The 57,671-nt window shown below is 50.4% G+C and carries 47 protein-coding genes, 3 tRNA genes and 1 pseudogene (1 of these 51 running past the window's edge); 27 read left to right on the top strand and 24 right to left on the bottom strand.

The window, feature by feature from the left end; all coding sequences use genetic code 11:
- The first annotated feature begins 225 nt into the window (after positions 1 to 225).
- Positions 226 to 420 (top strand): DUF3185 family protein, encoded by a 195-nt coding sequence (locus AGRI_RS03895; RefSeq protein ID WP_008983704.1) that lies wholly within the window; start codon positions 226 to 228, stop codon positions 418 to 420.
- 72 nt (positions 421 to 492) lie between these two features.
- Here the strand turns inward: AGRI_RS03895 and glnS are convergent, their stop codons facing one another.
- From glnS to pnuC, 3 genes are all read right to left on the bottom strand, one after another.
- Positions 493 to 2,157 (bottom strand): glutamine--tRNA ligase, encoded by a 1,665-nt coding sequence (gene glnS, locus AGRI_RS03900; RefSeq protein WP_008983705.1) that lies wholly within the window; start codon positions 2,155 to 2,157, stop codon positions 493 to 495.
- Between the two features lie 109 nt (positions 2,158 to 2,266).
- On the bottom strand, positions 2,267 to 3,307 hold the full coding sequence (nadR, locus tag AGRI_RS03905) for a multifunctional transcriptional regulator/nicotinamide-nucleotide adenylyltransferase/ribosylnicotinamide kinase NadR (RefSeq protein ID WP_008983706.1): 1,041 nt from the start codon (positions 3,305 to 3,307) through the stop codon (positions 2,267 to 2,269).
- On the bottom strand, positions 3,304 to 4,104 hold the full coding sequence (gene pnuC, locus AGRI_RS03910) for a nicotinamide riboside transporter PnuC (RefSeq protein ID WP_008983707.1): 801 nt from the start codon (positions 4,102 to 4,104) through the stop codon (positions 3,304 to 3,306). The genes nadR and pnuC overlap by 4 nt, the downstream gene beginning before the upstream one ends.
- Positions 4,105 to 4,334: 230 nt before the next feature.
- On the opposite strand from pnuC, the gene AGRI_RS03915 reads away from it, so the two are divergent.
- Together AGRI_RS03915 and AGRI_RS03920 are read left to right on the top strand one after the other, a co-directional pair.
- A complete protein-coding gene (locus AGRI_RS03915; RefSeq protein WP_008983708.1) occupies positions 4,335 to 7,316 on the top strand; it encodes a TonB-dependent receptor domain-containing protein in 2,982 nt (993 codons plus the stop codon).
- Positions 7,317 to 7,428: 112 nt separating this feature from the next.
- The gene (locus AGRI_RS03920; RefSeq protein ID WP_008983709.1) at positions 7,429 to 8,217 is read left to right on the top strand and encodes a hypothetical protein; all 789 of its coding nucleotides are present in this window, start codon (positions 7,429 to 7,431) and stop codon (positions 8,215 to 8,217) included.
- A gap of 48 nt (positions 8,218 to 8,265) precedes the next feature.
- Here the strand turns inward: AGRI_RS03920 and sucD are convergent, their stop codons facing one another.
- From sucD to sdhC, 8 genes and pseudogenes are all read right to left on the bottom strand, one after another.
- The gene (gene sucD / locus AGRI_RS03925) at positions 8,266 to 9,138 is read right to left on the bottom strand and encodes a succinate--CoA ligase subunit alpha (protein WP_008951868.1); all 873 of its coding nucleotides are present in this window, start codon (positions 9,136 to 9,138) and stop codon (positions 8,266 to 8,268) included.
- A gap of 10 nt (positions 9,139 to 9,148) precedes the next feature.
- The gene (sucC, locus tag AGRI_RS03930) at positions 9,149 to 10,315 is read right to left on the bottom strand and encodes an ADP-forming succinate--CoA ligase subunit beta (RefSeq protein ID WP_008983710.1); all 1,167 of its coding nucleotides are present in this window, start codon (positions 10,313 to 10,315) and stop codon (positions 9,149 to 9,151) included.
- A gap of 138 nt (positions 10,316 to 10,453) precedes the next feature.
- A pseudogene (gene odhB / locus AGRI_RS03935) lies at positions 10,454 to 11,650 on the bottom strand (2-oxoglutarate dehydrogenase complex dihydrolipoyllysine-residue succinyltransferase); the annotation flags it as partial.
- Positions 11,651 to 11,712: 62 nt separating this feature from the next.
- Positions 11,713 to 14,523 (bottom strand): 2-oxoglutarate dehydrogenase E1 component, encoded by a 2,811-nt coding sequence (locus AGRI_RS03940; protein WP_008983712.1) that lies wholly within the window; start codon positions 14,521 to 14,523, stop codon positions 11,713 to 11,715.
- 100 nt (positions 14,524 to 14,623) lie between these two features.
- Positions 14,624 to 15,343, bottom strand: coding sequence for a succinate dehydrogenase iron-sulfur subunit (locus tag AGRI_RS03945; protein WP_008608256.1), 720 nt, complete (start codon positions 15,341 to 15,343; stop codon positions 14,624 to 14,626).
- A gap of 14 nt (positions 15,344 to 15,357) precedes the next feature.
- Positions 15,358 to 17,130 (bottom strand): succinate dehydrogenase flavoprotein subunit, encoded by a 1,773-nt coding sequence (sdhA, locus tag AGRI_RS03950; protein WP_008983713.1) that lies wholly within the window; start codon positions 17,128 to 17,130, stop codon positions 15,358 to 15,360.
- Complete coding sequence (sdhD, locus tag AGRI_RS03955; RefSeq protein WP_008983714.1) at positions 17,131 to 17,478, bottom strand: succinate dehydrogenase, hydrophobic membrane anchor protein; 348 nt, start codon at positions 17,476 to 17,478, stop codon at positions 17,131 to 17,133.
- Positions 17,469 to 17,846 carry a succinate dehydrogenase, cytochrome b556 subunit gene (gene sdhC, locus AGRI_RS03960; RefSeq protein ID WP_156411334.1) on the bottom strand — a complete coding sequence of 126 codons (378 nt, stop codon included), beginning with the start codon at positions 17,844 to 17,846 and terminating at the stop codon, positions 17,469 to 17,471. The genes sdhD and sdhC overlap by 10 nt, the downstream gene beginning before the upstream one ends.
- Before the next feature lie 364 nt (positions 17,847 to 18,210).
- On the opposite strand from sdhC, the gene gltA reads away from it, so the two are divergent.
- The 3 genes from gltA (at position 18,211) to AGRI_RS03975 (ending at position 21,291) form a co-directional block, all read left to right on the top strand.
- Positions 18,211 to 19,488 (top strand): citrate synthase, encoded by a 1,278-nt coding sequence (gene gltA, locus AGRI_RS03965; RefSeq protein ID WP_008983716.1) that lies wholly within the window; start codon positions 18,211 to 18,213, stop codon positions 19,486 to 19,488.
- Between the two features lie 142 nt (positions 19,489 to 19,630).
- Positions 19,631 to 20,845, top strand: a complete 1,215-nt coding sequence (locus AGRI_RS03970) for an aminotransferase class V-fold PLP-dependent enzyme (protein WP_008983717.1) — start codon at positions 19,631 to 19,633, stop codon at positions 20,843 to 20,845.
- Between the two features lie 2 nt (positions 20,846 to 20,847).
- A complete protein-coding gene (locus tag AGRI_RS03975; protein ID WP_008983718.1) occupies positions 20,848 to 21,291 on the top strand; it encodes a SufE family protein in 444 nt (147 codons plus the stop codon).
- Position 21,292: 1 nt separating this feature from the next.
- Here the strand turns inward: AGRI_RS03975 and tcdA are convergent, their stop codons facing one another.
- The 7 genes from tcdA to AGRI_RS04010 all read right to left on the bottom strand — a co-directional run bounded on the left by tcdA (position 21,293) and on the right by AGRI_RS04010 (position 28,606).
- Complete coding sequence (tcdA, locus tag AGRI_RS03980) at positions 21,293 to 22,087, bottom strand: tRNA cyclic N6-threonylcarbamoyladenosine(37) synthase TcdA (RefSeq protein ID WP_008983719.1); 795 nt, start codon at positions 22,085 to 22,087, stop codon at positions 21,293 to 21,295.
- The gene (locus tag AGRI_RS03985) at positions 22,087 to 22,803 is read right to left on the bottom strand and encodes a pseudouridine synthase (protein ID WP_008983720.1); all 717 of its coding nucleotides are present in this window, start codon (positions 22,801 to 22,803) and stop codon (positions 22,087 to 22,089) included. The genes tcdA and AGRI_RS03985 overlap by 1 nt, the downstream gene beginning before the upstream one ends.
- The gene (gene kdsB, locus AGRI_RS03990; protein WP_008983721.1) at positions 22,796 to 23,548 is read right to left on the bottom strand and encodes a 3-deoxy-manno-octulosonate cytidylyltransferase; all 753 of its coding nucleotides are present in this window, start codon (positions 23,546 to 23,548) and stop codon (positions 22,796 to 22,798) included. Before kdsB ends, AGRI_RS03985 begins: the two co-directional genes overlap by 8 nt.
- Positions 23,536 to 23,733, bottom strand: coding sequence for a Trm112 family protein (locus AGRI_RS03995; RefSeq protein ID WP_008983722.1), 198 nt, complete (start codon positions 23,731 to 23,733; stop codon positions 23,536 to 23,538). Before AGRI_RS03995 ends, kdsB begins: the two co-directional genes overlap by 13 nt.
- On the bottom strand, positions 23,708 to 24,706 hold the full coding sequence (gene lpxK / locus AGRI_RS04000; protein WP_008983723.1) for a tetraacyldisaccharide 4'-kinase: 999 nt from the start codon (positions 24,704 to 24,706) through the stop codon (positions 23,708 to 23,710). Before lpxK ends, AGRI_RS03995 begins: the two co-directional genes overlap by 26 nt.
- Positions 24,703 to 26,430, bottom strand: coding sequence for a lipid A export permease/ATP-binding protein MsbA (gene msbA, locus AGRI_RS04005; protein WP_193353425.1), 1,728 nt, complete (start codon positions 26,428 to 26,430; stop codon positions 24,703 to 24,705). The genes lpxK and msbA overlap by 4 nt, the downstream gene beginning before the upstream one ends.
- Before the next feature lie 82 nt (positions 26,431 to 26,512).
- Positions 26,513 to 28,606, bottom strand: a complete 2,094-nt coding sequence (locus AGRI_RS04010; protein WP_237713019.1) for a ComEC/Rec2 family competence protein — start codon at positions 28,604 to 28,606, stop codon at positions 26,513 to 26,515.
- Between the two features lie 121 nt (positions 28,607 to 28,727).
- Here AGRI_RS04010 and AGRI_RS04015 point away from each other — a divergent pair, with 121 nt between their 5' ends.
- Positions 28,728 to 29,258 carry a DUF2062 domain-containing protein gene (locus AGRI_RS04015; RefSeq protein ID WP_008983726.1) on the top strand — a complete coding sequence of 177 codons (531 nt, stop codon included), beginning with the start codon at positions 28,728 to 28,730 and terminating at the stop codon, positions 29,256 to 29,258.
- On the opposite strand, the gene AGRI_RS04020 is transcribed toward AGRI_RS04015, so the two are convergent.
- From AGRI_RS04020 to AGRI_RS04030, 3 genes are read right to left on the bottom strand one after another with little or no spacing between them, the layout of a single operon-like run.
- Complete coding sequence (locus tag AGRI_RS04020) at positions 29,255 to 30,493, bottom strand: lipoprotein-releasing ABC transporter permease subunit (protein ID WP_008983727.1); 1,239 nt, start codon at positions 30,491 to 30,493, stop codon at positions 29,255 to 29,257. The two genes, AGRI_RS04015 and AGRI_RS04020, sit on opposite strands and share 4 nt — an antisense overlap.
- Positions 30,493 to 31,170: a lipoprotein-releasing ABC transporter ATP-binding protein LolD gene (lolD, locus tag AGRI_RS04025; protein ID WP_008983728.1), complete on the bottom strand. Its 678-nt coding sequence runs from the start codon at positions 31,168 to 31,170 to the stop codon at positions 30,493 to 30,495. Before lolD ends, AGRI_RS04020 begins: the two co-directional genes overlap by 1 nt.
- Complete coding sequence (locus AGRI_RS04030) at positions 31,163 to 32,362, bottom strand: lipoprotein-releasing ABC transporter permease subunit (RefSeq protein ID WP_008983729.1); 1,200 nt, start codon at positions 32,360 to 32,362, stop codon at positions 31,163 to 31,165. The genes lolD and AGRI_RS04030 overlap by 8 nt, the downstream gene beginning before the upstream one ends.
- A gap of 109 nt (positions 32,363 to 32,471) precedes the next feature.
- On the opposite strand from AGRI_RS04030, the gene AGRI_RS04035 reads away from it, so the two are divergent.
- From AGRI_RS04035 to AGRI_RS04075, 9 genes are all read left to right on the top strand, one after another.
- Positions 32,472 to 33,050, top strand: a complete 579-nt coding sequence (locus tag AGRI_RS04035; protein ID WP_008983730.1) for a PilZ domain-containing protein — start codon at positions 32,472 to 32,474, stop codon at positions 33,048 to 33,050.
- A 64-nt stretch (positions 33,051 to 33,114) separates the two neighbouring features.
- Positions 33,115 to 36,591, top strand: a complete 3,477-nt coding sequence (gene mfd, locus AGRI_RS04040) for a transcription-repair coupling factor (protein ID WP_008983731.1) — start codon at positions 33,115 to 33,117, stop codon at positions 36,589 to 36,591.
- A complete protein-coding gene (locus tag AGRI_RS04045) occupies positions 36,591 to 37,631 on the top strand; it encodes a CsiV family protein (protein ID WP_008983732.1) in 1,041 nt (346 codons plus the stop codon). Before mfd ends, AGRI_RS04045 begins: the two co-directional genes overlap by 1 nt.
- Before the next feature lies 1 nt (position 37,632).
- The gene (locus AGRI_RS04050; protein WP_008983733.1) at positions 37,633 to 38,139 is read left to right on the top strand and encodes a DUF3087 family protein; all 507 of its coding nucleotides are present in this window, start codon (positions 37,633 to 37,635) and stop codon (positions 38,137 to 38,139) included.
- Between the two features lie 19 nt (positions 38,140 to 38,158).
- On the top strand, positions 38,159 to 39,094 hold the full coding sequence (ylqF, locus tag AGRI_RS04055; RefSeq protein WP_008983734.1) for a ribosome biogenesis GTPase YlqF: 936 nt from the start codon (positions 38,159 to 38,161) through the stop codon (positions 39,092 to 39,094).
- A 9-nt stretch (positions 39,095 to 39,103) separates the two neighbouring features.
- Positions 39,104 to 39,517 (top strand): BLUF domain-containing protein, encoded by a 414-nt coding sequence (locus tag AGRI_RS04060; protein WP_008983735.1) that lies wholly within the window; start codon positions 39,104 to 39,106, stop codon positions 39,515 to 39,517.
- 96 nt (positions 39,518 to 39,613) lie between these two features.
- Complete coding sequence (gene rimO / locus AGRI_RS04065; protein ID WP_008983736.1) at positions 39,614 to 41,011, top strand: 30S ribosomal protein S12 methylthiotransferase RimO; 1,398 nt, start codon at positions 39,614 to 39,616, stop codon at positions 41,009 to 41,011.
- Between the two features lie 130 nt (positions 41,012 to 41,141).
- Positions 41,142 to 43,229 (top strand): elongation factor G, encoded by a 2,088-nt coding sequence (fusA, locus tag AGRI_RS04070; protein ID WP_008983737.1) that lies wholly within the window; start codon positions 41,142 to 41,144, stop codon positions 43,227 to 43,229.
- Positions 43,230 to 43,352: 123 nt separating this feature from the next.
- On the top strand, positions 43,353 to 44,630 hold the full coding sequence (locus tag AGRI_RS04075) for an acetyl-CoA hydrolase/transferase family protein (RefSeq protein WP_008983738.1): 1,278 nt from the start codon (positions 43,353 to 43,355) through the stop codon (positions 44,628 to 44,630).
- Positions 44,631 to 44,692: 62 nt separating this feature from the next.
- Here the strand turns inward: AGRI_RS04075 and AGRI_RS04080 are convergent, their stop codons facing one another.
- From AGRI_RS04080 to AGRI_RS04090, 3 genes are all read right to left on the bottom strand, one after another.
- On the bottom strand, positions 44,693 to 45,481 hold the full coding sequence (locus tag AGRI_RS04080) for a putative porin (protein WP_008983739.1): 789 nt from the start codon (positions 45,479 to 45,481) through the stop codon (positions 44,693 to 44,695).
- 120 nt (positions 45,482 to 45,601) lie between these two features.
- Positions 45,602 to 47,617 carry an excinuclease ABC subunit UvrB gene (gene uvrB / locus AGRI_RS04085; protein ID WP_008983740.1) on the bottom strand — a complete coding sequence of 672 codons (2,016 nt, stop codon included), beginning with the start codon at positions 47,615 to 47,617 and terminating at the stop codon, positions 45,602 to 45,604.
- A gap of 8 nt (positions 47,618 to 47,625) precedes the next feature.
- A complete protein-coding gene (locus AGRI_RS04090) occupies positions 47,626 to 48,975 on the bottom strand; it encodes an MATE family efflux transporter (RefSeq protein ID WP_008983741.1) in 1,350 nt (449 codons plus the stop codon).
- A 488-nt stretch (positions 48,976 to 49,463) separates the two neighbouring features.
- Between AGRI_RS04090 and AGRI_RS04095 the strand changes: the two genes are divergently transcribed.
- The 11 genes from AGRI_RS04095 to nth form a co-directional block, all read left to right on the top strand.
- Positions 49,464 to 49,540 (top strand) — tRNA-Asn (locus tag AGRI_RS04095).
- Positions 49,541 to 49,563: 23 nt separating this feature from the next.
- Positions 49,564 to 49,640, top strand: a tRNA-Asn gene (locus tag AGRI_RS04100).
- Between the two features lie 20 nt (positions 49,641 to 49,660).
- Positions 49,661 to 49,737: transfer RNA gene (locus tag AGRI_RS04105), tRNA-Asn, on the top strand.
- Positions 49,738 to 49,912: 175 nt separating this feature from the next.
- The gene (locus AGRI_RS04110) at positions 49,913 to 51,838 is read left to right on the top strand and encodes an EAL domain-containing protein (RefSeq protein ID WP_008983742.1); all 1,926 of its coding nucleotides are present in this window, start codon (positions 49,913 to 49,915) and stop codon (positions 51,836 to 51,838) included.
- Positions 51,839 to 51,958: 120 nt separating this feature from the next.
- Positions 51,959 to 52,543: an electron transport complex subunit RsxA gene (rsxA, locus tag AGRI_RS04115; RefSeq protein ID WP_008983743.1), complete on the top strand. Its 585-nt coding sequence runs from the start codon at positions 51,959 to 51,961 to the stop codon at positions 52,541 to 52,543.
- Positions 52,540 to 53,091, top strand: coding sequence for an electron transport complex subunit RsxB (gene rsxB / locus AGRI_RS04120; protein WP_008983744.1), 552 nt, complete (start codon positions 52,540 to 52,542; stop codon positions 53,089 to 53,091). Before rsxA ends, rsxB begins: the two co-directional genes overlap by 4 nt.
- 6 nt (positions 53,092 to 53,097) lie before the next feature.
- On the top strand, positions 53,098 to 55,209 hold the full coding sequence (gene rsxC / locus AGRI_RS04125; protein WP_008983745.1) for an electron transport complex subunit RsxC: 2,112 nt from the start codon (positions 53,098 to 53,100) through the stop codon (positions 55,207 to 55,209).
- Positions 55,206 to 56,273, top strand: coding sequence for an electron transport complex subunit RsxD (gene rsxD, locus AGRI_RS04130; protein ID WP_008983746.1), 1,068 nt, complete (start codon positions 55,206 to 55,208; stop codon positions 56,271 to 56,273). Before rsxC ends, rsxD begins: the two co-directional genes overlap by 4 nt.
- Entirely contained in the window at positions 56,270 to 56,902 is a 633-nt protein-coding gene (gene rsxG, locus AGRI_RS04135; RefSeq protein WP_008983747.1) for an electron transport complex subunit RsxG, read from the top strand. Before rsxD ends, rsxG begins: the two co-directional genes overlap by 4 nt.
- Entirely contained in the window at positions 56,899 to 57,594 is a 696-nt protein-coding gene (locus AGRI_RS04140; RefSeq protein ID WP_008983748.1) for an electron transport complex subunit E, read from the top strand. Before rsxG ends, AGRI_RS04140 begins: the two co-directional genes overlap by 4 nt.
- A 7-nt stretch (positions 57,595 to 57,601) precedes the next feature.
- Positions 57,602 to 57,671 carry the start of an endonuclease III gene (gene nth, locus AGRI_RS04145; protein ID WP_008983749.1) on the top strand. 563 nt of this gene lie beyond the right edge of the window, so only the first 70 of its 633 coding nucleotides appear in the window; it begins with the start codon at positions 57,602 to 57,604; its stop codon lies beyond the right edge, outside the window.

Below are 57,671 nucleotides of genomic sequence, written 5' to 3' on the forward strand. Positions count from 1 at the left end.
AGCGATAACGCAGTAGAAACGCCAGCCAAACGCTGCCCGAAAGGGTTCGCGCTGGCGGCGCTTTGCTCTTTGGCACTCGTCACTTATTTAGAATAACTACACTGCGCTCCTCGTTTCGCGATCAGAACGCCGCCAGTGCGAACAAAATCTAAGCAGCAAACGTCAACACGCCCTAGCTGCCTAAAGTTAACTGCTTTTAATGCCACAACACAACAGGAGAATGTGATGAATAAGATAATCGGACTGGCTTTACTGGTGGCAGGTGCCATCCTATTGTACTTTGGCTATACCGAGTACAACTCCACAGCGTCACAGGTAACCGAAATGGTTACTGGCAACCCCACTGATAATGCCATTTGGTTTTTAGTAGGTGGTGCTATTGCCGCCATTATCGGGGTTGGCATGCTGTTAAAGAAATAACAGTTGCCAAAATAGCTATTGATAAAACAACAGAGGTAGCGGCAGGCCTGCGCCTGCCGCCTTTAACGCAGCTTACTCTTCGTCTTTACCCCAGCTATCACGCAAGCCGACGGTGCGGTTAAATACCAGCTTAGTTGGCTTTGAGTCCTTGTTATCAGCGCAGTAATAGCCCTCGCGCTCAAACTGATAAGCTTTTTCCGCTACGGCGGTTTGCAGCGAGGGTTCGGCAAAGCCGTGCTTCACAACCAGCGAGTTAGGATTTACCGTGCTGATAAAGTCTTCTTCCGCCGCCGGATTGGCCACGCTGAACAGACGGTCATACACCCGGAACTCGGCTGGCAGCGCCTGACTTTGTTCAACCCAATGAATCACGCCGCGAACTTTACGACCATCAGCCGGGTTTTCCCCCAGGGTTTCCGGCAGATAAGTACAGTTCAGCGCGACCACTTCGCCCTGCTCGTTTTTAATCACTTCATCGGCATGGATCACATAAGCATTGCGCAGCCGCACATCGCCACCTAACACCAGCCGCTTATACTTTTTGTTGGCTTCTTCCCGGAAGTCAGCACGGTCAATATAGAGCTCACGGCCAAATGGTAGTTTACGCTCACCCATATCTTCTTTTGGATGGTTCGGCGCAGTTAACCACTCCAGCTTGTCGGCCGGATAGTTGGTAATAGTCACTTTGATTGGATCCAGTACTGCCATGGCCCGCGGTGCTGTCGCATCCAGATCTTCCCGGATACAGGCTTCCAGCGCGCTCATCTCAATGACGTTATCTTGTTTGGTAATACCAATGCGCTTGGCAAATTCACGGATCGCCGATGGCGTGTAGCCGCGACGGCGCAAACCGGCAATGGTCGGCATCCGCGGATCATCCCAGCCACTGACCAGCTGTTGCTCAACCAGAGTTTGCAGCTTACGCTTACTCATCACCGCAAATTCCAGATTCAAGCGCGAAAATTCGATTTGCTGCGGGTGACAAGGAATGGTGATGTTATCCAGGATCCAGTCATAAAGACGGCGGTTATCCTGGAACTCCAGCGTACACAGCGAGTGCGTAATACCTTCCAGCGCGTCCGAAATACAATGCGTAAAATCGTACATCGGGTAAATGCACCAGTTATCACCGGTTTGATGGTGATGGGCAAATTTAATCCGGTAAATCACCGGGTCCCGCATACAGATAAAGCTGGAGGCCATATCAATTTTTGCGCGCAGGGAACATTCCCCCTCTTTAAAACCACCGGCACGCATTTTTTCAAACAGCGCCAGATTCTCTGCCGGGCTGGTGTCGCGGTATGGGCTGGGTTTGCCAGGCTGGGTCAGATTACCGCGATACTCACGCATTTGCTCCGCATTCAGGAAGCAAACATAGGCCAGGCCTTTGTTGATCAGCTCAACCGCATAACCATACAGCTGCTCAAAATAATCAGAAGAGTAACGTACGGCACCTGACCACTGAAAGCCCAGCCAGTTCACGTCGCGCTGAATCGATTCCACAAACTCAACGTTTTCTTTTTCCGGGTTGGTGTCGTCAAAGCGCAGATTACACTGGCCCTGATAGTCTTCGGCAATGCCAAAGTTTAAACAAATCGATTTCGCATGACCGATATGCAAATAACCGTTTGGCTCGGGCGGAAAACGGGTTTGCACACTGTGATGTTTGCCACTGGCCAGATCGGCATCAATAATTTGCCGGATAAAGTTAGTTGGGCGATTCGCGACGTCCGACATAAACTGCATAATCCTATAAAACGAAGACGTAAATGATGCGGCATTATAGCAGCGAAAAGCCCGCTGGCTATATCTGGCTGCAATGCCTACTGAGATTTTCGCCCCACGGCTACCTAGCGGCCAACAAAGCGTCAACGGCGCCGATACAAGCCTCAAGCCGTTCATAATAATTAGCTGAACTGACCCGCAGGATCCGCTCCGCCGGGAAACCATACTGCTGATAAAGCGCCAGCAAACGTTCAAAACTTTGTTGCCGCACACCGGGATCGCCCAGTTCTCGCATACCATCCGCCACCCAGGGCACCGTTGGCTCCAGTGCGATAATCAAGTCATACTTGTTGGGGTCGATAAAGCTTTCGATACGGCTGGCCAACTGGCCTAAAAACACCTGACTAAAAAAGGCCGTTACCACCGCATCGGTATCAAAAAAACAGACTTTGTTGGCACTGCGCAGCGCCTGATAATCCTGCTCATACTGCAGGTGGGTAATACGATTAAAATCTTCCAGGTTAAATAAATCGCCATTACCGCCGACCACTTCTTCCTGATAATCCCGCCCCAGCTCTTCTGACCAGGAGGTGCAATACACCTTTGCCAGCTTACGGGTTAAGGTGGTTTTACCACAGGACTCCGGACCGGTTATCAACACCTTGCGGGCAAAAAATGGCCGCGCGGCACCAGCAATATAATCCCAGTGTAAATAGGGGTGGTTGCGGATCTCAGTGCCACTAATCGGCCACTGGGTCCGCTGTGGATCCAACACCTGATACTGAATATCCGGAAAATGCTGCTGATGACCAGTGCGGTAGCTTTCTTCACCACCAAAGATCAGCTGAAACGGCACCGGTACACTTTGCCGTAATAAGGCCGCATACTCGCCCCACCCTTGTGGAAAAGGCGGAATCTGTCCTTCCTGTTGTAACAGCACCTTAATACCCAACCCCTGCAGCTCCTGCGATAACCAGCGTTGGCGCAGTACGCCATCGATATAAGGAATACCGGCCTGGGCGCAGAGCTCACCATCTTCCTGCGGCCGTTCACTGATCACCACATAAAGTTCATCACAAAGCGCATGGGCGCGTAAAATGGCGGTCAGATGACCACGGTGTGGCGGTAAAAATTTACCCGGGAAAACCCCTACTCTGTTCACGCTGCTTTCGCTCCGCGATGCCAGCTGACGGCACCATATACTGAATTAATTAAAAAGGCGATCCACATTAATAAGGTAGGAACCGCATAAGGCGCTGAGTCGGGTGTGGTCAGCAAGACCAAACTCCAGGCAAAGATGGTCAGCACATTGGTGGCTATCCAGAATGGCCACTGCGCCGCAAACATCCGGATCATTAATAATTGTGCGGTAATTTGCAGTACCACCGTGCTGGCATCCAGTAAGGGGCCGCTCAGGCCAAAACCCGTCAACGTCTGCAGGCTCTCATAGACCGCCGAGTTGCGCTTTAGCGCGTCGCTGATAAAGCCATCCAGGCCGTTGAGCATTTGCGCCAAAGCGGTAACACCAACCCCTACAACGACCAACACCCATAGCCAATGCCAACCGAGACGCCGCACCCGGACCTGCCGGGTTTCACTGTGTAACTGATGGCGCCAGCTATAATAAATAAAGAATTGTGCCGGTAAAAAATAAAACCAATTTAATAACCAGTCACCATAATAGCCGGAGGTCCAGGCAATCAGGCCGTAACTGCTGGCGCTGATTAGGCCCCAAATCCAGTTTGACAGTAAGCCTTTGGCCACCATCACGACGCAAAGCACACCACTGATTGCACTCAGCGGGCTGATCAGCCAGTTTAACGTGATTGACTGCCAACTCTGCCAGTCTGTTCCGCTGGCACTGAACCAGAAAGTACTGACAAGAATAATTAATAAGAAGACACTAAGCCATCGTCTCTCTAGACCACTGAGTTTTTTTAGATCACTTTTAATACTCATTCTTGTCCTATGATGTGCACAGTTAAATTGACTGCGTTAAAACACATTCAAAATAAAATAACACCCATTTACCCAAAATAGGAAAACGTGTAACATTGAGCAGTAACTATACTGAAAATCGCCAAATTAAACATTGTAATTTAGTTTCAATCACTGATATAAATAATCAATGTAATAACGTACTTGCGTCATTACTGACCAATAATAAAAGTAACCCAGGGAATCATTCGATGAATAAACTAAGTCTCACCCCCTTGGCTCTTGCGGTCAGTGGTCTGCTAGCCGGATCGTTGTTTTCCGTTTCAGCTCAAGAAACCGAACAAGAAGAACAAGCAAACACTCGCGGAACGGAGCGTATTTCAGTTCTCGGCTCGCGAATCCGTACCGATGGTTTAGACAGAGCGTCTCCGGTAGAAGTGCTCAATGCTGATGTTGCGGTTTCACAGGGTTTAAGCACCCTGGGCGATTTATTACGTAGCTCAACAGTCGCCGCTGGCGCTAATCAGATCACTTCTGCGACCTCTTCGGCAATTTCTGAGGGTGGTATCGGTGTTGAAACTGTCTCGTTACGTGGCCTGGGTGCAAATCGTACATTAGTACTGTTAAATGGTCGTCGGATCGGCCCTGCTGGTACCCGCGGCTCGGTTTCTGCTTTCGATCTGAATATTATGCCGCTTGCGGCAGTAGATCGTGTTGAAATACTGAAAGACGGTGCTTCTTCTTTATACGGCTCTGACGCTGTTGCTGGTGTAGTAAACATCATTACCAAAAAAGGTGACGAGAGCGTCCTGAACGTTAACGTTAGCCAGCCATTCGACAATGGTGGCGAAACACTGCGTATCAGCGGCAGCATTGGTCGTACATTTAGCAAGGGCTCAGTACGCCTGGTAGCTGACTATCGTAAAGACAGTGAATTAGAACGGGGGGACCGTAACTTCTTCGATTGTGCCGAAGGATATTATTTCGACACAAACACCCGTGAGCGGCGTGACGTAATTGATCCGCGCACCGGCTCATTCCATTGTAATGATTTACCTGCTGGTCATGTATGGGTATATGACTATGCGTACCTTGCAGAAGACGGCAGCACCAACGTGCCAAACGGTGGTGGTGCTTCGACATTGATGCAGTATGACTATGATGGCAGCTTGGCACAGTTTTTACCGCCGTTTACTGCCGATCCAAATAATCCGGCGCACCTACGGGTACCTGCTGGCTGGTATCCGGTCAGTTATGACCGGCTAAGTGCTGGTCTGACAAATTCAAGCCACCCATTCCAATCATTATCTACCCTAGTACCCGAGCGCGATACCAAAACCGTATTTGCACAGGGTGAGTTGTGGCTGACCGATCGCACAACCTTGTATGCAGAAGCGTTATTTAACCGACGTGAAACGATTAGCAAGGGTTATCGCCAGTTCTGGAACTTATTCCACTATACAAATGATGGTGCTGGCGTATTACCGGATAGCACCTTAAGTCCGGGCTGGACTGGAGCACAGGGTTTAAGCTCCACACCCATTACCGATCATGACCAAGATATCATTACCGTTGATTACCGCCGTTTTGTAGTAGGTGCCGAAGGCTATATCGGTGAGTGGAACTGGGACTTAAACTTCCAGAGCAGCCGCAGTGATGGTGATTATTTCAGTAAGGTCATTTTTAATGACTCCATCCGCTCTCAGGAATTTATTACTGAGTCTTGTGTTGGTTCGGTAACCTCAGTCCGTAAGGCTGCCTGTATCGATTTACCATGGTTAGATCCAAACTTCTTAAATGGTCAATTCACACCTGAACAACGCGCTTTTCTTTTTGGTGATGAAACCGGTAATACTATCTATAAGCAACAAACCATAGAAGCGCTTATCAGCGGTGAAGTGATGGAGTTGCCAGCTGGTATGATGGGTGCAGCATTTGGTGCTCAGCATCAGCGCGATGAAATTCTTGATACACCCGGCTCTGTCACACTGGCACGTAATGCCTGGGGTAGTTCATCTGCAGGTATCACTGCCGGTAAATCCACCACTAAGGCGATGTTTGCTGAACTGCAACTACCGGTATTAAAGGACTTAACCTTAGTCGAACGCTTAGATCTGGAGTTATCAGCCCGCTACACTGATGTCTCCACTTCGGGTAGTGATACAACATATAAAGTAGGTGTGAACTGGGATCTGGGACACGGTTTCCGGGTTCGAGCCTCTCAAGGCACTTCTTTCCGCTCCCCAGCGTTATATGAGTTATTCCTCAATGATCAGGAGTCGTTCCCACGTATTGCCGACCCTTGTGCTAACTGGGGTACAGCACTAGCGAATGGTCGTATTACACAATTGGTAGCTGACAACTGTGCAGCTGACGGTATCGCACCAGATTTCAGACCACCAGCAACCAGTAATAATGCTTTTGCGGGTGGAGGGCTCGGTGAGCTGGTAGCAGAGACGTCTACTGCACGCACTGTCGGTTTCGTTTATACACCTGAGTGGACACGATTTAGTGTGAGCGCTGACTACTTCGATATCGAAATCAAAGGAGAGGTGACACAATTAACAGCGGGTCAGGTTGTTTCTGGTTGCTATAACTCAACAGAGTTTGCAACAGAACCACTGTGCAACCTGTTTAACCGCGACAATTTAGGTCGGGTAGAAAATATTCGCCTTAATTATCTGAACATCGCTACCCAGTATAACCGTGGTATCGACTTAATCTTTAACTATGATGTCGATACAGATTTTGGTACGTTCTTTGCGAACTATAATCATACCATTCAAATAGAGGCTGCTCAGCAATTATTAGCAAGTAGCCCGCGTGAGAATCGCGCTGGTTGGCTAGGTAGACCACGTCATGTTGGTAACCTGAATCTGGGCTGGACTCAGGGTGATTTGTCAGTAAACTGGACTACACGTCTAGTGGGTCAATCATCTCTTCAAGACCGTTATCGAGCATTAAATGGTAAAGATACAATCACTTATTGGGAAGAGGAAGTTGATATCGATTTATCAACTCCTACTATGTTCTATCACTCATTGTCCGGTACCTATGACTTTAGTAAACAAGGCTTCCGTGTAACAGCCGGTGTTTCTAACTTGTTTGATACCGAACCACCGAAGTTAAGTAACGTCCCGAATTATACTAGCAGGATCGGAACTTCAGCATTCTATAGCCAGTATGATTTTATCGGTCGTAGGGTGTTCGTTGATTTAACTTACTCGTTCTAAGTTTACGTAGTTAGATCCAGATAAAAATGCCGACTTTGGTCGGCATTTTACTTTGAAAAAACCGGTTTTATTGCTGCATTTAGACTGACACTATGTCAAAACTGAGGACAATATGGCGCGTATTATTGCAAAGCCTGATACGTTGGATGAATTTAACGCTAAGTTCGCTCAACAACGACTCCAACATAACGTTTTTTTGAACTCCGTACCAAAATGCGGAACACATCTGATTCGAAATATTTTCCGGATGTTTGTGCCGGTTGACCAGCACTATACGAAAAGCTTTATTCAATTGCCGGAGCTACAACAACATCAGCAAGCCTTTAATCCGAAGAATCCAGAGCTAAGCTGGGGTCATTTAATTTACAGTGATGTCTCGGCAATGGTATTACGCGAAACTAGAAAATTAGTTCTAGTCAGAGACCCTTATGATTGGGTTATCGCACGCGCCCGCTTTTTTATGTCAGATAACTTTATCGGCAAAACGGATGTGATTCGCAGCGGCCGCATAAGTGTCGAAGAGATATTAAATTTAATGATCTTTGGTATCTATGGACTCGCCCCTACTCTACAGGAGGTCTTTACACATAACGCAGTAGCCTGGCTGGGTACCGGCTGTAAATTAGTAAGATTTGAAGAGTTGTTGCAACACGTTAAACAGCTGGACACGCCAGAAGCAGATGCGTTTTTCCGGGATCTATTAAGTATTCTTGGACTCGAAAAACTACCAGAAGATTGGAAGGAACGTATTCGAATTGGCGCTGATCCCGCACAGTCCGGTACCTACCGTGATAATCTGGCTGGTATTAAAATGGAATTCCCGAAGGAATTACCTGACATACAAAAGCAGATTGTTGATTACGCTGCACCAGGTCTACGTCAAATCCTCGGCTATCGTTAATTTGTAAAAAACCCGCTTTAAAAGCGGGTTTTTCTTCGTAGCTTCAGCTTACCAGCCAGTCAGCTCTTTCAGGGCTTTACCGATATCGGCTAAGCTCTTCACGGTTTTTACACCGGCGTCTTCTAACGCAGCAAACTTCTCATCGGCAGTACCTTTACCACCAGAGATGATGGCGCCAGCATGGCCCATGCGCTTACCAGCAGGTGCAGTGACACCGGCAATGTAAGATACCACTGGCTTAGTGACGTGGGCTTTGATGTAAGCTGCGGCTTCTTCTTCCGCAGAACCACCGATTTCACCGATCATCACGATAGCTTCAGTTTGTGGATCTTCCTGGAATAACTTCAGGATATCGATAAAGTTAGAACCCGGGATTGGGTCGCCACCGATACCAACACAGGTAGACTGACCAAAACCGTAATCCGTGGTTTGCTTAACGGCTTCATAAGTCAGGGTGCCTGAACGTGACACGATACCGACTTTACCTGGCTTGTGAATGTGGCCTGGCATAATACCAATCTTACATTCACCCGGTGTGATTACGCCCGGGCAGTTCGGGCCGATTAAGCGTACGCCTAATTCGTCACATTTTACTTTGGCATCCAGCATATCTAACGTCGGGATACCTTCAGTGATACAGACGATCAGTTTGATACCGGCGTTAGCGGCTTCCAGGATGGAATCCTTACAGAATGGTGCTGGTACATAGATCACAGAAGCTTCGGCGCCAGTGGCATCAACCGCTTCTTTTACCGTGTTAAACACTGGCAGACCTAAATGCGTTTGACCGCCTTTACCTGGCGTTACACCGCCAACCATCTTAGTACCGTAAGCAATAGCTTGCTCAGAGTGAAAAGTACCCTGGGCGCCAGTGAAACCCTGACAAATTACTTTGGTGTCTTTGTTAATTAAAACGCTCATTGCTTACCCCTTATGCCTTGGCCGCAGCTGCAACCACTTTCTGGGCAGCGCCAGTTAAGTCGGTATCAGCAATAATGTTCAGGCCACTTTCTGACAGTACTTTCGCGCCCAGTTCAGCGTTGTTACCTTGTAACCGCACGACTACCGGAACTTTAACGCCAACTTCTTTTACGGCGCCGATCACACCTTCAGCGATCATGTCACAACGCACGATACCACCGAAGATATTGATAAATACTGCTTTAACGGCAGCGTCAGACAGGATAATTTTGAATGCTTCTACAACGCGCTCTTTGGTCGCGCCGCCGCCAACGTCGAGGAAGTTAGCTGGCTGGCCACCGTGTAATTTCACGATGTCCATGGTACCCATGGCTAAGCCGGCACCGTTAACCATACAACCGATGTCACCACCTAAAGCCACATAGTTCAGTTCCCATGAAGCAGCATGCGCTTCACGTGGATCTTCCTGAGAAGGATCCTGCATCGCTTTTAAATCCGGGTGACGGTATAAGGCGTTACCATCGATTACCAGCTTGGCATCTAAACAGTGCAGATCGCCAGCAGGCGTGATAACCAGAGGGTTGACCTCTAACAGTGCCAGGTCTTTATCCTGGAACAGCTGAGCTAAACCTAAGAAGATTTTAACAAACTGGTTAACTTGCTTGCCTTCCAGGCCCAGTTTGAATGCCAGTTCACGGCCTTGGTATGGCTGAGCGCCAACCAGCGGGTCAACAGTGGCTTTTAAGATTTTTTCCGGGGTTTCGTGGGCAACTTTTTCAATTTCCACGCCACCTTCGGTAGAGGCCATAAACACGATACGGCGTGAAGAACGATCCACTACCGCACCTAAATACAGCTCTTTGGCGATATCAGTACAGGTTTCTACCAGAATACGGCTAACCGGCTGACCTTTTTCGTCTGTCTGGTAAGTTACCAGATTCTTACCCAGCCATTTTTCTGCGAAGGCGCGAATTTCGTCCTTGCTCTTGACCAGCTTAACGCCGCCCGCTTTACCGCGGCCACCAGCGTGAACCTGAGCCTTAACAACAAACATATCGCCGCCGATCTGATCGGCTGCGGCTACTGCTTCTTCTACAGTGGCTGCAGCGATGCCTTTAGATACAGGCAAACCATATTGGGCAAACAGTTGCTTACCCTGATACTCGTGCAAATTCATGGCTATTTTCCGTTCATTTGTGATTGAAAGCTACAGCAACTGCAGCCCGTCTTGTTAGTCGGCGCGAATTATACAGCCAACCTGCTTTAATTAAAAATGCTGTGGTTAGCACCACAGCATTTTATCCGCTCTTACCGCTTAGATATCCAGCAGAATACGGGTTGGGTCTTCCAGTAACTCTTTAATGGTTACCAGGAAACCTACAGACTCTTTACCATCGATGATACGGTGGTCGTAAGACAGCGCCAGATACATCATTGGCAGAATTTCCATCTTACCGTCGACTACCATCACGCGGTCCTGGATCTTGTGCATACCCAGAATAGCTGACTGTGGTGGATTGATAATTGGTGTAGACATCAGAGAGCCGAACACGCCACCGTTAGTGATAGTGAAGTTACCGCCCATCAGATCGTCCATCGCCAGTTTGCCATCACGGCCTTTGATAGCCAGATCTTTAATGGCTTTTTCGATTTCGGCCAGGTTCATCTTGTCACAGTCACGCAGTACTGGCGTGACCAGACCACGAGGTGTAGATACCGCAATGCTGACATCGAAGTAGTTGTGATAAACAATATCATCGCCATCGATCGCCGCATTCACTTCCGGGAAGCGTTTCAGCGCTTCGGTCACGGCTTTAACATAGAACGACATAAAACCTAAACGGATACCGTGACGCTTTTCAAACACGTCCTGGTACTGCTTACGCAGATCCATAATCGGCTTCATGTTCACTTCGTTGAACGTCGTTAACATGGCGGTAGAGTTTTTCGCTTCCAGTAAGCGGTTCGCGATGGTCTTACGCAGACGGGTCATCGGTACGCGTTTCTGGCTACGATCACCGGCAGCAACCACTGGTGCAGCAGCGGCAGGCGCGGCGGCTTTAGCAGGTGCGCCGGCTAAGAATTTCTCAACGTCTTCTTTGGTAACGCGGCCGTTTTTGCCGGTGCCTTTGATTTTGCTGGCATCCAGACCTTTTTCGGCAATTAAACGACGTACTGACGGGCTTAACGCATCATCACTGTCATCGCTGGCAGCTGGCGCAGTGGCGGCTGGTGCGGCCTCAGCTTTTGGTGCGTCAGCTTTCGCAGCTGGCGCACCACCGGCAGACATCTTACCGATGACTTGCTCAGCCGTTACAGTGGCGCCAACATCATGCAGGATCTCGCCCATCACGCCATCGGCCTGAGCGACGACTTCCAGCACAACTTTGTCCGTTTCGATATCGACTAATACCTGATCACGGCTTACGGCTTCACCGGTTTTTACGTGCCAGGTGGCGATAGTTGCATCTGCAACAGATTCCGGTAATACGGGTACTTTAATTTCCACTTTTTCACCTTTAACGGTTGGTCTTATCAGTTATAACAGCCCGCCACAGCGGGCTGCAAAGCGTTTTATTTCAGGGTCAGAGCGTCATTTACCAGCGCTTGCTGCTGCTTGTTGTGTACCGACAGGTAACCAACCGCCGGTGAAGACGAGGCTTCACGACCGGCATACGTCAGCTTAGCGCCTTGCGGAATAGCGGCCCAGAAGTGATGCTGACTGCAGTACCAGGCGCCCTGATTTTGCGGCTCTTCCTGACACCAGACGAAATCAGTCACATGCTGATAGGCTGCCAGCGCTTGCGCCATTTCCTGATGCGGGAATGGATACAGTTGCTCAACCCGGATAATTGCCACGTCTTTCTGCTCGCGCTTACGCCGCTCTTCCAGCAGTTCGTAGTACACCTTACCGCTACAGAACACCACGCGTTTCACATCGGCCGGGTTCAGCTCATCAATCTCACCAATCACATTATGGTAGACGCCTGACGCCAGCTCTTCCAGCGTAGAGGTTGCCAGTGGGTGACGCAGTAACGATTTTGGCGACATCACGATCAGTGGCCGGCGCATTGGCCGCACCATCTGCCGACGCAGCATATTAAATACCTGAGCCGGTGTGGTTGGCACACAAACTTGCATATTGTGGTCGGCACACAGTTGCAGGAAACGCTCTAACCGGGCGGAAGAGTGCTCCGGGCCCTGACCTTCATAACCGTGTGGTAATAACAACGTTAAACCACAGAGACGGCCCCACTTCTGCTCGCCTGAGCTTAAGAACTGGTCAATGACCACCTGGGCACCGTTGGCGAAGTCACCAAACTGACCTTCCCAGATCACCATGGCGCGAGGTTCTGCCGTGGCATAACCATATTCAAAGGCCAATACTGCTTCTTCAGACAGCGCCGAGTCGTAGACCTGGAACACACCCTGCTTTTCATCAATATGTTCAAGCGGTGTGTAGGTACTGGCATCAGTTTGACTGTGCAGTACCGCATGGCGATGGAAGAAGGTACCACGACCAGAATCCTGACCAACAATCCGTACCCGGCTGCCTTCGGCAACAGTAGAAGCATAGGCCAGAATTTCAGCAAAGCCCCAGTCGATTTTCTTCTCGCCTTTTAGCATCAGGGCGCGGTCTTCGTAAACCCGACCAACCTGACGTTGCAGTGTATGAACGGCTGGTACCTGGATCGCCTTTTCACCCAGCGCGACCAATTTCTCCACTGGTACACTGGCGTCGTACGGACTATCCCAATCTTTATTCAGGTATGGCGTCCAATCTACAGAAGTGGGAGCCATTGGCCGTAATTCTTCAACAACGCAATCACCTTTGTCCAGGGCATCGCGGTAACCATCGATCAGCGCCTTTACTTCTTCCGCTGTAACAATGCCTTCTAACTGCAGTTTCTCAGCATAGATTTCACGCGGTGTCGGATGCTTCTTGATTTTTTGATACATCAGCGGCTGAGTTGCATTTGGCTCATCCGCTTCGTTGTGACCATTACGACGGTAACACACCAGATCAATCACTACATCGCGTTTAAAGGTGTTGCGGTAATCAACAGCCAGTTGCGCCACCAGTACCACGGCTTCCGGATCATCACCATTAACGTGGAAAATTGGTGCCTGTACCATCTTAGCAATATCGGTACAGTAAGGTGTAGAGCGCGTGTCTTCCGGGTTAGAAGTGGTAAAACCAACCTGGTTGTTAATCACGATGCGGACGGTGCCACCGACTTTAAAGGCACGGGTTTGCGACAGGTTAAAGGTTTCGGCTACCACACCCTGACCGGCAAACGCAGAGTCACCGTGAATAGTAATTGGCAGAGCCAAAGAGCCGTCAGTGCAACCACGGCGATCTAAGCGGGCACGCACTGAACCCAGCACGACCGGGTTAACAATTTCCAGGTGCGACGGGTTAAACGCCAGAGCTAAATGGACGATACCGCCTTTGGTTTCAAAGTCAGACGAGAAACCCATATGGTATTTCACGTCACCGGCACCGACCACTTCGTATTTACCGGCAAACTCGTCAAATAGCTTCGACGGGTTTTTACCCAGTACGTTAATCAGCGTATTTAAGCGACCACGGTGCGCCATACCAATAACAGAGTCTTGTGCGCCCTGCTCACCGGCACGGTGGATCATCGCTTTGAGCATCGGGATCATGGCATCGCCACCTTCCAGACCAAAGCGCTTGGCACCCGGGAATTTCGAACCTAAATATTTTTCCAGGCCATCAGCAGCGACCAGACCTTTTAAAATCTGTAGCTTGGTGGCTTTATCAAAACGTGGTTGTGACTGAATGCTTTCCAGACGTTGCTGGATCCAGCGTTTTTCATCAGTCGATACGATATGCATATACTCAGCGCCAATAGAGCCGCAGTAAGTGCGCTCCAGGGCTTTATGCAAATCGCCTAATTTCATCGTTTCCTGACCGGCAGCGAATGATCCAACATGGAACTCGGTATCGTAATCAGCTTCAGACAAGTCATGGAACGACAACTCCAGATCACGTACCCGCGGCTGTTTCCACAGGTTGAGTGGGTCGAGATTGGCATGCTGGTGACCACGGAAGCGATAGGAGTTGATTAATTGCAGTACCTTAACCTGACGACTGTCGGCACCGCTGCCGCTGTTAACCACCACCACTTCACGGTGTTTGTTTTTAGCGAGTTCAGCGAACTGTTGCCGGACATCACTATGCCGGGTTTCGAGATCGACCCCATCGATTTTTGGTAACTTGGCGAAGAATTCGCGCCATTCGTCACCAACACTGGTGGGCTCTGCTAAGTAGGATTCATAGAGTTCATCCACATAGGCCATGTTACCACCGCCAAGATGTGAAGACTCTAACCACGCCTTCATTACACCTTCGTGCATTTAGTTTCCCTTATTTCTGAGCACCTGGAAAAAGTAGCAAAAAAACTGCCGTGCTGCATGCAGCGCGGACAGTTTCAGTTAAATACTAAAAAAGGGCGCATTACAGCGCCCGGTTTAACAACATCGATTTGATCTGTCCGATAGCTTTGGTCGGGTTCAGCCCTTTTGGACATACGTTGACACAGTTCATAATACCGTGGCAGCGGAACACGCTAAAAGCGTCATCTAAATCATTTAAGCGTTGTTCAGTCGCAGTATCGCGGCTGTCAGCCAGGAAGCGGTACGCGTGCAGCAAACCAGCCGGGCCGATAAACTTATCCGGGTTCCACCAGAACGACGGGCAAGAGGTTGAACAACAAGCACATAAAATACATTCGTACAGGCCGTCAAGTTTAGCACGTTCTTCCGGCGACTGCAGGAACTCACCGGCTGGTGGTAACTTGCTGTCGTTGATCAGGTAGGGTTTTACCTTCTCATACTGGGTATAGAACTGGCTCATATCCACCACCAGGTCACGGATTACCGGTAAACCTGGCAGCGGGCGCAGCACAATCTTACCGCCTTTTAGGCCGACAGCAGATAACGGCGTGATACAGGCCAGACCGTTTTTGCCGTTCATGTTCAGACCGTCTGAACCGCAAACCCCTTCACGGCAGCTGCGGCGGAACGACAAAGTTGGGTCCTGCTCTTTTAACTTTAACAGTGCATCCAGCACCATCATATCCCGGCCTTCCGGGTTATCCAGCGTGTAATCCTGCATGCGCGGCGCTTGGTCGACATCAGGGTTATAACGATAGATGGAAAATACTAACTTCTGCATCGTTGTGGCCCCTCTTAGTACTTACGTGCTTTTGGCGGGAAAGCTTCACGGAACTTCGGTTCCAGATTCACTTTACGCTTAAACATAGATTCAGTATCCGGTGTGTAAACGCTGTGGCATAACCAGTTTTCATCATCACGATCCGGGAAGTCGAAACGGGCATGGGCACCGCGGCTTTCGGTACGGAAGTTCGCCGCTACCGCTGTTGAGTAAGCCGTTTCCATCAGGTTGTCCAGCTCTAAACATTCGATACGCTGGGTATTGAAATCTGAGCTCTTATCATCCAGACGGGCAAACTTCAGCCGCTCGCGAATTTCTTTTAACTGTTGCAGACCTTCAGCCATGGCTTCACCTTCACGGAATACCGAGAAGTTGAGCTGCATGCAGTTTTGCAGGTCTTTCTTAATTTGTACCGGATCTTCGCCCTGACCTGGTTTGCTGTCTTCCCAGCGGCGGGTGCGGGCTAAGGCGGCATCAATATCGTCTTTGGAGGCGGCGCGGGCTTCAGCAGTTGCGGCCAGCGCTTCGCCCAGGTGTAAACCTGTGGCGCGACCAAATACCACTAAGTCTAATAGCGAGTTACCACCTAAGCGGTTAGCACCATGTACCGACACACAAGCAATCTCACCACAGGCGAATAAACCCGGAACTATAGCCTCTGAACCGTCAGCTTTTGGTGACACTACCTGACCGTGGACGTTAGTTGGAATACCACCCATCATATAGTGACAGGTTGGAATAACCGGAATTGGCTCTTTTACCGGATCAACGTGCGCAAAAGTACGTGACAATTCACAAATACCTGGCAGACGGCTTTCCAGCACTTCTTCACCTAAGTGATCCAGTTTCAGCTTGATGTGTACGCCCCAAGGGCCATCACAGCCGCGACCTTCACGGATTTCGGTCATCATGGCGCGGGCTACCACGTCACGGCCGGCTAAATCTTTGGCGTTTGGTGCATAGCGCTCCATAAAGCGCTCGCCATCTTTATTCAGCAGATAGCCACCTTCACCACGGCAACCTTCGGTTACCAAGGTACCGGCACCGGCAATACCGGTTGGGTGGAATTGCCACATTTCCATATCCTGCAGCGGCACGCCAGCACGCAGCGCCATACCAACACCGTCACCGGTATTAATGTGGGCGTTCGTGGTCGAAGCATAAATCCGGCCGGCACCACCGGTCGCTAACACGGTCGCTTTGGCTTTGAAATAGACAATTTCGCCGGTCTCAATATCAATCGCCGTACAACCAACGATAGCGCCATCCTGGTTTTTCACCAGATCTAAGGCATACCACTCGGAGAACACCTGAGTGCGGTTCTTAACGTTTTGCTGATATAAAAGGTGCAACAAAGCATGACCGGTACGGTCAGCAGCAGCGGCAGTACGGGCAGCTTGCTCACCACCGAAATTCTTTGACTGACCACCGAAAGGACGCTGATAAACGCGGCCGTTTTCAAAACGTGAGAACGGTAAGCCCATGTTTTCCAGCTCGGTAATGGCTTCCGGGCCGGTTTTACACATGTATTCAATGGCATCCTGGTCACCGATATAGTCCGAACCCTTAACGGTATCGAACATGTGCCATTCCCAGTTATCTTCATGGGAGTTACCCAGTGCTACCGTGATACCGCCCTGGGCAGACACGGTGTGCGAACGGGTTGGAAACACTTTAGACAATAAGGCGCACGTTAAACCAGACTGGGTAATCTGTAGCGCCGCACGCATACCTGCACCACCGGCACCAATGACGATGGCATCAAATTCTCTTACTGGAATAGTCACTTAAGCACCCCACAACACAAATAAACCCACTGCCACATAACCGAAGGCAATCACATAAAGGACAAACTGCAATACGGCGCGCAGTCTGGCGCATTTCACGTAGTCAGTCAGTACCTGCCACAAACCAATACGGGTGTGGATGGCAATTGAGATCAGGGCGAGTAAAGTGAAGACTTTCATCAGTGTATTGGCAAATAACCCCTGCCATACTTCGAAAGTAACCTCTGGGGTAAAGAGGAAGAAACCTAAGATAAATAAGCTGTACAGTGCCAGTACAATAGCGGTGGCACGCAGCGAAACGTAATCCTGAACGCCGTCGCGTTTCAGGCTAGCCTGATTCAGAACCATACCCATACTCCTGCTAATACTGCTAATACAATCCACAAGCCGATTGTGATTTTGGCGCTCAGGTTACCGGAATCTAATTCCTCCCAATGGCCCATATCCATAATCAGATGGCGAACGCCACCCAGCAGGTGGTAGGTCAGTACAGTAATCGTACCCCAGGCGATAAATTTCGCTAAATGTGAATTTAGCAAGGACTTAACGTAGTCAAAACCCTCAGCACTTTGCAATGAAATCGCCCACGCCCAAATCACAAACAGCAGCGCGAAAAACATTGCAACACCGGTAACCCGGTGCAGGATGGAGGCTTTGGCAGTCGCAGGTAGAGAGATAGTCGATAAATCGAGATTTATTGGTCTTTGCTTTTTCACAGTTACTTGCCCATCGATGCCCGTGTAGAGCGTAGTTGTCATTATTGTCGCTGTAAAACCAGTGACATCCCAACGCCAATATACTCTTTATGCCCGAAGCTGGTTCAGCAAAAAAGCTGGTGTCAGGTGAACTGCTTTTACGCCGCCAATAGTATATATTTCATGAACCGCTATTACAATTTTTGTTTGGTTTTACACGGAAAATTCCGCAGGTGGAAATTTACATAAATCGTCACTGCGGGCAATACGACTAGAGTCGAATACTTATTCAACGATTAGTCTTTAGAATTGACTTTCAGGTGTGGTTTGCGAGTAGAATAGCCCAAACCCTAATATCCGATACTACAACAATAGGAGAAATCCAATGGCAGATAAAAAGGCCATCGTGCAGATTGATGGTAAGACCTTCGAGCTCCCCATCTATTCTGGTACGGCTGGCACTGACGTAATCGACGTACGTACTCTCGGGGCACAGGGCTACTTCACTTTCGACCCGGGCTTTATGGCTACCGGCTCCTGTGAATCGAAGATTACTTACATCGACGGCGACAACGGCGTACTGCTACACCGTGGTTATCCGATTGAGCAACTGGCTGATAAATCAAACTATTTGGAAACCTGCTACCTGTTGTTAGAAGGTGAACTGCCAAATAAAGCGCAGTACGAAGATTTTACGCACACCATCACCCGTCATACTATGGTGCATGAGAAAATCGCCGCTTTCTTTCAGGGTTTCCGTGTTGATGCGCACCCAATGGCGATGCTGTGTGGTGTGGTAGGCGCAATGTCATCTTTTTACCACTCGGACTTAGACATCAATGATCCGATGCAGCGTAAACGCAGTGCGCATCGTTTAATTGCCAAGTTGCCGACCATCGCGGCGATGGCGTACAAGTACACTGTGGGGCAACCATTCGTTTATCCACGTAACGATCTGAGCTACTCAGAAAACTTCCTGCATATGATGTTTTCAGTGCCAGCCGAAGAGTACAAAGTCAGCCCGGTACTGGCCAAGGCCATGGACCGCATCTTTATGTTGCATGCTGACCACGAGCAAAACGCGTCAACTTCTACCGTACGTTTAGCCGGCTCATCAGGTGCTAACCCTTATGCTTGTATCGCTGCCGGTATCGCCTCACTGTGGGGCCCGGCGCACGGTGGCGCTAACGAAGCCTGTTTGAAGATGTTGCAGCAAATCGGTTCAGTTGAGCGGATCCCAGAGTTCGTCGCCCGTGCCAAAGATAAGAATGACTCTTTCCGTCTGATGGGCTTTGGTCACCGCGTCTATAAGAACTTTGACCCACGCGCTAAGGTGATGCGTGAAACCTGTCATGAAGTACTGAGCGAGCTGAACATCAAGGATCCATTGCTGGATGTAGCAATGGAGCTGGAGCGCATCGCGCTGTCGGATCCGTACTTCATCGAGAAAAAACTGTATCCAAACGTCGATTTCTACTCAGGTATTATCTTAAAAGCCATTGGTATTCCAACCAGTATGTTCACCGTGATTTTCGCTATGTCACGTACTGTTGGCTGGATTTCACACTGGGACGAAATGCTGTCAGATAAAGGCCACAAGATCGGCCGGCCACGTCAGCTCTACACCGGTTATAACGCCCGCGATTACGTTAGCAAGCGTTAAGTTAGTGCGGTTGTCCCCTCCTGTTAAAAGCGGCTGTTAAGGCCGCTTTTTCGTTTTTGCATTTTTATGCAACGCCAAGGCTGCTGAAATTGCAAAAAAACGGCATAATAATGCCCTTTTAAACTGTCGGACGCCCTTGAACATGGCTGCTTTTAACCCGCTGGAGTTTCGTCAGCATTTTCCGTTCTTTCAAAGCCAGCCAGACTGGATCTATCTCGATAATGCGGCAACCACCCATAAGCCGCAACAGGTTATCGCCGCCGAGTTGGCGTTCTATCAGCAAGCCAACAGTAATGTGCATCGGGGTGCGCATCAGCTCAGTCAACAAGCCACCGCCCTGTATGAAGATGCCAGAGAGACTGTTAAGTCTTTTCTGAATGCCCGCTACCGGGAAGAGATTATTTTTACCAGTGGCACCACAGCTGCGTTTAACCAGCTGGCCTTTGGTTTGATGCACAGCCTGTTAAAACCTGGCGATCGCATTTTGATCAGTACCCTGGAGCATCACGCTAATATCGTACCCTGGCAATTACACTGTTTAACACAGGGTGTCATTCTGGATGTAGTGCCTTTAGACTCACAGCTAATGCCAGATCTTGAGGCTTATCAGGCCTTACTGGCTCTCAAACCCAAAGTCGTCAGCCTGACACAGGTTTCCAATGCGCTGGGGCATATTCTGCCGCTTCAGCAAATGCTCAGTGCTGCCAAGGCTGCCGGCGCCATTACAATCGTCGATGGTGCTCAGGGCATAGCCTGGCAAGTACCGGATCTACAGCAGTATCCGGCAGATTTTTATTGTTTTTCCGGCCACAAACTCTATGGTCCTACCGGTATCGGCGTGCTCTACGGTAAAACAGCGTTGCTGGAACAACTTAAGCCATTATTAGGTGGTGGCGAAATGATCAGTGAAGTCAGTTTTCAACAGAGTAGTTTTGCTGCCCTGCCCGCCCGTTTAGAGGCTGGTACACCTAATATTGCCGGTGCGATCGGGCTGGCTACTGCCATTCGCTTTTTGCGTCAGTTTGACGCTAAGCTAATAAATCAGTATAAAGGCAAGCTATTACAACAATTTGCCGATGGGCTTGCTGCGATCCCCGGTTTACGATCACTGACTCAGGTGACGCAGAGTGCGGGTATTTTGAGCTTGCAACTGCTTAACGAACACCCGAATGATCTGGCGGTGTTGTTAAACGAGCAAAAAATCGCTGTGCGGGCGGGTAGCCATTGCGCTATGCCATTATTTGCCAGTTTGCAGTTACCCGGCGCCGTACGTTTTGCTTTTGCGCCTTATAATCTGCCGACTGAGGTTGAGAAAACCCTAGAGGCTTTACAGGCAGCTACTGATATTCTGAGGTAAGGATGTTACAACAACTTATTGCCGATACCGCCAATGGCTTACAGCAGATCTGTCAGCATGAGTTGCCGTTACTGCAACAACCCGCGGATTGGCAAACTAAGTATCGTTTGTTGATGCAGTTAGGTAAAAAATTACCCGCCCTGCCAGAAAAAATGCGTCAACCCGAATACCTAGTACGCGGCTGTGAAAGCCGTGCCTGGTTGTTGCATTATCAGGACCCGGTAAGCGGTAAACATTTCTTTGTGCTGGACAGTGAAGCCCGTATTGTTAAAGGCTTACTCGCAATTATGCTCTGCTTTGTTAATGGTAAAACCAGCGCTGAACTAACCGATGTCGAGCTGAGCCGGCATTTTGATGCGCTGAATCTGCGGCCCTATCTCAGCCAATCACGCGGTAATGGTTTAAATCTGATGTTGCAACGGATCCAAACCGTTACCAGTGCGTGATTCAATCTCCGGCCTGACTTTTGCGACTGAGTTTAATCAGTAACCTTGATACCGCTGCCAGACCAAAACTGGCAGTAACCACGGTTGCCGCGCCAAAACCTCCTGCGCAATCCAGCCGCATTGCGCCACTGTTATCCGGCTTCTGCTGACAAACTGTGCCATCGGCAGCAGGATAGCGTAGTTGCTCGGTAGAAAACACGCAATCTACGCCAAAACGACGCTTCGGATTACGGGTAAATTGATGGTCGCGCCGCAACATATTGCGTACTTTCGCTAACAGCGGATCATTAAAAGCCTGCGTCAGATCGGCGATTTGTATTTGTGTTGGGTCCAGCTGTCCGCCGGCGCCGCCGGTAGTGATTAACGGAATTTTACGCCGCTTACACCAGGCAATCAGTGCAGTTTTCGCCTTAACTGAATCAATAGCGTCTAACACGTAGTCGACTGGTCTCCCCCCCAACAACTCGGCCAGATTATCCGCCGCGATAAAGTCGGCTACCTGATGCACCACGCAGTCCGGATTAATCTGCCGGATCCGATCCGCCATTACTGCGACCTTATCCTGGCCAACAGTGCTGCTAAGTGCGTGTAATTGGCGATTAATATTACTGACACAAATATCATCCAAATCAATCAACGTCAGTTCACCAATACCGGAGCGGGCCAGCGCTTCAGCCGCCCAGCTACCAACCCCACCAATACCAATCACAACCACATGCGCCTGCTGAAAATGCAGCAAGGCTTTTTGACCATACAACCGGGCGATACCGGCAAAACGGGTTTGATAATCTGACATTACTGATCCTGCTCTGCATCAACCACAGCCAAAGCGGGTGCCGCTGGCCAGGGTAAACTAATCGGGTTCTGCCAAGCAGTTGGCAGCCCCATTTCGAATAACTGTTGAAAATACGCACCATGATCTGGCCAGCACTGATACTGATAATGCTGGCCAAATAAACTAAAACTCAGTGCACAGGCATGCAGATAGACTCGGTCAGCCGAGGCGCCGCCATACAGGCTGTCACCCAGGATCGGCGCGCCGACACTTTTCAATGCAACCCGAAGTTGGTGGGTTTTACCGGTATAAGGCCGTAGTAAAAAAGCCCGAAACGGCGCATCCTGATAGCCCTGACTGACAAAATAGGTAACAGCCGGAGCCGCACCGGCTTCAGCCAGACGCCAGGCTCCACGCCGTGCCGGTTGCATCGCACCTTTTACCCAGCCTTGTTTTTTCTGCGGTTTAGCCGCACTTAATGCCAGATAACATTTAGTGATCTGTCGACTGGCGAACAACTGAGTTAACGCCGCCGCTCCAGCTGGCTGACGGGCAAGAATGAGCAAACCTGAAGTCACTTTATCCAGGCGATGCACAGCATAGAGTTTTTCAGCAAACTGGGCTTCCGCCAGCGCCACCAGTCCGGGGCCCTGCTCGGAGTGAAAACTGAGGCCCGCGGCTTTATTTAACACCCAAAACTGCGGCGTTTCAGCGATAACGGAAAAGGCGTTAAGCATGGTGCTCGGTGTGGGCAATAGCGCGTGCTAAATCTTCCGGTGTATCAACACCCATCGCCGGAGGCACACAGGCATCCGCGACATGAATACTTTCCCCCTGCCACAACACCCTTAGCTGTTCCAGCGCCTCAATTTGCTCCAACGTGGAAACCGGCCAGCTGACATAATCCTGAATAAAGCCGGCACGATAGGCGTAAATGCCAATGTGCCGCCGGTAATGTTGGCTTAGCGCTGTCCGAAATGCCTGGTCACGGTCAAACGGGATCGCGGCGCGGCTAAAATACAAGGCATAGCCCTGACGATCGGTCACGACCTTGACGATATTCGGGTTACCGATTTCTGCAGCGTCAGCAAGGGGGACTGCCAGCGTCGCCATCCGCGCTTTCTGTTGTGCAGCCAGGTTGCCGGCAACCTGGTCAATCAATTGTGGTGGGATAAAAGGTTCATCGCCCTGCACATTAACCACCACCATATCAGCAGCCAGCCCCAGTGTCCTGACCACTTCAGCCAGCCGCTCGGTACCGGAATTATGGCTAGCCCGGGTGATACAAACTTCACCGCCAAAGCCTTCGACATGTTGCCGGATCCGCTCATCATCGGTTGCGACTAAAACGCGCGCCGCGCTACTTTGCTGCGCCTGCCGGTACACCCGCTCAATCATGGTTTTGCCGGCGATCTGTGCCAGCGGTTTGCCCGGTAAACGACTACTGGCGTAGCGTGCCGGAATGACCACTACGAACGCCATTTTTCACACTCTTCAGCAGATAACACCACCGCTTCATTGGCCAGCAACACCGGAATATTATTACTTAAGCGGTAGGCCAGACGGTCAAAGGTACAAAGCAGGCGCTGCCCGTCTTTGTCGTACTTTAGTTTACCTTTACAGACCGGGCAGGCCAGAATATCAGTCAGTGCCGGATTGAGTGCCATAACGACTCCGTAATTGTTGCAATAAGGTAGTTAGTCGTGTTGTCGCAGCCAAATCGGGCTGCGCCACAACCGGTAAATAGTGCCAGTCGGCTTTGGCAAAGGCGCGGCATTTTACCGCATCTTTTTCGGTCATCAGTAATGGACCGGATAACATATTAAAATCGTCTGCCTGAAATGGATGGTGATCAGGCCAAAAATGACAATGCTTAATTTTAAAGCCTGCCAGTTCAGCCGAGCGGCGAAAACGCCCCGGATTACCAATACCGGCCACCAACTGAATTTCGGTATCGGGTTCCAAGGGCGGGGCATCAGGTAACAGTGGCTCAGCCTTACCACTTTGTAGCGTCATACCCGCATGCGCCAGCGCCGAATAACCACTGTTCGCAATCACCAGATCGACACTGGCCAGGCGTTTCGGCAATTCCCGCAACGGACCGGCAGGCAGCAACCAGCCATTGCCTAATCCGCGTTGCGCATCCAGTAACACGATTTCCAGATCGCGGGCTAAGCGGTAATGTTGCAAACCGTCATCTGAGATAATTAAATCGACCTGCGGCCGTTTTTGTAACAAAAACCGCCCGGCAGCAACCCGATCCGGCGACACCACTACCGGGCAGCCGCTGCGCTGCGCTAACAAGAGTGGTTCATCACCAACCAAAGCGGCGTTATCCAGCTCGGCCACTAAACGCGGCGCTTTAACTTTGCCACCGTAACCGCGGGAAATAATGCCAGGGGTATAGCCTTGCGTCCGCAGGTAATCACACAACCATAGGGTAAAAGGCGTTTTGCCGGTACCGCCTACGGTAATATTGCCAACAATAATCACCGGTACCGGCAGGCGTTCGGTTTTTTTTAGTCCCAGGCGATATAACAAGCGCCGTCCGGCACTAAGTAAGTAAAATAGCCCGCTTAAAGGCAGCAGTAACGCGCACCAGCGGTGTTTTTGATACCAACCCTGTTCCAGCACGTTCATTTTTCGCTGCCAAATTGCAATTTATGTAAGGACGCATAGGCACCGTCAGCGGCCAGTAATTGTTGATGGGTCCCCTGCTCCAAAATCCGGCCCTGATCCATCACGATAATCTTATCGGCTTTCTCAATGGTCGACAGGCGGTGTGCAATAACGATACTGGTGCGGCCCTTTAACAATACATCCAATGCTGCCTGAATTTTGCGCTCCGATTCAGTATCTAATGCCGATGTCGCTTCATCCAGGATCAACACCGGCGCTTGACGCAACAGTGCTCTGGCGATAGCAATCCGCTGGCGCTGACCACCGGATAAGCTGACACCATTTTCTCCGATCTGGGTATCCAGGCCATCCGGCATTTTCTCGGTAAATTCCAGCACATGGGCCTTTTCTGCAACGTCCATTAATTGTTGCCGGCTTACCGGCGTTGCCATGCCATAACAGATGTTATTAGCGATGGTATCGTTAAATAACATCACGTGCTGCGATACCACCGCAATTTGGCTACGCAATGAGCTACGGGTGTAGCTTTGAATGTTCTGACCATCCAGTAAAATCTCGCCCTGCTCTACCTCGTAAAAACGTGGCAATAAACTTGATATCGTCGTTTTACCACTGCCAGAGCGACCAACTAAGGCTACCGTCTGCCCGGCTTTTACCTGAAAGCTAATATCGTTTAGCACCTGCTGTTGATGGCCCGGGTAATGAAAACTGACATGACTAAACTCAATCTCCCCCCGGGCATGCTGAAGTTGGCGCTTGCCTGTTTCCTGTTCCGTTACCTGATCCATAATATGAAAAATACTGGCTGCTGCCGCCAGACCACGTTGAAATTCGCTATTAACCGTGGTCAGCTGTTTTAACGGTTTTAACATCATCACCATTGCCGTGACGATGGAAGAAAAGATACCTGGCGTCAGGGTATCCAGCATCTCGGGTTGACTGGCCATAAACACCACGAACGCCAGCGCGAAGGAGGCAATCAGTTGGATAACCCCTGAGCTGATGGCAGAGGTCGCATCCATCTTGACCCCTTGCAACCGGGTTTGATTATTCACTACAGCAAAACGCTGATCTTCCAATTGCTGGCCACCAAATGACAGGATCACTTTATGGCCATTGAGCATCTGCTCCGAAGCCGTGGTAACACCACCCATTGCCTGCTGAATTTTATGACTTAATTGCCGGAAGCGTTTAGAGACCAAACTGACGATAACCGCGATAATGGGGGCGATAAGAAAGAAAATCAGTGACAGTTGCCAGCTATACCAGAACATCACCACAATCAAACCGACAACCAAAGCGCCATCGCGCACCAGCACAATCAGAGCCTTGGTCAGTGATTGTTTAATTTGTTCGGCATCATAAGTAATTTTGGAAATCAGTTCCCCGGTCGAATGCTTGTCATGAAAGCTGACCGGTAACCGCATCATATGGGCGAACAGCTGCTGCCGCATATCCTTGACGATCTGGTTACCAACCCAGCTCATACAATAGGTGGCGGTAAAATGAAAAATACCGCGCAAAATAAACATCACAATCACCACCAGTGGTGCGTAGCGCAAAAAATCGGTATCTTTCTCTTGAATACCCCGATCGATAAAGGGTTGTAGCGATGCGATAAAACCTGCATCGACCGCAGAATAGCCAATCATACCGACGATAGCGGCAATAAAACCCACGCGATAGGGTTTCAGGTAACCCAGTAAACGACGGTAAACCGCCATGCTAGTAGCGTTATCTGACTGCAAAATAAGCACCTTTTTTATTATATCGCGCTATTCTAGCGCGTTCTGATCCGAGTTTCAGCTACTGCGTTGGCTTTTCTGTCCAGCGCGGCCAGCGGCGTTGACGCTCAGTGTGCAACCTGAAGTATTGCGGTTGAAACTCGATACTCACCGCGCCCTGCTCGCCGCTATGGTGTAAGGGTAAGTTTAGTAAGCCAAGCCGCGGCCGCACGGCTTGCACCGGATACGGATGCGCGCCCGCACTGTTAGCCGCCAGCAGCAGCTGTACCGGCGCCAGCTGTTGTAAAAATGCCAGACTATTGGCGGTGGCGCGACCATAATCCGCCAGTAAGTACCAATCAGCGGTCAACTCCGGGTAAGCTAACAGTAATTGCCGCTCGCTGTGCACGCTCAGTTTACCGGGCAATAGCAGCTGCCAGCCATTTAGCATTATCGTCAATACGCAAGGATCTTGCTCTGGTAACCGCCAATGCCGGACTGTAGTCGTGTAAGCCGCCGCTAACTGTTCACAGCTGGAAGACTGCCCTGTTGCTGCCGCGGCCGTGTACAGCTGTAGCTGCGGATAAGCTTGCCGCAACGTTGCCAGCGCGGGTTGCATCTCACGCTGATACGCCGGCACCACCACTGCATCCAGCCCCGATACCCGATAATAAGCCAGTAAAGGCAGTATCTGCTGTTGCAACAGTGCCTCGCTTCGTTCCACAGGTAAATCCAGATACAACAGCGTTAAACCGGCTTGGCGTAACAGCAACACCGTACTTTGCCCGCTGTCTAATAAAGTCAATTGTGCCGAACTCAGTTTAGCGGGTAATACCGCAAACAACATGGTAGCCGATAGCAATGCCAGAACACTCGCTTTGGCGCGAACTACCAGCACCGCTACGACCAACAACAACAGCAGGCATGCCCCAACCATTCCCAAATATGGCTGACTCCACCACAGATCAAGATCTGCGCTTAGCGTCAGCCAATAATTTAAAGGTCGCAATGCATAATCACTGAGCTGCCATAACACCCCGGCAAAAGGCAACCCAGTAAGATAGTACAGCAGACTCATTAACAGTAATGGTATCGCCAGCAAGGTACACCAGGGCACAAACAGCAGGTTGGAAAGCAACGCCAAACCACTAAAACCGGAAAAAAATGCCAACGTGAGTAGCGCCATTAAACTGGTTAACAACAGATGAAAACGAAAGAAATAGCGACAGCGCTGCCAAAACTTTCGCGGTGCCGGCCCCAGGCGCCAGAGCAGCAATAAAATCAGCGCTACCGCTGACAGGGATAACCAAAAACTATAACTTAACAACCAAAACGGCTGCAGCAGCAATAAACTGCAGCATAAGAGTCCCCAATAGCCGGCAGGATTAGCCGGTCTGAGTAGCAAGCGGCCAAGCAAAACAATCAGCAGAGCCAAGGCGGCCCGTAAGGTGGGGATCGCGAAGCCTGCCAACCAGGCATAAGCCAGTGCCGGCAATAAAGCCAATAACATGGCCAGATTCATCGCCTGACGCAGACCGCAACGGCGCAACAGCCAGCTTAGCAGTAACAAACTCCAGCCATAAACCAAACTGATATGTAAACCGGAGATCACCAACAGATGCCCCAGACCACTGGTGCGTAACCCTTGCCAGAGTGTGGCATCAAATTCACGTTCACCGCTGACCAGTGCCCGCATTAATACCGCCGTATCCAGTGCGGCATACTGCTGTTCAAGTTTAAGTAGCAAAGCTTCGCGCATCGGTTGGGTTTGCCGAAGCTTGATAGTCGGCTGGCTGGTGTTGACATAGCCGTGTGCCACCACCTGATTCAGTAATGCCCGTAATTCGGGATTTGGGCTGCCGGGGTTAAAACGACCAGAGGGTGCTTTTAATCGCAATGCCAAGCGCCAATGCTGGCCGGTTGCCAGTGCGGGAGGCTGTTGCCAACTGACCTTGAGCCGATATCCTGCCGCCTTACCGTTAAGCAGTTGCAACAATACCGTACTGTCGGTGCTACGCTGCTGTACGTCGAGGAGCTTAACCTGATAGAAATCCAGACTATTTTGCAGTACCAGTTGCTGTGCCTGATGGTACTGCGTCAGCTGCCAATGCCAGCTGGCTAAAAAGCCACAACACCCCAGTAATAACCCATTTCGCCAATAAGCGGCCTGGATCACTAAGAGTGCAAAAATTATTGTAAAAAATGCTGGCAGAAGCGGCAAAAATAACGACAATAGACAACCAGCCAGCACACCGTAACAGATCCTGTGCATATTTACTTTATGTAAATGAGTTGTAATGCCAAAGAAAACTATTAAGAAATATTTACCATCTCCGGAAAAAATCAAGCAGATGAGGATCCTCAGCCTGTTTGGTACCATGCTGCACGATGGCAATTTATGGCATCTGAACCGCCGCTCGGCGCGTGGTGCCTTTGCGGTGGGCTTGTTTTGGAGTTGGATGCCGTTACCCTTTCAGATGGTATTTTCGGCGCTGGTGGCGGTGCCGTTGCGAGTGAACTTACCGCTGTCGGTGGCGTTGGTTTGGATTTCGAACCCTCTGACCATGCCAGTAATGTTATATCTGAGCTATTTGATTGGCACAGTGGTGCTTAAGGCGCCGGTGGAACCCTTTGCCTTTGAAGCAAGTTTTGCCTGGCTGTGGTATAGCATGACGACCATTGGTAAACCCCTGCTAACCGGGTGTTTTTTGATGGGACTGGCCTCCAGTATTGCCGGCTATTTCGCCATTGACTGGTTGTGGCGCCTGTCTATCCGCAAAGAAAAGTTGTCACGCTTACTCAAACGCAGTAAACAGCCAGCGGATTAACGCTGGCCAAGTACCCGCGCCGGATCCACTTTGCTGGCCCGATACGCGGGATACAACGTCGACAAAATACTCAGACCAAGTGCTAACAGCACCGTGACTAACACATCCTGCCACTGCAATAACGATGGAATGAAATCAATAAAATAGATACTAGGATCCAGCAAAGAACGGCCGAGTAGCTGGGTTAGTGACGCGAAAATCGGCTCGATAAACAGTGCCAGCAACACGCCACTAAAGGCACCAAATAAGGTGCCCACGACACCATTTAACGAGCCCAGTAACATAAAGATCCGGATAATTGCCACCGGCCGCATCCCCATCGTCAATAAAATCGCAATATCGGACTCTTTCTCCCGTACTGCCATCACTAATGTTGCAACAATATTAAAACACGCAACAGCGATAACCAGCGACAGTACCAGGTACAAAATCGCCCGCACCATCTGAATATCCTGATAAACATGGCCCTGGCTGTTAAACCAGTTGCGGATATACACATAGTCTTCGGTCTGCTGTCCGAGTTGTCGCGCCAGTTGTGGTGCGGCGAAGATGTCATCAATTCTGAAGGCCAGCCCCTGCACAGCCCCGGCTGGCATCTCCAGAAAGCCATTCAGTGCCTGTAAGTCGATCCAGGCCTGACTGTAATCCAGCTGACCACCCATGGCGACAATCGCACTGATCTGCAATAAGCGGTTAGAATAGCTCGCCAGACGACCATCGGCGGTAAAGCGCGGCAGCATTAATTGCACCTTATCCCCCACCGCTACCTGTAATGCTTTGGCGATGCCACTACCCAGCACTAATTGCTCAGCGTGCAATACGTCAAGCTCGCCGCTTTGTATATAGTTAGCGAAATCACTTATTTGCCGCTCTTGCTGTAGGTCCACTCCTCTGAGCTGTACTGCTTTAACCTGATTGCCACTGCGCAACATGCCATTCGCCTTGATATAAGGCGCGCCAGCGACCACTCCTGGTACAGCACTAAGAGCAGGTAATTTCTCGGGCCAGTTTTCCAGCTGATTTGACACCGCTTCCAACTCGACATGGGGGATCACTGCCAGCAACCGCTGTTTGAGCGCTTGTTCAAAGCCATTCATCACTGACAAGGCTAAAATCAGAATAGCCACCCCAAGCGCAATGCCCAGGGTGGAAGACGCCGAAATAAAACGGATAAAACCACTGGTGTGCCGGGTAGAACGATAACGACGGGCCAGTTGCCAAACCAGACTTTGCATCACAGCGGCTCCAACCTCCCGTCTGTCATCAGATATTGTTGATCGAGCCGGCTAGCCAGCTGTCGATCATGCGTTACTACCACAAAACTGGTTTTAAAATCCCGGTTCAGCTGTCGTAACAGCTGATAAATCGCTTCAGCCGTATGCTGATCCAGATTACCGGTCGGTTCATCTGCCAATACCAGCGCCGGTTTGGTGACTAATGCCCGGGCGATTGCTACCCGCTGCCGCTCGCCACCGCTTAGTTCTGAAGGTTTATGTTTTAGCCGGTGCGAAAGCCCGACTTTTTCTAACAAGGCACTGGCTTGCTGCTCGGCCTCTTTGCCTGCCAGGCCGCGGATCCGTAGCGGCATGGCCACATTCTCCAGCGCCGTGAAATCCATCAGTAAGTGATGAAATTGATAGATAAAACCCAGCTTGTCATTCCGTAACGCTGCTTTGGCATTTGCCGACAGTTTCGACACCTGTTGCCCGGCCAACAGCAGTGAGCCACTATCAGCCTGATCCAAAGTTCCCAGAATGTGTAACAAGGTACTTTTACCAGAGCCAGAGCTGCCGACGATGGCGACCATTTTGCCAACCGGCACGTCCAGTTCAACCTGTTGTAATACCTGAGTGACCTCGGCACCATCGCGATAACTTTTATTGATACCGCGGGCTTCTAATACATTATTCATCACGCAAAATTTCCGCCGGATTAATTTTCACTGCCCGCCAGGCGGGATACAACACTGCTGCCAGGGTCAGCCCCAAAGCACTGGCAAAGATACTGCCAATCTGGCTAACGTCCATCACAATCGGCAGTTCAGGTACGCCGGCGACCTGCACGCCGAATAAGGTTAACAGATTATTCAGTTGCCAGCTGCCAAGCACGCCCAGCACGACGCCGAGTAAGGCGCCCACTATTCCGTTGAACATTCCTTGTACGGCAAAGACTAAAAACAGCGCCCGATCCGTCATCCCCTGGGTTTTCAGGATGGCAACTTCGGCTTGCTTTTCCGTCACCATCATCACCAGCGCAGAAACGATATTAAACGCCGCTACTGCGACAATCAGTAACAGCATTAACCACATCATGGCTTTTTCCATCGCAACGGCAGCAAACAACTTACCATGACTATCACGCCAGTCGGTAACCGAGCTAAAGCCCGGTTCCTGACTTAACCGGGCTGCCAACAACGGAGCCTGAAACGGCTCCTGTAAACTGATGCGGTAACTTGGCTCGCGCTCATTAGCGGGTAACAACAGTTGCAGATCGCCTTGTGCCGTCACGGCGAGCACTTCATCCACTTCTGAGCCGGTATCAATAAAGCCGGCGACGGTAAATAAGCGTTGCCGTGGCATCCAGCCAAGCGGTGTGTAATTGCCACCACTGGCAAGCAGCACCCGGATTTGCTGCCCAAGACTCACTTCAAGCTGCTCGGCAAGCCCGCGTCCCAGCATAATGCTGTAACGCTGACTGAGCAGACTCTGCCAGTCTCCCAACAATAAAGATTGCTGTAAAAAACCCGGTAATGCGTCCGGATCCAGCCCCTGTAACATCACTGCTGTCAGCTGTCGGGGGGACTGTACTAAAGCCTCGGTTTGTAATAGCGGCGTGATATCGGTTAGCGGATATTGCCGGGATAAAGCCGGTTGCCAACTTTCGGGCGGCTGCTCGGTTTTTACCAGCACATGAGGTATTACCCCGAGAATGCGTTTTTTCAGTTCAGCTTCAAAGCCATTCATTACCGAACTGACTATAGTTAATGCCATCACCCCAAGCAGAATGCCCGCGACGGAAAACAGCGTAATAAAAGAAATAAAGGCGTTACCTTTGCGGCTTTGACTGTAACGTAATCCAATGTAGAGACTGACTGGCAGATGCATGTGATAATTCAGGACTTTATCCCGGTTAGATGATAAATTAGCAGAAAAAGTGGTGCCGATAATAGAGAGTATTCGGCACAATAACAAGCGGCAGCCCGAGGTAACCTTTATGCAAACCGAATTAGACCAGTTAAACGAAGCCTTTGTGCAGTTTTTTAAGGTCGAACACGCTATTGCGATCAATGTGTTGCCGTTGGCTGGCCCGCTTCCCGATGAAGCGACCTTTGTTGCCGCCATTCCGGAGCCTTTTCTATTGGCCGGCAATATGGGACAGCTAAATCTCAATTCGCTACGTTCTTTGCAGCGCCTGGGCGAATTGGCGGAGGAACTGGCTAACTATTTGCAGCAGCAAGCCCGGAAACTCGATTTACTGATGCATTATGTGATCCGGCAACAGGACTTGCCGGAACATCGCTATATTACGCAGAGTTACGGTGGTGCCGGCCTGACCTTTTTAGCGAAATCTCAACTGCTCCCTTTGACCGTTACTGAACTGAAGCTTTTTCTGGCGGATAATGCCGGCGCAGTTTTTTGTTATGGCCAGGTCCTCAGCAGTGAGCCGGTCGGCGACAACTTCCTGACCAAAATCGTTTTTATGCAAATCCGCGACGAAGACCGCGAATTACTGGTACGCGCCAGCCTGCAGCAACAAGCCCGGCAGCTGAAACAAAAAGCTGCCGAGCGTTGAACAAATTCTGCCATAACGGCGTAAGCCATTGCGGCCAAGAACAACAACAGGTTTTAATTCTTACATGCAGCTTCTAAACACCTTATCGATGCAGTTATCCCAGCGCGAGCAACAGAGCCTGGGCCAGTTAACCGGTGCTGCCTTACCACTTTATATCAGCGAACTGGTGCAGCAACATCCTGCGGTTTACCTGCTGATTGTGCAGGACACCCCGGCGGCATTGCGGCTGGAGCAAGAGTTGGCAGTATTTCTGGATCCCAGCCAATGTCCACTTCTCACCTTACCAGACTGGGAAACCCTACCCTATGATGTGTTTTCGCCGCATCAGGATATTATTTCGCAGCGACTGGAAACCCTGTATCGGTTACCCCGCTTAAAGCACGCTTTAGTCATAGTACCGGTTAGCACCTTACTGCTTAGGATTGCCGGGCGTGAACATTTGGAGCAACACAGCTTTTTAATCCGTGAACAGCAGCAAACCGATCTGACAGCCTTAAAACAGCAGCTCACTGCCGTGGGCTACCGCCATGTTGAACAGGTTATGGAACACGGTGAATTTTCGGTGCGCGGCTCCCTGCTGGACTTATACCCGATGGGCGCCACTACACCTTATCGGATCGATTTTTTTGACGATGAAGTTGATGCCATTCGCACCTTCGATCCGGACACCCAGCGCAGCTTAGATAAGGTGCCACAGATCGCACTGCTACCGGCGCATGAATTTCCGACCGATAAAGCCGCCATTGAGCGGTTCCGGCTAAAATACCGCGAGCGCTTTGCCGCCCGCAACGAAAAAGAATCGCTGTATCAGCAGGTAAGCCAGGGCATTTTGCCGGCCGGTATCGAGTACTATTTACCCTTGTTTGCCGAAAGTACCAGTAGCTTATTTTCCTATCTGCCGGCCAACAGCCGGGTGTTGATTTGTGGTGACATAGAACATAGCGCCCAGCAGTTCTGGACTGAACTAAAACGCCGCTATCAGGATAGAGCTATCGATCTGCTAAGGCCCATTTTGCCTCCAGCGGAACTCTATCTGGCGGTCGATGAACTGTTCGCACTGTTAAAAGACTTACCCCGGGCTAAACTGAGTCGGGCTGCGCTCCCCGCCAAAGCTGGCATGCACAACTTACCCGTGGCGGAGCTGCCGGCGCTGAACATCAATCATCAATTGAAACAGCCACTGGAAGCCTTACTCAGTTTTTTAGTCACGCTAAAACAGCAGCAAGGCCGGGCACTGTTCCTGGTGGAAAGTGAAGGCCGGCGCGAGAGTTTACTGCAACTATTGCACAGAGCAGCAGTGCACTTGCGCGAATACCCCAGCCTGACGGCCTTTTGGCAGGCCGAAGATGATTTGGGGGTAATGGTTGGTAATTTGGAGCAAGGCGCCCTGCTGCAGCTGGATAAGCCGCTGGCACTGATTAGCGAAAATGAATTGTTCGGCCAGAAAATCAGCCAACGCCGACGCCGCAAGCAAAGCCAACAAATCTCTTCCGATACCATTATCCGTAATCTGGCAGAGCTGAGCCTTGGTCAGCCGGTTGTGCATTTACAACATGGTATTGGCCGTTATCAGGGTTTACAGGTATTAGATGCCGCCGGCATCAGCGCTGAGTTTGTTACCATTGAGTACGCCGGTGGTAGCAAGCTGTATGTGCCGGTGACCTCATTGCATTTATTAAGTCGCTATTCCGGTAGCGATGCCGAGCATGCACCGCTGCATAAACTCGGTAACGATACCTGGGAGAAAGCCCGTAAAAAAGCTGCCGAAAAGGTGCGTGATGTCGCGGCAGAATTGCTGGATATCTATGCCCAACGTGCGGCGCACCAGGGCTATGCGTTTAAACTGGATCAACAGCAATACGCGGCTTTTGCCGACAGCTTCCCGTTTGAAGAAACGGCCGACCAGTTAGATGCGATTAATGCGGTACTAAACGATATGCAGCAACCACAACCGATGGATCGACTGGTGTGTGGTGATGTCGGCTTTGGTAAAACCGAGGTGGCGATGCGTGCCGCCTTTGTCTCGGTCAATGACGGTAAACAAGTCGCCTTATTGGTGCCCACCACGCTATTGGCACAACAACATTTTGAGAACTTTAAAGACCGTTTTGCCAACTGGCCGGTACGGGTTGAAGTGTTGTCACGCTTTGTTAGCCCCAAGGCGCAAAAAACCATCCTTGACGATCTGACTCAAGGCAAGGTTGATATCCTGATTGGTACCCATAAATTACTACAAGACGATATTAAATTTGCTGATCTGGGTTTGCTGATTGTCGATGAAGAGCACCGTTTTGGCGTGCGGCAAAAAGAGAAAATCAAAGCGCTGCGCGCCAATATTGATATTCTGACGCTGACCGCAACACCAATACCGCGCACTCTGAATATGTCGATGTCTGGCATGCGTGATTTATCTATTATCGCTACCCCACCTGCCCGCCGTTTGGCGGTAAAAACCTTTGTCCGCGAGTTCGAAAATGGCCTGCTACGCGAAGCCATTATGCGGGAGATCCTGCGCGGCGGTCAGGTGTATTTTCTGCACAACGATGTTGCCAGCATCGAGAAAATGGCCAGCGATTTGCTTGAGCTGGTACCGGAAGCCAATATAGCCATTGCCCATGGCCAGTTACGCGAACGTGAGCTGGAACAGATTATGGCCGACTTCTATCATCAGCGGTATAACTTGTTATTGTGCTCTACCATTATTGAAACCGGCATCGACGTGCCAACAGCCAATACCATTATTATTAATCGCGCCGATAATTTTGGTCTGGCACAGTTGCATCAGCTGCGAGGCCGGGTCGGTCGCTCGCATCATCAGGCTTATGCTTATTTACTGACACCGCCACCGAAGCGTTTGACCAAAGATGCTGAAAAACGGCTGGAAGCCATTGCCAGTCTGGAAGATCTCGGTGCCGGTTTTGCGCTGGCGACCCATGACCTCGAGATTCGCGGCGCCGGTGAGTTATTAGGTGATGAGCAAAGCGGCCAGATTGAGGCGGTGGGTTTTACGCTCTATATGGAAATGCTGGAAGAAGCGGTACAGGCACTTAAAGCCGGCCGCGAACCGAGTCTGGATAGCCTGTTAAGTCAGCAAACGGAAATTGAGTTGAAGATTCCGGCGCTGTTGCCGGAGAGCTATATTCCGGACGTGAATTTGCGGCTGTCGTTCTATAAAAAGCTGGCCAGCGTGCGCAATGAACAAGAGTTGGACGAGGTTCAGGTTGAATTAATCGACCGTTTTGGATTATTACCGGATGCCGCCAAACATCTGGTGCAACTGAGTAGCTTTAAACTGTTGGCACAGGAGTTAGGTATTAAACGGATTGAAGCTAATGCCAAGGGTGGTGTGATAGAATTCGCCGAAAGAACTATGGTTAACCCGGCTTACATTATCCAGTTGATCCAAACACAATCACGGATCTTTAAGCTGGAACAAGGCCAAAAACTGCGCTTCCAGATTGCCGCAGTGGATTATAAAGACCGGTTACAACTGATCAGCAATATGCTGGCCGAGCTGGCCAAACATAAGGTAGGACATTAATGAAATTTCGGCTGTTATTCGGCAGTTGTTTATTATTAAACGCCCTGACAATACAAGCTAACGAACGTTGGTTTGAAGTGGAGATGATTATCTTTGAACGTACCGCCGACAGTGCATTAAAAGAGGCATTCCCGGAGCAGGTTACGCCAATCAGACTGGGGCGTAACCTGGATTTACTTAGTGCGCGGGTTAATCCTGATGTCACCTCTCTGGTGCTGGCGCTGCAACCTTGCCATCCACCGGCGGTTACGACCGCTCCCGCTAGTCCGGTCGCGCCGGATTGGCGGGTACCAGAAGCAGTTATGTGCTGGCAAGAAACTCAGCCCTTGGCCTGGCAGTCCACAAAGCTGTTTCCCGAATACACCTTAAATACCCGTGGCAGTTGGCCACAACAAATTGGCCCCAGAATCACTGGCACTGCGGGACATCAAACTACGCCCTATCTGGCAGCCGACAGTGCTATGCAACTTACCGAAGTTGCGGAACGGATCCGCCGGCAACGCCAGCACCAGTTGTTATTACATACCGTCTGGCGCCAGGCACCGGTCACTGAGCGGCGGGCCATTCCCAGCCGCTGGTATGCCGGGCGCAACTATAGTCAGCAATTTGACTACTGGGGACAACCGCTGACGAATACGGCTACCGTTGTCGAGACCGCAAGTACTGTGGCCAGTGGCGATTTGCTGGAGCAAATTGACAGTCGTCTGCAACAGCTTGCTGCTGGCGTCCCCCTGGCGCAACCGACTGAGAATAGCGAAGAGCAACGCCGGCTGGCACAAAGCAATGCCAATATCCCTGAGCAAGTCTGGCAGCTGGACGGGTTATTTAAGCTGCATCTCGATCATTACTTGTTTGTGAATACCGACTTTAACCTGCGCCAGCTAAAGGATGGTAAGCTGAACAGCATTAACATTAAACAAAGCCGACGCTTGATTAGCGGTGAAATTCATTATTTAGATCACCCGAAACTTGGCATCGTATTGCAAATTCGTCGCTTCGAGCCGCCGATTGCGCCGGCGCAGCCAGAGGGAGCAGAATAAGATGCGGTTACAGCCCGTTGATAAACAACGTTACCGGCAACGCCTGAACCGCATCACTGTGCTGAGTATCCTGGCACTGCTCGTGATTAGCCTGGCCAGCTCGACGTTATTGATCAGCTTGTTTGCCACCGGTTCAGGTTCTAACTTCTGGTTAAATCTGAGCGGCGTAGTTATCGGTTGTCTGGTAGTGGGCTTTAGTTTAAAGCGGCTGCGTAGCCGGCCTTACTTTGCTGAGGTAGCCTATATCTGGGATTTAAAACACGAATTAAATTTAATACAGCGTAAACTGCGAGCCATTCAAGCAGCAGCTGAACAGAATGATGCTACCGCCCTGCTAATTCTGGCCTTTAGTTACGCCGGTTCACGACTAATTTGGCAGCTGGATGATAATACGCTGATGATGTCCGAGCTAAATCTGGCGGATAATAAACTGCAAGAACAAATCAGCGGGCTAGGCCTTAAGCTCGACTTGGATACATACCGGCGTGAATTACTCGCGCGCTTTTAACCTTACCACAGGATAGCTGATGTCAATTAACTGGTTTCCGGGCCATATGCACAAGGCCCGCAAAGAAATCGCTGAGGTGATGCCACAGGTCGATATTATTATCGAAATGCTGGATGCCCGTATTCCGTTTTCCAGTGAAAACCCACTGGTACCGCAACTGCGCAAAGATACGCCTTGTATCAAAGTATTGAATAAAGCCGATCTGGCTGATCCTGCCCTGACCGCGCGCTGGGTTGACTATTTTGCCGAGCAAAAAAATGTCCGCGCTATCCCAATCAGCCAACAGCAACCGGAACAAATTAAAGCCCTGCTTGAGCTTTGCAATAGCATGCTGCCGGAACGCAATCTGGAACTGAGAGCCGCCCGAGCAATGATTATGGGCATTCCTAATGTAGGAAAATCCACCCTAATCAATACCTTAGCTGGCAGAATCATTGCTAAAACCGGTAACGAGGCAGGTGTAACCAAAGCGCAGCAAAGGATCAAACTCGAGAACAATGTGATCCTGACCGATACGCCCGGCTTTTTATGGCCCAAGCTCAGCCCGACCACCTGTGGTTATCGTCTGGCGGTGACCGGCGCCATTAAAGACACCGTATTTGATTATGCCGATATCGCGCTCTTTGCCGCTGACTACCTGCTGCAAGCTTATCCGGCAGCAGTGATGGCACGGTTCGGACTAACGGAGCAGCCAGAGAACGATCTGGCACTGCTGGATGCCATCGGTATGCGTCGTGGCGCAATGCGCAAAGGCGGCGTGGTCGATTTAGAAAAAGCCGGTGCGATCTTAATCACTGAACTCCGGGCCGGTAACCTCGGCCCTATTACGCTGGAAACGCCTGAGATGGTGAGTCAGGAACTGATCGACGCCAAGGCCGAAGAAGCGGCAAAGTCGGCAGAGAAAGCCGAACGCGAAGCCGAGCGCAAACGCAAAGCGCAAAAACGTTACCGTTAAGGAGTTGAGATGAGCGAGCCGCTGTTACAACTGACGTATATTAGCGATATTCCCTCATCGCTCACAGCATCGGATATTGCGGCTATTCATCAACAAGCTAATCGCAACAACCAGCAGTTAGGATTAACCGGGCTGCTGTTGCATACCGGACGGCATTTTATGCAATTACTGGAAGGTCCAGCGCCGTTGGTGCGTTCACGCTTTGCCATTATCGCAGCCGATCCGCGGCATCAGCAGGTGCGATTAATCAGCGAACGGTCAATCGCCAGCCGGCAGTTCCCAAACTGGCACATGGGATTAAAACGACTGTTAGATCAGGATGAAGATGCCGATCTGACGGCTGTAATCAACCTCTACGGCCAACAGCAACACTTCTCACCACAGCACGCCGAGGCTATCGCCCTGTTATTTCAGGCGGTTTAAGCTCAACGCTGCTTTTTTAAACAGCAGCCACTGTATCTTTAGCGCGCTTTAGGTATAATGCGCGCCCGGTTTTTCCTTTACCCTGCACAGGCAACTATGAGCGTTCAGACATTCGATCCCAGCCAAACCACCACGCTGGATACCCCGGCCAAAACCTTAGCCGAACAAGCCAGCAACGGCACGGGCAACAAAATAGGCTTTGTTTCGCTCGGTTGTCCGAAAAATCTGGTCGACTCAGAGCGGATCCTGACCCAACTTAAAGCTGAAGGCTACAATATCGTACCAAGCTATGATGATGCCGAGCTGGTGATCGTGAACACCTGCGGTTTTATTGACTCTGCGGTGCAGGAATCCTTAGACACCATCGGCGAAGCGCTGGCGGAAAATGGCAAGGTTATTGTCACCGGCTGTTTAGGCGCCCGGGAAGATGAAATTCGTGAAGTGCACCCTAATGTACTGGGGATTACCGGCCCGCACAGTTATGAGAATGTGCTAAAGCAGGTGCATGAGTTTGTGCCGAAGCCGAAATATGATCCCTTTACCATGCTGGTGCCGGACCACGGTGTAAAACTGACGCCGAAGCATTATGCGTATTTAAAAATTTCTGAAGGCTGTAATCACCGCTGTACTTTCTGCATTATTCCGTCAATGCGCGGTGATTTGGTCAGCCGGCCGATTGGTGAAGTGCTGGATGAAGCGCAGCGCCTGAAAAACGCCGGCGTAAAAGAACTGTTGATTATCTCGCAAGATACCAGTGCCTATGGCGTTGATGTGAAACACCGCACGGGCTTTTGGAATGGTCAGCCGGTAAAAACCTCAATGCAATCGCTGTGCGAAGCACTGGGCGAAATGGGCATTTGGGTGCGGCTGCATTATGTGTATCCCTATCCGCATGTCGATGACATTATTCCTCTGATGGCGCAAGGTAAAGTATTACCCTATCTGGATATCCCGTTCCAGCACGCCAGCCCACGGATTTTAAAATTGATGAAACGGCCGGGACAGGCGGAAAAGGTACTGGAGCGGATCAAGAAATGGCGGCAAATTTGCCCGGATCTGACTATCCGTTCTACCTTTATTGTCGGCTTCCCGGGTGAAACCGAAGAAGATTTCCAGCTGTTACTGGATTGGCTGCAAGAAGCGCAGTTGGATCGGGTTGGCTGCTTTAAGTACAGCCCGGTCGACGGTGCCAAAGCCAACGAGCTGCCGGATCCGGTGCCAGAGGATGTAAAAGAAGAGCGTTACCATCGTTTTATGCAGCTACAGCAAGCGATTAGTGCTGAGCGCTTGCAAGCTAAAGTCGGCCGCACCATCAGTGTGCTGATTGATGAAGTAGACGACGAAGGCGCTATTGGCCGTAGTTTTGCTGATGCGCCGGAGATTGATGGTGCGGTGTATCTGAATGGTGAAAACAGCCTAAAACCAGGTCAACTGGTGCAGGCGGTGGTAGAACATGCGGATGAATATGATTTATGGGCAACGCTGGTCGAATAACACAGCGTGCCGAAGAATTGACAGTTACATAGAAATTTAACAAATTTCACTGATTTTTTTTCGGGCAAACTGAAAAAAAATCCTGTATATTGTCGCCCTAATTTTCAAACCCTAGCTTATAGAGACTACTATGTCAGCAGATTTATCCTTATATAGAAACATTGGTATCTTCGCGCACGTTGATGCCGGTAAAACCACTACCACTGAGCGGATCCTGAAATTAACCGGTAAAATCCATAAGCTGGGCGAAGTTCACGAAGGTGAATCGACTACCGACTTTATGGAACAGGAAGCTGAGCGCGGTATCACTATCCAGTCAGCGGCTGTAAGCTGTTACTGGAAAGGTCACCGTTTCAACGTTATCGATACCCCGGGTCACGTTGACTTCACTGTAGAAGTATACCGTTCACTGAAAGTTCTGGACGGCGGTATCGGCGTATTCTGTGGCTCTGGTGGTGTAGAACCACAATCAGAAACCAACTGGCGCTACGCGAACGACGCTAAAGTATCTCGTCTGATTTTCGTTAATAAATTAGACCGTATCGGTGCTGACTTTATCCGTGTAACTGAACAGGTTAAGAAAGTACTGGGCGCTAACCCACTGATCATGGTGTTACCAATCGGTCGTGAAGATACATTCACTGGCGTTGTTGACCTGTTAACCAAACAAGCTTACGTATGGGACGAGTCTGGCCAACCAGAAAATTACACTGTAACTGACGTGCCAGCAGATATGGCTGATGACGTTGAAATGTACCGTCAGCAGCTGATTGAAACCGCGCTGGAAATGGACGATGACCTGCTGATGGCTTACATGGAAGGTGAAGAGCCTTCAATCGAAGAAATCAAGCGTTGTATCCGTAAAGGTACCCGCGATCTGGCTTTCTTCCCAACTTTCTGTGGTTCAGCCTTCAAAAACAAAGGTATGCAACTGGTGCTGGATGGCGTAGTTGAATATCTGCCTTCTCCAACTGAAGTTAACCCACAGCCACTGACTGACGAAGAAGGTAACGAAACTGGCCAGTACGCTATCGTTTCTGCCGACGAGCCATTCCGTGCGTTAGCGTTCAAAATCATGGACGACCGTTTCGGCGCCCTGACCTTTATCCGTATCTACTCTGGCGTACTGAACAAAGGCGATACCATTCTGAACTCGTTCACCGGTAAAACCGAGCGCGTTGGCCGGATGGTAGAAATGCATGCTAACGACCGTACCGACCTGACTACGGCTCAGGCAGGTGACATCGTTGCACTGATCGGTCTGAAAAACGTGCAAACCGGTCACACCCTGTGTGACGTGAAAAACCCTTGTACACTGGAGCCAATGGTATTCCCAGAGCCGGTAATCTCTATCGCAGTACAGCCAAAAGATAAAGGCGCTATCGAGAAGATGGGCGTGGCTATCGGCCGTTTGGTATCTGAAGATCCAACTTTCCGCGTTGAAACTGATCAGGACTCTGGCGAAACCATCCTCAAAGGTATGGGTGAACTGCACCTGGATATCAAGATTGACATCCTGAAGCGTACTTATGGTGTTGAGCTGATTGTAGGTCAACCACAGGTTGCTTACCGCGAAACCATTACCCGTGAAGTTGAAGACAGCTACACGCACAAGAAGCAGTCTGGTGGTTCTGGTCAGTACGGTAAGATCGACTACCGCATTCGTCCGGGTGAAGTCAATACCGGTTACACCTTTAAGTCAACCGTAGTGGGCGGTAGCGTTCCGAAGGAATTCTTCCCGGCTATCGAGAAAGGCTTTAAAGAAATGATGGCTACTGGTCCTCTGGCAGGCTTCCCGGTACTGGACGTTGAAGTTGAGCTGTTCGACGGTGGTTTCCACGCTGTTGACTCATCAGCTATCGCGTTCGAAATCGCTGCTAAAGGCGCTTTCCGTCAGTCTATGCCGAAAGCCGGTCCACAGCTGTTAGAGCCAATCATGAAAGTCGACGTTTTCACACCAGAAGACAACATCGGTGACGTGATCGGTGACCTGAACCGTCGTCGTGGTATGATCTTAGGCCAGGAATCAGGCGCTATGGGCGTTCGCGTTAAAGCGCACGTACCACTGGCCGAGATGTTCGGTTATATCAGCCACCTGCGTACTATGACTTCTGGTCGTGGTCAGTTCTCAATGGAATTCGATCACTACTCACCATGTCCAAACAACGTGGCTGAAGTGGTTATCGCCAAAGAAAAAGAAAAGAAAGCTAACAAGTAATTGTCGCTTTTCGAAACAGCCCCGCCCCGTGCGGGGCTTTTTTATGGCTGCGACTTGATCGCTATCAGCTTTGCTAAACACAAAAGCAGCTACACTAAGGCTTTAGTACCCTTAGGAGCCGCTATGCGCTGTGCAACCGCCGAACAGGCGTTAAGTATCCTCGCCGATCATGAGCAAATCTGGTGCCAATCTATGGCCGCCACGCCATGGTTCTTATTACAGGCCCTGGCGAAACTGGCACCACGCTATCAGAACCTTACACTGCTACAGCTACATACCGAACATAGCGAAATCTTGTGCCAACCCGAGCTACAAGGCCATCTGCGTCAGCGCTGCTTCTTTGTTGGCAGCAGTACCCGTAATGCCATTCAGTGTGGTCAGGCAGATTATGTACCAATTTTTCTGTCTGAAATTCCCAAACTATTCCGCAGTGGTGAGCAACCTCTCGATGCAGCATTAATTCAGGTGTCGCCGCCCGATAAACATGGTTACTGTAGCTTAGGCATTTCGGTCGAAGCCACCCGGGCCGCGCTGCAAATGGCGAAAAAAGTGATCGCCTGGGTTAATCCGCAAATGCCGCGTACCCATGGCGATTCTTTTATTCACCTAAGCCAAATTGACCGCTATGTCGAGTTTAGTGCGCCGATGCCGCTGCATCTGTCGGCGGAATTGGATCCGGTAACCCGGCAAATTGGCCAGCACGTTGCCAGCCTGATCCGCGATGGCGATTGTTTGCAAATGGGCATCGGTGCTATCCCGGATGCGACTCTGGCCTGCCTCGGATCGCACCAGCGTTTGGGGATCCATACCGAAATGTTTTCTGATGGCGTGTTGCCGCTGCTGGAAAGGGGCATCATTACTAATCAAAATAAAAAGAAACATCGCGGTAAAATTGTCACCACCTTCGCGATGGGCTCACAAGCCTTATATGATTTTGTCGATGACAATCCACAGGTCGTGTTTTTAGATGTGGAATACACCAACGATACGGCAGTGATCCGCCAGAATTCGCAAGTGGTGGCGATTAACAGTGCGCTGCAGGTTGATCTTAGCGGTCAGGTTTGTGCCGATTCTCTCGGTACTAAGATCTATTCCGGTGTCGGTGGTCAGATGGATTTTGTCCGCGGCGCCAGTTTATCTGAAGGTGGCCGGGCTATTATTGCCCTGCCCGCTACCGCTGCGGGTGGCACAGTCTCGCGCATTTGCTCACTGTTAACACCCGGCGCCGGTGTGGTAACGACGAGAGCTCATGTGAATTATATTGTTACCGAATATGGTATTGCACAATTACGGGGCCGCAGCCTGACCGAACGCGCTAAAGCTTTGATTGCCATCGCTGCACCACAATTTCAGGAGCAGCTGGCACAGCAAGCCTGGCAAGATTGGGGCCTTACTATATAGCCAGTAAAGGATAAAAAAGGGGGGCCAAAGGCCCCCAACATCAGCAAGAACGGTTGCAGAAATTAGAAACGGAAGCTGGCACCCAGATGAAATAAATCATCGCCGGTATCAACGCTATCAAAGGTTACACCGGCACGCAGCGCCAAATTGGGCAACGCATACCACTGACCGCGAACGGTAAAGGCATCCGCTTCCGGATCAAATACCCCTTTGGTGGTCCAGTCATAGGCCAGGCCTAATGACACATTCTGACCAAAATAGTAATCAGCAGCGACGCCAAAGCGGCCCAGCGAACTGTCAGCTAAATCCATATAGCTGGCTTCAATATTGATAAAATCACCATGCGCCAGCGTCATTAACTTTTTGGTACTAATACCGTACTGGGTGGTACTGCCGTCACCATCCGGACGCAGATGCTCAACATCTAATTTCACTAACCAGCTCGGGTCAACATAGTAACCCAGGCTAGCCTGACCGACGCGGTCATCACTATTGTTCAGCTCAGTCCATAACAAACTGGCATAGAAATTATGGCTAACGTCGCGATATTCGCCGCCCAGGCTCCAGCCACTTAAACTGGTTTTGCCCAGGGTACCAAAATCAAACTGATTGTACTGATAACCGAATAACAGGCTGCTGCTACGGCTTAAAAAGCCGGCTTCTGCACGAGGCATATTATTCGGGGTTTGTACCGGGCTTAAATAAAACTGATGAGACAAGCTGTAGCTATCCAGCTCAGCATTAAGGATGTCGCCCCATTGATAATCCAGGTTGGTCTGGTGTTGAAAACTGTTGGCCAGCGCGCCGGCAGAACACAGAGATAAAGCGGTGGCGATTAAAGTACGTTTCATAGTTGACCTCACTTAGTCAGTTTTCCATTGATATTGTGCAACTGAGCGCATCTTAGGCGTTGCAACTTAATGAAAACTGAATAACCCTATGAAAACGTTTAGACTTTAAGCAGCCACCACTTAATCTGCCGGTAATTCGAGCAATAACAGCTTTAGTTGGTGGATCTGATCCCGTAACGCCGCTGCCTGCTCAAACTCCAGATCGCGGGCATGCTGCAGCATTTTTTGCTCCAGTTGCTTAATTTCCGCCTGCAACTGATAAGGCGTTTTGCCCTGCCGCAACCGGCTTTGCTCCGCCACCTGCCGGAGTTTAGTATCACCCTGCTGCGGCGCCTGCCCCAAATCCATCACATCGGCCACTTTTTTCTTAATGGCTTGAGGCGCAATACCATGCAAGGCATTAAACGCTTGCTGTTTGGCACGCCGCCGCTCTGTTTCAGAAATTGCCCGTTGCATGGAATCGGTGATGCGATCGGCATAGAGGATGGCGCGGCCACTGAGGTTACGCGCCGCGCGACCGATGGTTTGAATTAATGAACGCTCAGAGCGTAAAAAGCCCTCTTTATCGGCGTCCAGGATGGCCACCAACGATACTTCCGGAATATCCAGACCTTCCCGTAGCAGGTTAATCCCAACCAACACATCAAAAACACCAAGTCGCAGGTCACGGATAATTTCCATCCGCTCTACCGTATCGATATCAGAATGCAGATAGCGCACCCGGATTTGGTGCTCGCTCAGGTATTCAGTCAGGTCTTCGGCCATTTTTTTGGTTAGGGTAGTCACCAGCACCCGTTCATTCCGCTCTGCCCGTCGCATCGCTTCCGACATCAAATCATCAACCTGGGTCGCCACTGGCCGGATCTCAATTTCCGGATCCACCAGCCCGGTTGGCCTGACCACCTGCTCGACGACTTCGCCGGCGGAATGTTCCAGCTCATAGGCCGCCGGTGTCGCGGAAACATAAATTCGCTGCGGCGCGATCATTTCAAATTCTTCAAATTTCAATGGCCGGTTGTCCAATGCTGATGGCAGGCGAAAACCATAATTCACCAGGTTTTCTTTACGCGAGCGATCGCCTTTATACATGGCACCAATTTGCGAGATGGTGACATGTGACTCATCGATAAACATCAGGCCATCTGCCGGAAAATATTCCAGCAAGGTTGGTGGCGGCGAACCGGGTTCGCGGCCAGACAAATAGCGGGAATAGTTTTCGATGCCCGAGCAATAGCCCAGCTCCACCATCATTTCGATATCAAACTGCGTGCGCTGCGCGATCCGCTGCTCTTCCAGCAATTTATTCGCGGCTAACAGCTCCTGACGCCGGGCAGCCAAATCGACTTTAATTTGCTCGACGGCCGCTAAAATGGTTTCGCGTGGCGTGACATAGTGGGTTTTTGGATAAACCGTAAAGCGGGTGACAATTTTCTCAATAGCACCTGTTAAAGGATCAAATAAGCTAATTCGCTCAATTTCTTCATCAAACAGCTCTACCCGCACCGCGATATCATCCGATTCGGCTGGAAAAATATCGATCACTTCTCCACGCACGCGGTAAGTAGCGCGCTCAAAAGCCAAATCATTACGGGTATATTGCAACTCAGCCAGGCGGCGCAGGATAAAACGCTGATCGACGATGTCGCCCTGCTTAAGATGCAATAACATTTGCATATAGGACTGTGGATCACCCAGACCATAGATGGCAGAGACGGAGGCGATAATGACGACGTCACGACGCTCCATCAGCGCTTTGGTTGCCGATAGACGCATCTGCTCAATATGTTCATTGATGGACGCATCTTTCTCAATAAAGGTATCCGTCGACGGCACATAAGCTTCCGGCTGATAGTAATCGTAGTAGGAAACAAAATACTCTACCGAGTTATGCGGAAAAAAGGCTTTCATCTCACCATATAGCTGTGCCGCCAGCGTTTTATTGTGCGCCATGATCAAAGTGGGCCGCCCGACTTTCGCAATCACATTCGCCATGGTAAAGGTTTTGCCGGAACCCGTGACGCCAAGTAGGGTTTGATGCGCCAGGCCAGCTTCCAGCCCCTCAACCAGCTTGCGAATCGCTTCAGGTTGATCGCCTGCCGGCTGGTAGTCCGACACTAATTCAAATGCGCGTGACATAACACTCCCTACTGATAACGTTGCACAACTTGTCGAAACCAATGATACGCCAAACCCGCGGTTAACAGATTACCCAGGGTAGCACCGATAAAAACCCCGGGAACGCCGGCCAGTTTACCGCCCAGCCAGGCCAGCGGAATATAACAAACGAAAAACCGGATCAGGCTTAGAATCATTGCTTTAGCCGGCAGGTGTAAGGCATTAAATGACGAATTGGTCAGAATAATAATACCCTGTAAACCATAAGATAATGGCAGCAGCCAAATAAAATAATGAATATAGGTTGCGACCTGTTGGTCCCGGGTAAAAGCAGCAGCGATTGGATACGCCAGCAAGGCCAGTAACAAATAGACAGCGGCCTGCCACTTCAACACAAAGTGACAACAGGTCAGATACGCTTGCTGCACCCGTCCCAACTGCCCCGCACCGAAATTCTGGCTTACCACTGGTGGCAACGTCATCGACAACGCCAGTACCACCAAACAGGCAATGCTCTCCAGCCGCATCCCCACACCCAAGGCGGCAACGGCTTGTGGTCCATAACTGGCCATTATAGCTGTCAAAATCGCCATAGCGACCGGCGTTAACATATTCGCCGCTGCAGCCGGCAAACCGATATGTAAAATCCGGCGCCAGATGCCGAGCATTATCGGTACAGGTAACCAGATGCGGTCCAAAAGGCCACGTTTAACGCTAAGCCAATACAGAATAAATAAGAAACCGGTTAACCAGGAAATCACCGTCGCCAGCGCCGCACCTTGCATGCCAAGCTCTGGGAAAGGCCCAAGACCAAAAATAAGTAGTGGATCCAGCACAGCGTTTACTAAGCCGCCACTGGCCATCACCAGGCTGGGGATTTTTGTTTCCCCTGCCGCCCGTAAGATAGCATTACCAATCATTGGTGTGACCAGTAACACTGAACCGGCCAGCCAGACCAGCATATAGTCGTCAATATAATGTTGAATAGCGGCAGGTGCACCTAACAAAGTGAACAGCGGCTTTAGAAATAATGCGGTAAGCAGCGCCAGAATCGTCACCAATAAGGCCGATAACCAGAGTGCTGCCAAGCTATCGGCCTTGGCTGATTCGGTAGCCCCGGCTCCCAGGGCTTTAGCAATCAAAGCGGAAGTCCCGATACTTAAGCCAATCGCCAGGCTGATAATCATAAAAGTAACAGGAAAAGTAAAACTGATCGCCGCTAATTGATCAGTCCCTAACAGACTAATAAAAAATGTATCGACCAGATTAAAACTCATTAGCGTTAACATGCCCCCTAGCACCGGCCAGGTCAGACGTTGCATCAAAGGTGCGATTTCGGCGCTAAGTAACGGATTAACAGAAGGCTTGGTCTCTGACATGATACACACTGCAGCATAAGGGCCGCTTATTGTAGTCAAATTTGGCGCCCGCTACCATGGATCAGGCTTATTTAGCTATGATCGTCCGGATAAAGTACACATTGCTGACAAATCATGCGCTGCGGCTCCTCTTGGCAACGACAGCGAACTATTGCCATAAACAAATTTTGTAAGTGACTGTATTTAAAGGAATAAAAAATTCACCGCAAAGTACTTGACCCGAGCCAAAGCCATCCAGTGTAAGGCTTAGCGGCAACAGATAACCTATAACTCACAGACTTATCCACAGCTTCTGTGAGTAACTTTCGCCAACCCTTTCGCGACAAGCTAACTGGCAATGCAACAGCAACGATAGCGGTAGAAAACGCTGGCAAAAGCAGCATAGTGGCGAAACTCTATGCAAGTGAACTCTTCGGCTGAAAATCAGCTTGGCAAAGTGTTGACAGTCTTGTTGGCTGGCATTAGTATTGCGCCCCGTTGAATGCTGTTCCCTAGTAGCTCAGTTGGTTAGAGCGGCGGACTGTTAATCCGTAGGTCACTGGTTCGAGTCCAGTCTGGGGAGCCAATCCCTCAAAGCATTCTCGGCGTTCCCTAGTAGCTCAGTTGGTTAGAGCGGCGGACTGTTAATCCGTAGGTCACTGGTTCGAGTCCAGTCTGGGGAGCCAAATCCTAAATACCTTTCTGTTCCCTAGTAGCTCAGTTGGTTAGAGCGGCGGACTGTTAATCCGTAGGTCACTGGTTCGAGTCCAGTCTGGGGAGCCACTTACTTCTGTCAGGCACCAAGCCTAAACTGTTTTTACATTTACCTCACGCTGGCGTCAAATCAAGGTTATTTATTTATTTTTAAAGTTTTTTTTGCTTTAATATAGACAATATCTGCAACACTGACCTTCCAAGCTTCTTTCAGGGATAATGCTATGTCCGGTGGTAAGGAATTATGAAGAATTTTCGAACGCTACTCATTGCACAACTTGTTGCTGCATTATTATTGGTTGTTATTCTTGTGCTGGCGTTTCTGCAATTCGGCAAGCAGCAGTTACAACAACAGGAAACGCAGGCTCAGATCGTGGTGGAACAAATGCTTAGCGGCCAGATTATCTCTGACGGTAAAGCACTAAGTCGTCAGCTGGAGCGCAGTCTGGCTTTAAAGAGCCTGCAAATCAGTAAACTGGATGGCACTATCCTTTATGAGCAAAACAGCGCACCAAGTCAGCCAAATTTGATGCAACGCTTGCTTACCGTGAGTGGTAAGGTATTTCAGGCGCAAACAGTACGTGACGAACAGCAGGAAATTCGTGTCCGCTTTGAACTTAACCCACAACAACAGTTACAGGCTTTGCAGAACCATTTATGGTTAATCGTCTTCCTGCCGTTACTGTTGGGCTGGTTACCGGTGTTTTTTGTAAAAAGCAGTATGGAGCGCAAATATCGCCGGGCCGCGGAAGCCGTTAATCATGCCATTGAAGGCTTCTTAAATCAGCAAAAGCCGGATAATCAAGCTTTTCAGAAACTGCCAGCCGAATTTAATGATCTGGCTCAGGCATTGCAACGCCTGGCAGCCCATAACCGGCAACAGTATGAAAAAATGACTGCCGATGCGCAGCAAATTGCCGAAGCCGCCTATAAAGACCCGGTAACTGGCCTGCCGAACCGGAATCGCTTTGTACAAACCTACGAAGAATTTAGCAAAGGTGACAGCCAAACTGACTTTGGCATTTTTGCGATCACTCGCTGTACTGAACTGCAAACCCTTAACCAAACCCGGGGCTTTCAGGAAGGTGACAACTACGTCAGTCAGGTTGCCGACATTATTAAGAAAGTTACCGCAACCTACAAAAATGCAGCCTTGTTCCGTTTAAACAGTTCAGATTTCGGTATTTTATTGCCGAGAGTTACCGCCAAAGAGGCGGAGAACTTTGCGCTGCAGCTGCAAAGCCGTTTTAACGAGTATCAGAAGTTAGCTGAACTCGATTCAGTGGCCTACACCGGTCTTGTCAGTTATGAGACAGGCAAAGCTCTGGGTGAATTGCTGGCTACTGCCGATACCTCAATCAGCCTGGCACAAACTAAACAACCGAATGCCTGGCACCTGCAAAAAGAAAGTAGTGGTCTGGAAAATGCCAGTAACAGCTATGGCAATCAAAACTGGCGTAATGTGATTGAAGATGTGCTAACGAATAACCGCCTGACGTTGTTGCTGCAAAGCATTCAGCCATCGAGTCGCGCCGCCAAAGCCTACTCCGAGATCCTGGTGCGTTTTAAAACGCATGAAGACCAAATCCTGCCAACGGCATCCTTTTTAGCGATGGCGGAGAAACTGGATAAAATTATTGCTGTTGACCGGATGATTATCGAAACTGCGCTGACAACCATTAAAGAGCGCAATATGCAGGACCAGTATTTTGGCATTAATCTGTCACCGCGTACTGTGCATGACGATCAATTTGTGATCTGGCTGGAGCGGCGGTTATTAAAAGATGCCAATATTGCTTCCAAGCTGGTGTTTGAAGTGTCTGAGTTTGGTTTACAACAAAACCTGAAGACCAGTAAGCGCTTTATTGATATGGTACACCGTGCCGGTGCGCGTATTACCGTCGAAAAATTTGGCGTTGGCATTACCTCCTTTAAGTTTTTCCGTGATTTGAAACCGGATTACGTGAAAATGGACGGTAGCTATACCCGACATATCGATAGTGACAAGAACAATCAATACTTTATGCGGTTAATGATAGATCTGGCGCACCGGATTGGCGTAGGGGTATTCGCCGAAAGCGTCGAAACTCAGGAAGAGAAACATATGCTGGAGTCGTTATTCATCGACGGTAACCAGGGCTATTACATCGGCAAACCAACACCCATGTAAAGCCAACGCTACTCCGGGCTACGAGGGTTTTACTGCGAGGTAAAACCCTTTGTTTTATCGGGTTGTAAGCCCTGTGCCAAGGTAGCATAATATAGGCCCTAACTTACGTAACATATCCTTATGACTGAATTTCTGCTGTTGTTGCTCAGTACCATCCTGGTCAATAACTTCGTATTGGTAAAGTTTCTCGGTCTCTGCCCTTTTATGGGGGTCTCCGGTAAGCTGGAAACGGCGATCGGTATGTCTATGGCCACAACTTTCGTACTGACCCTGGCCTCGATTTGTAGCTATCTGGTTGATACCTATTTATTGGGTCCGCTGGATTTACTTTATTTACGCACCCTGAGCTTTATTCTGGTTATCGCCGTGGTGGTGCAATTTACCGAAATGGTAGTCCATAAAACCAGTCCCAGTTTGTACCGGTTGTTAGGCATCTTCTTGCCACTTATCACCACTAACTGCGCCGTATTAGGTGTTGCGCTGTTAAACGTCAATGCCCGGCATAACTTTATCAACTCTGCACTTTACGGCTTTGGCGCCGCCGTAGGATTTTCTCTGGTACTGGTGCTGTTCGCAGCGATGCGCGAACGTTTAGCCGCCGCTGATGTCCCCGTGCCGTTTCGCGGTGCGGCAATCGCGATGATTACCGCTGGGCTGATGTCTTTGGCGTTTATGGGCTTTAGCGGTTTGGTGAAAGCGTTATGACATTGTTAAATGCTCTGCTCGCGCTTGGCGTGCTGTCCTTATTATTCGGCGCTCTGCTCGGCTATGCAGCGATTCGTTTTAAAGTAGAAAGTGACCCACTGGTCGAGCAGATTGACGATATCCTGCCGCAAACCCAGTGCGGCCAATGTGGTTACCCCGGCTGTCGGCCCTATGCCGAAGCGATCGCCAATGGTGATGATATTAATAAGTGTCCACCAGGCGGTGAAGCGACGATTAAAAAGTTGGCCGAACTGCTTGGGGTAGAAGCTAAGCCGTTAAATGCCGCCCAGGAAGTCGCAGTAAAGCGCGTGGCCTTTATCCGGGAAGAGGAATGTATCGGCTGCACTAAATGTATTCAGGCTTGCCCGGTGGATGCGATTTTGGGTGCCTCGAAACAAATGCACACCGTGATCGCCGACGAATGTACCGGTTGCGATCTCTGTGTTGAACCCTGTCCGGTTGATTGTATTGATATGATCCCGGTCACCGTCACAGCCGAACGCTGGAAGTGGGATCTCAACACTATACCTGTCAAGCTGGTGGAGTAACGAGCGGTGCCAACTTTATTTCAACAAATTCAAGCCGGAACCCTGTGGGATTTTCATGGTGGCATTCATCCTCCGGCGCGTAAAGCCCAAACCAGTGGTAAACCTCTGGTGCAAATGCCCTTGCCTGACCGGCTCTATATCCCCATAAGACAGCATATCGGTGTTGCCGGCCGACTGATTGTCAGTGCCGGTCAACGGGTGTTAAAAGGTCAACCGCTGACGGTGGCCGACAACTCCATGGCGGTGCCGGTGCATGCGCCGACCTCTGGCACTATTTTAAAAATTACAGAGCATACCAGCGCTCACCCGTCAGCCTTACCTGAAACCACTGTTATACTGGCGCCGGACGGCAAAGAGGAATGGCGCGATCGGCGTCCGCTAAACATTGCTACCGCTGATCGGCACAGTATTTTAGAACGCTTACAGGATAGTGGCATTGCTGGTATGGGTGGTGCAGGCTTCCCAACCCACTTAAAAGCCGGTATGACACAACCGGTTGACTACCTGATTATCAATGCAGTTGAATGCGAACCTTATATCAGTGCCGACGATGCGCTGATGCAGGAGGCGCCGACAACGATTGTCAAAGGCATCGATATTCTGTGCCAGCTGCTCAGCCCCAAGGCGGTGCTAATTGGCATTGAAGCCGACAAACCTATTGCGATTGCAGCGTTAAAAGCCGCTTGTAGCCAACGCGAACATTACTATGTGCGGGAAGTCCCGGTTAAGTACCCGTCTGGCGGCGAGAAACAATTAATTCAGCTTTTGACTAATAAAGAAGTCCCCGCGGGTCGGCGCCCGGCCGATATCGGCATAGTCATGCACAACGTGGCAACCGCTTTTGCTGTAGCGCAGGCAGTGCTGGATGATCATCCTTTGCTCTCCCGTATCGTCACAGTGACCGGTGAAACCGTGCTGCAGCCGCAAAACGTGTTAGCTCTGGTTGGCACGCCGGTGAGTGCGTTGCTGGATTTCTGTGGTTTTCAGAGTGAACCACGACAAAAGGTCATTATGGGTGGGCCGATGATGGGCTTTACCCTACCCGATCTGAGTGTACCCATCGTTAAAACCACCAATTGTATTCTGGCGCCGAGCACGACTGAATTACCGGATGCCGGACCAGAGCTGGATTGTATTCGCTGTGGTCAGTGTGCCGATGCCTGCCCGGCGACCTTATTGCCGCAACAATTGTTGTGGTACAGCAAGGCCAAAGATACCGATAAGTTAAAAGAATATCATCTGGCAGACTGTATTGAATGTGGCGCCTGCGCTTATGTTTGTCCGAGTGAGATCCCACTGGTGCAATATTATCGGGTCGCGAAAGCAGAAATCCGCGAGCAACAACGTGAAGCCCTGAAAGCAGAACAAGCCAAGGCGCGTTTTGAAGCCCGTAATGCGCGGCTCGAAGCAGAAAAGCAACAACGGCTGGCACGCAATCAACAGCTGGCAGCAACGCGGCAACAAGCTCAACCTGCTGACAGCCAGGATGCTGTCGCAGCCGCACTGGCCAGAGTTAAGGCTCAGCAAGACGCCAGCGCAGAGAAAAGTCGTGAACAGATTCTGGCTGAACGCGAACTGAGAAAGCAACAAGCATTGGCCTATCAGGCGCAAAAAGCCCAAACCAATGAGAGTGCGGCAACACAGTCAGATACTAAGACCCCAACTGCTGCCAGCGATACTGCCACGACTCAGAGCGCCGCTGCAGAAGCAGATAGTAAAGCCGCTGCCATTGCGGCAGCAGAGGATCCACGTAAAGCAGCCGTGGCTGCTGCACTCGCCAGAGCTAAGGCGCAGCGCGCCGCGGCCGAACCTCTGACACCAGCAGCGACAGCTGAGACAAAGCCTGTTAGTCCTGCTGATGCCGAACCGGCTGCGATGGCGCCAGTCAGCGATGATCCACGAAAAGCGGCCGTGGCTGCGGCACTGGCCCGGGCGAAAGCCAGACAGGCCGCAGCATCCGCAGAAAGCAGCCCAGAGCCCACGTCAAGCTCAGCCGCTGAAACCACGACACCAGTAGCCGAACAGCCGGACGCCCGCAAAGCTGCGGTCGCAGCGGCGTTGGCCAGGGCCAAAGCCCGTAAAGCACTGAGCAACGGGAACGGGAGCCAAACGGAATGAGTTTTAAAATAGCCAGTTCACCCCACCACCATAGTCAGCGCAGCACTCAGCAGCTGATGCAATGGGTCGCTTTAGCCGCCTTACCGGGGATCGCACTACAAGCCGTATTCTTTGGCTATGGCGTGATTGTGCAACTGCTATTAGCGATTAGCACAGCCTGGTTGTCTGAGGCACTGGTGTTGTGGCTACGTAAAAAACCAGTGTTACCACGCTTACTGGATCATAGTGCGCTGGTTACTGCGGTATTGCTGGCAATTTCTATCCCGCCATACGCTCCCTGGTGGCTAATAGTAATAGGCACGGCTTTTGCCATCATTATGGTGAAACAACTCTATGGTGGCCTTGGCAATAACCTGTTTAATCCGGCAATGGCCGCCTATGTTATGCTGCTCATCTCTTTTCCGGTACAAATGACGCAATGGCTACCCCCGGTTAGTCTGCAACAGGCTGCGCTTAGCCCACTGGATGCATTCTGTATGGTGTTCATGCAGTATAGTTGCAGCGGTTTTAGCCTGAGCCAATTACAGCTGGGTATTGATGGTACGACGCTGGCTACTCCGCTCGATACGCTGCGTCAGGATCTGAATAATGGCCTGACGGTCAGTGAAAGCCTGCAACGCCCGGTGTTTTTTGCCTTCGCCGGTACTGGCTGGCTCTGGGTTAATCTCGCTTATCTGCTCGGTGGCATGCTGTTAATCAAGCTCAAGGTGATTAGCTGGCGTATCCCGCTGGCTCTGCTAGCCGGCCTGGCGGTCCCAGCTTTGTTGTTCTGGCTCGGATCCTCCGGCGCCAGTCCAAGTCCGCTGTTTCATCTGTTTAGCGGCGCGACCATGTTGGCTGCCTTTTTTATTGCTACTGATCCGGTATCGGCATCGACCACTGATCGTGGCCGTTTATGGTATGGTGCCCTGATTGGTCTGCTGGTCTATATCATCCGCAGTTATGGCGGTTATCCGGATGCTTTTGCGTTCGCGGTATTACTGGCCAATATGTGCGTGCCACTTATCGATTACTATACCCGACCCAGAACTTACGGTCATAAAGCCAAGCGAGATGTTAAATGATTCGGTTTATCAGTAAAAATGCGCTGATTCTGGCTGCAGTCGCGTTAATCTGTGTGGCTATTTTAGGTATTGTCAATCAATTATCACAACCGCGGATCCAACAGCAATTATTGTTGAGCCGGTTAGCATTATTACAAGAAGTTTTGCCCGAACGGGCTGATGTTAAAACTTTGCTGGCCGACTGCGTTCTGATCACCGATGCCGAAGCACTGGGGCGACCAACAGCTCAGGCGGTATATCGCTGGCGTGACGCCGGGCAGCTACAAGCCTATGTGCTGGAAACCACGGCCCCAGACGGTTACAGCGGCAATATCGACTTACTGGTTGCAATCAGCCCACAAGGTCAGGTGCTCGGTACCAGGGTATTAAACCACCAGGAAACCCCCGGCTTGGGTGATAAAATTGAAAGCCGGCGCAGTGATTGGATCTTTAGTTTTAGTGGTAAGGACGCTACGGAGGTCAATCAAGCCCGTTGGGCAGTAAAAAAAGATGGCGGCGATTTTGATCAGTTTACCGGTGCCACCATCACACCACGCGCTATTGTCAATGCGGTATATCGTACCGCACAATTTGTGCAGCAACACCCCGAGCTGGCAAGCCTGTCAGCCAATTGTGAGGCCCGCCAATGAGTCAGTTTAAAGAAATTAGTTTGCAAGGTCTGTGGAAAAACAACCCTGGCCTGGTGCAACTGCTGGGGTTATGTCCGTTACTGGCGGTAACCGGTACTGTCACCAATGCCCTGGGGCTGGGGCTGGCAACCTTACTGGTGCTGCTGGGCTCGAATATCGTCGTCTCCCTGGTCCGTTTGCACGTACCGGATGAGATCCGCATTCCGATCTTTGTACTGATTATCGCCAGCTTTGTAACCGTGGTGCAGCTGTTGATGAATGCTTTTACCTTTGGCTTGTATCAGTCACTGGGGATCTTTATTCCACTGATCGTCACCAACTGTGCCATCATCGGCCGTGCCGAAGCCTTTGCGTCAAAGAATCCGCTGGGCCCGGCAGCGCTGGATGCCTTGATGATGGGGCTGGGTTTCTTACTGGTATTACTGACTTTGGGTGCGATGCGTGAAGTGCTGGGGCAAGGTACGTTATTTGATGGTGCAGATTTGCTATTGGGTGACTGGGCTAAGGTACTGCGTATCGAAGTATTCCATAGTGACAATCATTTCCTGCTGGCGATGTTACCCCCCGGCGCCTTCCTCGGCATGGGTTTATTGATCGCCCTGAAAAATGTCATTGACCAGCGCCAGGCGCGCCGCCAAACCATCGAGAAAGGCAGCATTACCCGTGCCAGAGTCACCGGCTCAGTACAGTAAGACACTAATGAATAAAACAAAACGTATCGAAATATTAAGCCGCTTGCGTGCGGCAAATCCGAACCCAACCACCGAGC

This window comes from Alishewanella agri BL06 (genome assembly GCF_000272005.1).
GTDB lineage: Bacteria > Pseudomonadota > Gammaproteobacteria > Enterobacterales > Alteromonadaceae > Alishewanella > Alishewanella agri.

What these genes read in the sequence shown, in the direction of transcription:
- AGRI_RS04090 (WP_008983741.1), bottom strand. Translation starts at nt 48,975, where the DNA reads ATGTCAGAGACCAAGCCTTCTGTTAATCCGTTACTTAGCGCCGAAATC.
- AGRI_RS04080 (WP_008983739.1), bottom strand. Translation starts at nt 45,481, where the DNA reads ATGAAACGTACTTTAATCGCCACCGCTTTATCTCTGTGTTCTGCCGGC.
- msbA (WP_193353425.1), bottom strand. Translation starts at nt 26,430, where the DNA reads ATGGCGGTTTACCGTCGTTTACTGGGTTACCTGAAACCCTATCGCGTG.
- rsxG (WP_008983747.1), top strand. Translation starts at nt 56,270, where the DNA reads ATGATTCGGTTTATCAGTAAAAATGCGCTGATTCTGGCTGCAGTCGCG.
- ylqF (WP_008983734.1), top strand. Translation starts at nt 38,159, where the DNA reads ATGTCAATTAACTGGTTTCCGGGCCATATGCACAAGGCCCGCAAAGAA.
- AGRI_RS03975 (WP_008983718.1), top strand. Translation starts at nt 20,848, where the DNA reads ATGTTACAACAACTTATTGCCGATACCGCCAATGGCTTACAGCAGATC.
- mfd (WP_008983731.1), top strand. Translation starts at nt 33,115, where the DNA reads ATGCAGCTTCTAAACACCTTATCGATGCAGTTATCCCAGCGCGAGCAA.
- pnuC (WP_008983707.1), bottom strand. Translation starts at nt 4,104, where the DNA reads ATGAGTATTAAAAGTGATCTAAAAAAACTCAGTGGTCTAGAGAGACGA.
- sucD (WP_008951868.1), bottom strand. Translation starts at nt 9,138, where the DNA reads ATGAGCGTTTTAATTAACAAAGACACCAAAGTAATTTGTCAGGGTTTC.
- AGRI_RS04015 (WP_008983726.1), top strand. Translation starts at nt 28,728, where the DNA reads ATGCCAAAGAAAACTATTAAGAAATATTTACCATCTCCGGAAAAAATC.
- lolD (WP_008983728.1), bottom strand. Translation starts at nt 31,170, where the DNA reads ATGAATAATGTATTAGAAGCCCGCGGTATCAATAAAAGTTATCGCGAT.
- AGRI_RS04045 (WP_008983732.1), top strand. Translation starts at nt 36,591, where the DNA reads ATGAAATTTCGGCTGTTATTCGGCAGTTGTTTATTATTAAACGCCCTG.
- glnS (WP_008983705.1), bottom strand. Translation starts at nt 2,157, where the DNA reads ATGTCGGACGTCGCGAATCGCCCAACTAACTTTATCCGGCAAATTATT.
- AGRI_RS04050 (WP_008983733.1), top strand. Translation starts at nt 37,633, where the DNA reads ATGCGGTTACAGCCCGTTGATAAACAACGTTACCGGCAACGCCTGAAC.
- AGRI_RS04140 (WP_008983748.1), top strand. Translation starts at nt 56,899, where the DNA reads ATGAGTCAGTTTAAAGAAATTAGTTTGCAAGGTCTGTGGAAAAACAAC.
- lpxK (WP_008983723.1), bottom strand. Translation starts at nt 24,706, where the DNA reads ATGAACGTGCTGGAACAGGGTTGGTATCAAAAACACCGCTGGTGCGCG.
- AGRI_RS03970 (WP_008983717.1), top strand. Translation starts at nt 19,631, where the DNA reads ATGGCTGCTTTTAACCCGCTGGAGTTTCGTCAGCATTTTCCGTTCTTT.
- AGRI_RS03895 (WP_008983704.1), top strand. Translation starts at nt 226, where the DNA reads ATGAATAAGATAATCGGACTGGCTTTACTGGTGGCAGGTGCCATCCTA.
- AGRI_RS03915 (WP_008983708.1), top strand. Translation starts at nt 4,335, where the DNA reads ATGAATAAACTAAGTCTCACCCCCTTGGCTCTTGCGGTCAGTGGTCTG.
- gltA (WP_008983716.1), top strand. Translation starts at nt 18,211, where the DNA reads ATGGCAGATAAAAAGGCCATCGTGCAGATTGATGGTAAGACCTTCGAG.
- AGRI_RS03945 (WP_008608256.1), bottom strand. Translation starts at nt 15,343, where the DNA reads ATGCAGAAGTTAGTATTTTCCATCTATCGTTATAACCCTGATGTCGAC.
- rimO (WP_008983736.1), top strand. Translation starts at nt 39,614, where the DNA reads ATGAGCGTTCAGACATTCGATCCCAGCCAAACCACCACGCTGGATACC.
- kdsB (WP_008983721.1), bottom strand. Translation starts at nt 23,548, where the DNA reads ATGGCGTTCGTAGTGGTCATTCCGGCACGCTACGCCAGTAGTCGTTTA.
- rsxB (WP_008983744.1), top strand. Translation starts at nt 52,540, where the DNA reads ATGACATTGTTAAATGCTCTGCTCGCGCTTGGCGTGCTGTCCTTATTA.
- fusA (WP_008983737.1), top strand. Translation starts at nt 41,142, where the DNA reads ATGTCAGCAGATTTATCCTTATATAGAAACATTGGTATCTTCGCGCAC.
- rsxD (WP_008983746.1), top strand. Translation starts at nt 55,206, where the DNA reads ATGAGTTTTAAAATAGCCAGTTCACCCCACCACCATAGTCAGCGCAGC.
- AGRI_RS03920 (WP_008983709.1), top strand. Translation starts at nt 7,429, where the DNA reads ATGGCGCGTATTATTGCAAAGCCTGATACGTTGGATGAATTTAACGCT.
- sdhD (WP_008983714.1), bottom strand. Translation starts at nt 17,478, where the DNA reads ATGGTTCTGAATCAGGCTAGCCTGAAACGCGACGGCGTTCAGGATTAC.
- AGRI_RS04075 (WP_008983738.1), top strand. Translation starts at nt 43,353, where the DNA reads ATGCGCTGTGCAACCGCCGAACAGGCGTTAAGTATCCTCGCCGATCAT.
- tcdA (WP_008983719.1), bottom strand. Translation starts at nt 22,087, where the DNA reads ATGTCAGATTATCAAACCCGTTTTGCCGGTATCGCCCGGTTGTATGGT.
- AGRI_RS04060 (WP_008983735.1), top strand. Translation starts at nt 39,104, where the DNA reads ATGAGCGAGCCGCTGTTACAACTGACGTATATTAGCGATATTCCCTCA.
- AGRI_RS04020 (WP_008983727.1), bottom strand. Translation starts at nt 30,493, where the DNA reads ATGCAAAGTCTGGTTTGGCAACTGGCCCGTCGTTATCGTTCTACCCGG.
- rsxA (WP_008983743.1), top strand. Translation starts at nt 51,959, where the DNA reads ATGACTGAATTTCTGCTGTTGTTGCTCAGTACCATCCTGGTCAATAAC.
- AGRI_RS04110 (WP_008983742.1), top strand. Translation starts at nt 49,913, where the DNA reads ATGAAGAATTTTCGAACGCTACTCATTGCACAACTTGTTGCTGCATTA.
- AGRI_RS03940 (WP_008983712.1), bottom strand. Translation starts at nt 14,523, where the DNA reads ATGCACGAAGGTGTAATGAAGGCGTGGTTAGAGTCTTCACATCTTGGC.
- AGRI_RS03995 (WP_008983722.1), bottom strand. Translation starts at nt 23,733, where the DNA reads ATGGCACTCAATCCGGCACTGACTGATATTCTGGCCTGCCCGGTCTGT.
- AGRI_RS04035 (WP_008983730.1), top strand. Translation starts at nt 32,472, where the DNA reads ATGCAAACCGAATTAGACCAGTTAAACGAAGCCTTTGTGCAGTTTTTT.
- AGRI_RS03985 (WP_008983720.1), bottom strand. Translation starts at nt 22,803, where the DNA reads ATGCTTAACGCCTTTTCCGTTATCGCTGAAACGCCGCAGTTTTGGGTG.
- sucC (WP_008983710.1), bottom strand. Translation starts at nt 10,315, where the DNA reads ATGAATTTGCACGAGTATCAGGGTAAGCAACTGTTTGCCCAATATGGT.
- AGRI_RS04030 (WP_008983729.1), bottom strand. Translation starts at nt 32,362, where the DNA reads ATGCATCTGCCAGTCAGTCTCTACATTGGATTACGTTACAGTCAAAGC.
- uvrB (WP_008983740.1), bottom strand. Translation starts at nt 47,617, where the DNA reads ATGTCACGCGCATTTGAATTAGTGTCGGACTACCAGCCGGCAGGCGAT.